Source organism: Micromonospora sp. WMMD1155 (assembly GCF_029581275.1).
GTDB lineage: Bacteria > Actinomycetota > Actinomycetes > Mycobacteriales > Micromonosporaceae > Micromonospora.
The window spans coordinates 6,506,673-6,561,790 of record NZ_CP120742.1 but is presented as its reverse complement, the minus strand read 5'-3'; the positions used below and the strand labels follow the sequence as shown (position 1 = coordinate 6,561,790).

The 55,118-nt window shown below is 72.2% G+C and carries 61 protein-coding genes (2 of these 61 cut by a window edge); 33 read left to right on the top strand and 28 right to left on the bottom strand.

The annotated features are described in order from the left end of the window. On the bottom strand, nt 1-79 hold the start of the coding sequence (locus O7617_RS30020; protein ID WP_282259755.1) for an ankyrin repeat domain-containing protein. The gene continues 314 nt to the left of window position 1, outside the view; the window shows 79 of its 393 coding nt (coding positions 1-79); its start codon is at nt 77-79; its stop codon lies beyond the left edge, outside the window. A gap of 60 nt (nt 80-139) precedes the next feature. Between O7617_RS30020 and O7617_RS30015 the strand changes: the two genes are divergently transcribed. The 9 genes from O7617_RS30015 (at nt 140) to O7617_RS29975 (ending at nt 6,017) form a co-directional block, all read left to right on the top strand. Next, entirely contained in the window at nt 140-517 is a 378-nt protein-coding gene (locus O7617_RS30015) for a signal peptidase I (RefSeq protein WP_282259754.1), read from the top strand. 111 nt (nt 518-628) lie between these two features. Continuing rightward, a complete protein-coding gene (locus tag O7617_RS30010; protein ID WP_282259753.1) occupies nt 629-1,084 on the top strand; it encodes a cysteine dioxygenase family protein in 456 nt (151 codons plus the stop codon). A gap of 46 nt (nt 1,085-1,130) precedes the next feature. Continuing rightward, entirely contained in the window at nt 1,131-1,616 is a 486-nt protein-coding gene (locus tag O7617_RS30005) for a rhodanese-like domain-containing protein (protein WP_282259752.1), read from the top strand. Nucleotides 1,617-1,666: 50 nt separating this feature from the next. Then, nucleotides 1,667-2,218 carry a winged helix-turn-helix domain-containing protein gene (locus O7617_RS30000; RefSeq protein WP_282259751.1) on the top strand — a complete coding sequence of 184 codons (552 nt, stop codon included), beginning with the start codon at nt 1,667-1,669 and terminating at the stop codon, nt 2,216-2,218. 246 nt (nt 2,219-2,464) lie between these two features. Further along, nucleotides 2,465-3,073, top strand: coding sequence for a winged helix-turn-helix domain-containing protein (locus O7617_RS29995; RefSeq protein ID WP_282259750.1), 609 nt, complete (start codon nt 2,465-2,467; stop codon nt 3,071-3,073). 93 nt (nt 3,074-3,166) lie between these two features. Continuing rightward, on the top strand, nt 3,167-3,817 hold the full coding sequence (locus O7617_RS29990; RefSeq protein ID WP_282259749.1) for a uridine kinase: 651 nt from the start codon (nt 3,167-3,169) through the stop codon (nt 3,815-3,817). Nucleotides 3,818-3,978: 161 nt separating this feature from the next. Next, on the top strand, nt 3,979-4,377 hold the full coding sequence (locus tag O7617_RS29985) for a TraR/DksA C4-type zinc finger protein (protein ID WP_282259748.1): 399 nt from the start codon (nt 3,979-3,981) through the stop codon (nt 4,375-4,377). Between the two features lie 48 nt (nt 4,378-4,425). Then, entirely contained in the window at nt 4,426-5,298 is an 873-nt protein-coding gene (locus O7617_RS29980; protein ID WP_282259747.1) for a DUF72 domain-containing protein, read from the top strand. 290 nt (nt 5,299-5,588) lie between these two features. Next, on the top strand, nt 5,589-6,017 hold the full coding sequence (locus tag O7617_RS29975; protein WP_282259745.1) for a DUF2267 domain-containing protein: 429 nt from the start codon (nt 5,589-5,591) through the stop codon (nt 6,015-6,017). Between the two features lie 43 nt (nt 6,018-6,060). Here O7617_RS29975 and O7617_RS29970 read toward each other — a convergent pair whose 3' ends face one another. After that, on the bottom strand, nt 6,061-6,840 hold the full coding sequence (locus O7617_RS29970) for a DUF72 domain-containing protein (protein ID WP_282259743.1): 780 nt from the start codon (nt 6,838-6,840) through the stop codon (nt 6,061-6,063). A gap of 158 nt (nt 6,841-6,998) precedes the next feature. Here O7617_RS29970 and O7617_RS29965 point away from each other — a divergent pair, with 158 nt between their 5' ends. Next, a complete protein-coding gene (locus O7617_RS29965; RefSeq protein ID WP_282259741.1) occupies nt 6,999-7,304 on the top strand; it encodes a hypothetical protein in 306 nt (101 codons plus the stop codon). Between the two features lie 11 nt (nt 7,305-7,315). Continuing rightward, entirely contained in the window at nt 7,316-8,590 is a 1,275-nt protein-coding gene (locus tag O7617_RS29960; RefSeq protein ID WP_282259740.1) for a cupin domain-containing protein, read from the top strand. A 299-nt stretch (nt 8,591-8,889) separates the two neighbouring features. Here the strand turns inward: O7617_RS29960 and O7617_RS29955 are convergent, their stop codons facing one another. The 5 genes from O7617_RS29955 to O7617_RS29935 form a co-directional block, all read right to left on the bottom strand. Next, nucleotides 8,890-9,552: a hypothetical protein gene (locus O7617_RS29955; protein WP_282259739.1), complete on the bottom strand. Its 663-nt coding sequence runs from the start codon at nt 9,550-9,552 to the stop codon at nt 8,890-8,892. Beyond that, the gene (locus O7617_RS29950) at nt 9,549-12,224 is read right to left on the bottom strand and encodes an FtsK/SpoIIIE domain-containing protein (protein WP_282259738.1); all 2,676 of its coding nucleotides are present in this window, start codon (nt 12,222-12,224) and stop codon (nt 9,549-9,551) included. The genes O7617_RS29955 and O7617_RS29950 overlap by 4 nt, the downstream gene beginning before the upstream one ends. Then, entirely contained in the window at nt 12,217-13,344 is a 1,128-nt protein-coding gene (locus tag O7617_RS29945; protein ID WP_282259737.1) for a hypothetical protein, read from the bottom strand. The genes O7617_RS29950 and O7617_RS29945 overlap by 8 nt, the downstream gene beginning before the upstream one ends. A 6-nt stretch (nt 13,345-13,350) precedes the next feature. Continuing rightward, entirely contained in the window at nt 13,351-13,611 is a 261-nt protein-coding gene (locus tag O7617_RS29940; protein WP_282259736.1) for a hypothetical protein, read from the bottom strand. A 152-nt stretch (nt 13,612-13,763) separates the two neighbouring features. Further along, the gene (locus O7617_RS29935) at nt 13,764-14,156 is read right to left on the bottom strand and encodes a hypothetical protein (RefSeq protein ID WP_282259734.1); all 393 of its coding nucleotides are present in this window, start codon (nt 14,154-14,156) and stop codon (nt 13,764-13,766) included. 140 nt (nt 14,157-14,296) lie between these two features. Here O7617_RS29935 and O7617_RS29930 point away from each other — a divergent pair, with 140 nt between their 5' ends. From O7617_RS29930 to O7617_RS29920, 3 genes are read left to right on the top strand one after another with little or no spacing between them, the layout of a single operon-like run. Next, nucleotides 14,297-16,855 carry an ATP-dependent Clp protease ATP-binding subunit gene (locus tag O7617_RS29930; protein ID WP_282259732.1) on the top strand — a complete coding sequence of 853 codons (2,559 nt, stop codon included), beginning with the start codon at nt 14,297-14,299 and terminating at the stop codon, nt 16,853-16,855. Continuing rightward, on the top strand, nt 16,852-17,058 hold the full coding sequence (locus O7617_RS29925) for a hypothetical protein (RefSeq protein WP_282259730.1): 207 nt from the start codon (nt 16,852-16,854) through the stop codon (nt 17,056-17,058). The genes O7617_RS29930 and O7617_RS29925 overlap by 4 nt, the downstream gene beginning before the upstream one ends. After that, nucleotides 17,058-17,408 (top strand): DUF3140 domain-containing protein, encoded by a 351-nt coding sequence (locus tag O7617_RS29920; protein ID WP_282259729.1) that lies wholly within the window; start codon nt 17,058-17,060, stop codon nt 17,406-17,408. Before O7617_RS29925 ends, O7617_RS29920 begins: the two co-directional genes overlap by 1 nt. A gap of 58 nt (nt 17,409-17,466) precedes the next feature. On the opposite strand, the gene O7617_RS29915 is transcribed toward O7617_RS29920, so the two are convergent. From O7617_RS29915 to O7617_RS29905, 3 genes are all read right to left on the bottom strand, one after another. Continuing rightward, the gene (locus O7617_RS29915) at nt 17,467-17,712 is read right to left on the bottom strand and encodes a hypothetical protein (RefSeq protein ID WP_282259728.1); all 246 of its coding nucleotides are present in this window, start codon (nt 17,710-17,712) and stop codon (nt 17,467-17,469) included. 47 nt (nt 17,713-17,759) lie between these two features. Further along, entirely contained in the window at nt 17,760-18,740 is a 981-nt protein-coding gene (locus tag O7617_RS29910; RefSeq protein WP_282259726.1) for a LysR family transcriptional regulator, read from the bottom strand. An 86-nt stretch (nt 18,741-18,826) separates the two neighbouring features. Beyond that, nucleotides 18,827-19,435 (bottom strand): hemerythrin domain-containing protein, encoded by a 609-nt coding sequence (locus O7617_RS29905; RefSeq protein ID WP_282259724.1) that lies wholly within the window; start codon nt 19,433-19,435, stop codon nt 18,827-18,829. Between the two features lie 184 nt (nt 19,436-19,619). On the opposite strand from O7617_RS29905, the gene O7617_RS29900 reads away from it, so the two are divergent. Both O7617_RS29900 and O7617_RS29895 read left to right on the top strand, forming a co-directional pair. Continuing rightward, complete coding sequence (locus tag O7617_RS29900) at nt 19,620-20,948, top strand: M20/M25/M40 family metallo-hydrolase (protein ID WP_282259723.1); 1,329 nt, start codon at nt 19,620-19,622, stop codon at nt 20,946-20,948. A gap of 58 nt (nt 20,949-21,006) precedes the next feature. Beyond that, entirely contained in the window at nt 21,007-21,669 is a 663-nt protein-coding gene (locus O7617_RS29895; protein WP_141909300.1) for a hypothetical protein, read from the top strand. Between the two features lie 141 nt (nt 21,670-21,810). Here O7617_RS29895 and O7617_RS29890 read toward each other — a convergent pair whose 3' ends face one another. Continuing rightward, complete coding sequence (locus O7617_RS29890) at nt 21,811-22,002, bottom strand: DUF5703 family protein (protein ID WP_088989720.1); 192 nt, start codon at nt 22,000-22,002, stop codon at nt 21,811-21,813. Nucleotides 22,003-22,113: 111 nt separating this feature from the next. Between O7617_RS29890 and O7617_RS29885 the strand changes: the two genes are divergently transcribed. Both O7617_RS29885 and O7617_RS29880 read left to right on the top strand, forming a co-directional pair. Continuing rightward, nucleotides 22,114-22,530: a hypothetical protein gene (locus O7617_RS29885; RefSeq protein WP_282259719.1), complete on the top strand. Its 417-nt coding sequence runs from the start codon at nt 22,114-22,116 to the stop codon at nt 22,528-22,530. 13 nt (nt 22,531-22,543) lie between these two features. Beyond that, a complete protein-coding gene (locus O7617_RS29880; RefSeq protein WP_282259717.1) occupies nt 22,544-23,449 on the top strand; it encodes a hypothetical protein in 906 nt (301 codons plus the stop codon). Nucleotides 23,450-23,474: 25 nt separating this feature from the next. Here O7617_RS29880 and O7617_RS29875 read toward each other — a convergent pair whose 3' ends face one another. Then, nucleotides 23,475-24,446: an aldo/keto reductase gene (locus O7617_RS29875; RefSeq protein WP_282259715.1), complete on the bottom strand. Its 972-nt coding sequence runs from the start codon at nt 24,444-24,446 to the stop codon at nt 23,475-23,477. A 186-nt stretch (nt 24,447-24,632) separates the two neighbouring features. Between O7617_RS29875 and O7617_RS29870 the strand changes: the two genes are divergently transcribed. The 6 genes from O7617_RS29870 to mshC all read left to right on the top strand — a co-directional run bounded on the left by O7617_RS29870 (nt 24,633) and on the right by mshC (nt 30,190). Next, the gene (locus O7617_RS29870) at nt 24,633-25,685 is read left to right on the top strand and encodes an LLM class F420-dependent oxidoreductase (RefSeq protein ID WP_282259713.1); all 1,053 of its coding nucleotides are present in this window, start codon (nt 24,633-24,635) and stop codon (nt 25,683-25,685) included. Continuing rightward, a complete protein-coding gene (locus O7617_RS29865) occupies nt 25,682-26,518 on the top strand; it encodes an undecaprenyl-diphosphate phosphatase (RefSeq protein ID WP_282259712.1) in 837 nt (278 codons plus the stop codon). Before O7617_RS29870 ends, O7617_RS29865 begins: the two co-directional genes overlap by 4 nt. A 69-nt stretch (nt 26,519-26,587) precedes the next feature. Next, complete coding sequence (locus O7617_RS29860) at nt 26,588-27,301, top strand: MSMEG_4193 family putative phosphomutase (protein ID WP_282259710.1); 714 nt, start codon at nt 26,588-26,590, stop codon at nt 27,299-27,301. A gap of 184 nt (nt 27,302-27,485) precedes the next feature. After that, entirely contained in the window at nt 27,486-28,070 is a 585-nt protein-coding gene (locus O7617_RS29855; RefSeq protein ID WP_282259709.1) for a DUF3090 domain-containing protein, read from the top strand. Then, the gene (locus tag O7617_RS29850) at nt 28,067-28,885 is read left to right on the top strand and encodes an SCO1664 family protein (RefSeq protein ID WP_282259707.1); all 819 of its coding nucleotides are present in this window, start codon (nt 28,067-28,069) and stop codon (nt 28,883-28,885) included. Before O7617_RS29855 ends, O7617_RS29850 begins: the two co-directional genes overlap by 4 nt. A gap of 66 nt (nt 28,886-28,951) precedes the next feature. Beyond that, nucleotides 28,952-30,190: a cysteine--1-D-myo-inosityl 2-amino-2-deoxy-alpha-D-glucopyranoside ligase gene (gene mshC, locus O7617_RS29845; RefSeq protein WP_282259705.1), complete on the top strand. Its 1,239-nt coding sequence runs from the start codon at nt 28,952-28,954 to the stop codon at nt 30,188-30,190. A gap of 527 nt (nt 30,191-30,717) precedes the next feature. Here the strand turns inward: mshC and O7617_RS29840 are convergent. Both O7617_RS29840 and O7617_RS29835 read right to left on the bottom strand, forming a co-directional pair. Further along, nucleotides 30,718-31,509 (bottom strand): GntR family transcriptional regulator, encoded by a 792-nt coding sequence (locus O7617_RS29840; RefSeq protein WP_282259703.1) that lies wholly within the window; start codon nt 31,507-31,509, stop codon nt 30,718-30,720. Between the two features lie 123 nt (nt 31,510-31,632). Next, nucleotides 31,633-32,502 (bottom strand): PAC2 family protein, encoded by an 870-nt coding sequence (locus O7617_RS29835; RefSeq protein ID WP_282259701.1) that lies wholly within the window; start codon nt 32,500-32,502, stop codon nt 31,633-31,635. A 261-nt stretch (nt 32,503-32,763) separates the two neighbouring features. Here O7617_RS29835 and metH point away from each other — a divergent pair, with 261 nt between their 5' ends. Further along, entirely contained in the window at nt 32,764-36,279 is a 3,516-nt protein-coding gene (gene metH / locus O7617_RS29830; protein WP_282259699.1) for a methionine synthase, read from the top strand. Between the two features lie 136 nt (nt 36,280-36,415). Here the strand turns inward: metH and O7617_RS29825 are convergent, their stop codons facing one another. Continuing rightward, entirely contained in the window at nt 36,416-36,709 is a 294-nt protein-coding gene (locus O7617_RS29825) for a hypothetical protein (RefSeq protein ID WP_282259697.1), read from the bottom strand. Continuing rightward, a complete protein-coding gene (locus O7617_RS29820; protein WP_282259695.1) occupies nt 36,706-36,984 on the bottom strand; it encodes a helix-turn-helix domain-containing protein in 279 nt (92 codons plus the stop codon). The genes O7617_RS29825 and O7617_RS29820 overlap by 4 nt, the downstream gene beginning before the upstream one ends. Nucleotides 36,985-37,068: 84 nt before the next feature. On the opposite strand from O7617_RS29820, the gene O7617_RS29815 reads away from it, so the two are divergent. Beyond that, nucleotides 37,069-38,031 carry a zinc-dependent alcohol dehydrogenase family protein gene (locus O7617_RS29815; protein ID WP_282259692.1) on the top strand — a complete coding sequence of 321 codons (963 nt, stop codon included), beginning with the start codon at nt 37,069-37,071 and terminating at the stop codon, nt 38,029-38,031. A 263-nt stretch (nt 38,032-38,294) separates the two neighbouring features. After that, nucleotides 38,295-38,789 (top strand): GNAT family N-acetyltransferase, encoded by a 495-nt coding sequence (locus O7617_RS29810; RefSeq protein WP_282259690.1) that lies wholly within the window; start codon nt 38,295-38,297, stop codon nt 38,787-38,789. Here the strand turns inward: O7617_RS29810 and O7617_RS29805 are convergent. Both O7617_RS29805 and O7617_RS29800 read right to left on the bottom strand, forming a co-directional pair. Then, the gene (locus tag O7617_RS29805; protein ID WP_282259689.1) at nt 38,701-39,636 is read right to left on the bottom strand and encodes an NAD(P)H-binding protein; all 936 of its coding nucleotides are present in this window, start codon (nt 39,634-39,636) and stop codon (nt 38,701-38,703) included. The genes O7617_RS29810 and O7617_RS29805 overlap by 89 nt on opposite strands. A gap of 67 nt (nt 39,637-39,703) precedes the next feature. Further along, the gene (locus tag O7617_RS29800; RefSeq protein ID WP_282259686.1) at nt 39,704-40,732 is read right to left on the bottom strand and encodes a hypothetical protein; all 1,029 of its coding nucleotides are present in this window, start codon (nt 40,730-40,732) and stop codon (nt 39,704-39,706) included. Nucleotides 40,733-40,933: 201 nt separating this feature from the next. Here O7617_RS29800 and O7617_RS29795 point away from each other — a divergent pair, with 201 nt between their 5' ends. The 3 genes from O7617_RS29795 to O7617_RS29785 all read left to right on the top strand — a co-directional run bounded on the left by O7617_RS29795 (nt 40,934) and on the right by O7617_RS29785 (nt 43,038). Further along, complete coding sequence (locus O7617_RS29795; protein ID WP_282259685.1) at nt 40,934-41,362, top strand: VOC family protein; 429 nt, start codon at nt 40,934-40,936, stop codon at nt 41,360-41,362. Nucleotides 41,363-41,444: 82 nt separating this feature from the next. Next, entirely contained in the window at nt 41,445-42,029 is a 585-nt protein-coding gene (locus tag O7617_RS29790) for a hypothetical protein (protein WP_282259684.1), read from the top strand. A gap of 64 nt (nt 42,030-42,093) precedes the next feature. Continuing rightward, nucleotides 42,094-43,038 (top strand): acyltransferase domain-containing protein, encoded by a 945-nt coding sequence (locus O7617_RS29785; protein ID WP_282259682.1) that lies wholly within the window; start codon nt 42,094-42,096, stop codon nt 43,036-43,038. 73 nt (nt 43,039-43,111) lie between these two features. On the opposite strand, the gene O7617_RS29780 is transcribed toward O7617_RS29785, so the two are convergent. The 5 genes from O7617_RS29780 to O7617_RS29755 form a co-directional block, all read right to left on the bottom strand. Then, nucleotides 43,112-45,946, bottom strand: coding sequence for a PQQ-dependent sugar dehydrogenase (locus O7617_RS29780; RefSeq protein WP_282259680.1), 2,835 nt, complete (start codon nt 45,944-45,946; stop codon nt 43,112-43,114). 89 nt (nt 45,947-46,035) lie between these two features. Then, nucleotides 46,036-47,235 (bottom strand): ThuA domain-containing protein, encoded by a 1,200-nt coding sequence (locus O7617_RS33500; protein WP_348774156.1) that lies wholly within the window; start codon nt 47,233-47,235, stop codon nt 46,036-46,038. A 599-nt stretch (nt 47,236-47,834) separates the two neighbouring features. Continuing rightward, entirely contained in the window at nt 47,835-48,371 is a 537-nt protein-coding gene (locus tag O7617_RS29765; protein WP_282259678.1) for an alpha/beta fold hydrolase, read from the bottom strand. A 55-nt stretch (nt 48,372-48,426) separates the two neighbouring features. After that, a complete protein-coding gene (locus tag O7617_RS29760; protein ID WP_282259676.1) occupies nt 48,427-49,236 on the bottom strand; it encodes a CPBP family intramembrane glutamic endopeptidase in 810 nt (269 codons plus the stop codon). Nucleotides 49,237-49,273: 37 nt separating this feature from the next. Continuing rightward, nucleotides 49,274-50,017, bottom strand: coding sequence for a methyltransferase domain-containing protein (locus O7617_RS29755; protein WP_282259674.1), 744 nt, complete (start codon nt 50,015-50,017; stop codon nt 49,274-49,276). Between the two features lie 74 nt (nt 50,018-50,091). Between O7617_RS29755 and mug the strand changes: the two genes are divergently transcribed. Then, a complete protein-coding gene (gene mug / locus O7617_RS29750) occupies nt 50,092-50,655 on the top strand; it encodes a G/U mismatch-specific DNA glycosylase (RefSeq protein ID WP_282259672.1) in 564 nt (187 codons plus the stop codon). On the opposite strand, the gene O7617_RS29745 is transcribed toward mug, so the two are convergent. Beyond that, nucleotides 50,652-51,158, bottom strand: a complete 507-nt coding sequence (locus tag O7617_RS29745) for an SRPBCC family protein (protein WP_282259670.1) — start codon at nt 51,156-51,158, stop codon at nt 50,652-50,654. The two genes, mug and O7617_RS29745, sit on opposite strands and share 4 nt — an antisense overlap. After that, nucleotides 51,155-51,517, bottom strand: coding sequence for a metalloregulator ArsR/SmtB family transcription factor (locus O7617_RS29740; protein WP_282259668.1), 363 nt, complete (start codon nt 51,515-51,517; stop codon nt 51,155-51,157). The genes O7617_RS29745 and O7617_RS29740 overlap by 4 nt, the downstream gene beginning before the upstream one ends. Before the next feature lie 89 nt (nt 51,518-51,606). Between O7617_RS29740 and O7617_RS29735 the strand changes: the two genes are divergently transcribed. Continuing rightward, nucleotides 51,607-52,707: an ionic transporter y4hA gene (locus O7617_RS29735; RefSeq protein ID WP_282259666.1), complete on the top strand. Its 1,101-nt coding sequence runs from the start codon at nt 51,607-51,609 to the stop codon at nt 52,705-52,707. 63 nt (nt 52,708-52,770) lie between these two features. Here the strand turns inward: O7617_RS29735 and O7617_RS29730 are convergent, their stop codons facing one another. Together O7617_RS29730 and O7617_RS29725 are read right to left on the bottom strand one after the other, a co-directional pair. Further along, nucleotides 52,771-54,024: a sigma-70 family RNA polymerase sigma factor gene (locus O7617_RS29730; RefSeq protein WP_282259664.1), complete on the bottom strand. Its 1,254-nt coding sequence runs from the start codon at nt 54,022-54,024 to the stop codon at nt 52,771-52,773. 3 nt (nt 54,025-54,027) lie between these two features. Further along, on the bottom strand, nt 54,028-54,420 hold the full coding sequence (locus tag O7617_RS29725; RefSeq protein WP_282264906.1) for a YciI family protein: 393 nt from the start codon (nt 54,418-54,420) through the stop codon (nt 54,028-54,030). Nucleotides 54,421-54,624: 204 nt separating this feature from the next. On the opposite strand from O7617_RS29725, the gene O7617_RS29720 reads away from it, so the two are divergent. After that, nucleotides 54,625-54,828, top strand: a complete 204-nt coding sequence (locus tag O7617_RS29720) for a hypothetical protein (RefSeq protein ID WP_282259662.1) — start codon at nt 54,625-54,627, stop codon at nt 54,826-54,828. Between the two features lie 6 nt (nt 54,829-54,834). Here the strand turns inward: O7617_RS29720 and O7617_RS29715 are convergent, their stop codons facing one another. Next, nucleotides 54,835-55,118: the 3' portion of a hypothetical protein gene (locus O7617_RS29715; protein WP_282259660.1), read on the bottom strand. The gene runs 79 nt beyond the window's last position; 284 of the gene's 363 nt are visible here — the last part of the coding sequence; its start codon lies off the right edge, out of view; the stop codon is at nt 54,835-54,837.

Sequence of the window (55,118 nt, the reverse complement as noted above, 5' to 3'; positions counted from 1 at the left end):
CCTCGGTGGAGCCGGCGCGGGCCAGGTCGAACATCCGGTGGGCGAACGCCAGTGTCTCGGCGTCGAGGTCGTCGGTCACCCCTTCAGGCTACGGCGTGCCCTGGTAGGTTGCTCGGCCGGCGAGCTGGGGGAGGGTCCGATGGCTGAGACGGTGTACGTGGGCAACGCGGGTGTCGACGGTGCCACCGACGCCGGCTGGCTGCTCGGGCACTTCGTGCCGCCGGGGGAGATCCGGCACAGCACCGACGTCGAGGTGAAGTGGGGTGTGCATCCGGCCGGGCAGGCCCGGTCGCGGTGGGCGACGGGGGAGCGGCGTACCACTCTGCTCGTGCTCGTCGAGGGTCGTTTCCGGGTGGAGTTGCCCGACCGCACGGTACGGCTGGCGGTGCCGGGCGACTACGTGGTGTGGGCGCGGGGGGTGGACCATTCCTGGTTCGCCGAGTGCGCCTCGGTGGTGTTGACGGTGCGGTGGCCCTCGCTGCCCGGCTACCGGGTGGACCCGCCGGTGCTGCGCTGACCGACCGGGACGTCGACCGGCGTCCCAGTGGGTGGAATTACCTACTAAACCTATAGGCTTTGCCGTCTAGAGTACGAGGGCACCCCGCCGAACGACCCGCGAGGAACCGCCATGACGCACCACCGTCCGGAGTCCGACCTGCTCACCGTCGCCGCCCGGTGGGCCGACCCGGCCGGCTGGCCGGTCGCGCTGCGGTTCGATCCCGCCGAACGCTGGTACTCCCGCCTCGCCGTCACCGACGAGCACGAGGTGTGGGCGCTGAGCTGGCTTCCTGGCCAGGGCACCGACCTGCACGACCACGGCGGCTCCGCCGGGGCGTTCCGGGTGGTCGGCGGCACCCTCACCGAGGAGACGGTCAGCGCCGGTCGGTTGTGCCCACGGCTGCTGCCCGCCGACGCCGGTCGCCGCTTCGGGCCCCGACACGTGCACCGGGTGACCAACCAGGGTCAGGATCCGGCGGTCAGCGTGCACGTCTACCGGCCGGCGCTGCTGCGGATGACCCGCTACGACCTCGTGGACGGCCGGCTGCGGGTCGCCGAGGTCGCCGAGGCCGGCACGTCCTGGTGAGCGCAGCGAGTCACGACCAACCCCCTGTCACTGGAAGGAACCGACAATGCAGGTGACCGCCGAGCACTGTCCGGTACCCGTGCCGCCCGCCGGCTCCCGCGGCATCGACGAGATCCTGGCCGCCGCGCGGGCCCGGCTCCGTCGGCTCGACCCGGAGCGGGCCCACCTGGCGTACCGGGCCGGCGCTCTGCTGGTCGACATCCGACCCGCCGTGCAGCGGGCCGCGCACGGCGTGGTGCCCGGCTCGCTCACCGTCGAGCGCAACGTGCTGGAGTGGCGCTTCGACCCGCGCTGCCCGGCCCGACTGCCGGAGGCCGTCGACTACGACGTGCCGGTGCTGATCCTCTGCCAGGAGGGCTACACGTCGTCCCTGGCCGCCGCCGCCCTGCAGGACGTCGGCCTGCACCGGGCCACCGACGTGATCGGTGGTTTCGCGGCGTGGCGGATCGCCGGGCTGCCGGCCCTCGGCCCGACCCCGCTGCACACCTCTCCACTCGCGTCCCCCGTGAACACCGGGTGGGCGCGCCGCTGACCGTCACGCCGCACCAGGCGTGGCGGGCGTACCGCCATTCAGGAGGCATCATGTCCGTCGTCGCCATCCCCACGCGCCGCCACCCGGGAACGCGTCCGACCCGTCCACGCACCGCCCCGACCCTCACCATCACCCTCGACCTCGTCCCCGGGCCGCTGAGCCCCCGGCTGGCCCGGCTGGTCCAGCTCCTCGGTGAGCTGGCCGAGTCCGGGGAGGGTCGGCTGCGTACCGTCGAGGATCTCGCGCCCGGGCCGCGGCCGGCCCCGAGCTTCGTCGGCGGCGGCGAGCCGACCGCCGCCGCGCCCCACGTCCGCATCCTGGCCGGCGCGCGGGTGGTCCGCCAGGGTGACCGGGTCGTCCCGCTGACCCGCATCGAGTACGAGCTGCTGCTGTTCCTGGCCGAGCGGCCGCGCCGGGTCTTCACCCGCCTGCAACTGCTGTCCAGCGTCTGGGGGTACGAGCACGCGGTGGCCCGGACCGTTGACGTGCACGTCCGTCGGCTACGCGCCAAGCTGGTCGGCTCGGAGGTGGTGACCACCGTCTACGGGGTCGGTTATCGGCTGGCCGACGAGGCGCCGATCAGCGTGGACCACACCCGGTAAGCCCTGGTCGGGTGGCCTGCGACCACCTCGGTGAACCGGGCGGGGACCCCCGTATCGGGGCATCTCGGCGGCTCTGCTGTAATCATCAAGCTCGTACGCAGAGCGAGCACCCGGCTCCAATGTGTTCGTCAATTGTCACATTCATGCAACGCAGCCGCCTCTTGACCCTTGCCCGGGCGCCGGGAAGCATCGATGAAGCGGCGTCCCGGGCCGTGGGGAGATACCCGGACCAGCCCAAGGAGGACCATGTCGGTCAGCCCCGCCTCGTCGCGCGCCGGATGGCACACGTCGCAACCCGCGGTGCCCGGTCGACCGCCCGGCGGCCAGCGTCGCCCGGCGAACACCGCGACGCCTGTGCTCACCGTGACGTTGTCCATCCCGCTGGCCTGTGAGGAGTCGCTGACCCCGGCGGCACGTCGCCTGCTGGAGGCCGCCCGCGAGATGCTGGAACGAGGCGAGGGCGTGATCGTCGGTTCGGTGCCGACCGAACGCCGCCCCGACCAGGCGCCCGCCAACAACCGGGCGCCGACCCGGGCGATCAGCCCGACCATCCCCGCCCTGCACATCCTCGCCTCGTCCCGCTCGGTGCTGCGCGACGACGAGCCGTTGCCGCTGACCCGGCTGGAGTTCGACCTGCTGCTGCACCTGGTCGCCCATCCGCGCCGGGTGTTCACCCGACTGCAACTGCTCAACGCCGTCTGGGGCTACGAGCACGCGGGCGTGCGCACCGTCGACGTGCACGTGCGTCGACTGCGCGGCAAGGTCGGCGTGGACGTGCCGTTGGTGACCACCGTCTACGGCGTCGGCTACCGGCTGGCCGACGACGCCCGGGTGACGATCGACCGCACCGGCTGACCCAGTTCGGCGACCCAGCAGCCGACGCGGCACGGACGAGGCCGCGAACGAGGCGTTCGACGCCGCCCGCCGGACGCCAGGCAGGATGGTCCGGTGCGCATCCGTCCCATCTCGCCCGGCCGGCTCGTCACCGAGCTGACCGGCCGGCTGGCCGACGCCGCGACCGCCGACGGCGCGACCGCGCGGCTGCGGGTGGCGATCGACGGCGCGCCCGCCGCCGGTCCGGACGAGCTGGCCGCCGCGCTCGTCGACCCGTTACGCGCCCAGGGACGTCCGGTGCTGCACGTCCGGGCGGGCGACTTCCTCCGCCCCGCGTCGCTGCGCTTCGAACTGGGCCGCACCAACCCGGACTCCTTCTACGAGAGCTGGGTGGACGAGGCCGGACTGCGTCGGGAGGTGCTCGACCCGGCCGGCCCGGGTGGCACCGGCCGGGTGCTCCCGTCGCTGTGGGACGCCGACGCCGACCGGGCCAGCCGGGCCCGCTACGTCGACCTGCCACCCGGGGGCGTCGTCCTGGTCAGCGGACCGCTGCTGCTCGGCGGCGGGCTGCCGTTCGACGTCACCGTCCACCTGGAGGTGTCCCCGGCGGCGCTGCGTCGGCGTACCGACCCTGCCCTGGCGTGGGCCCTGCCGGCGTTCGACAGGTACGCCGAGGAGGTCGTCCCGGCGAGCTTCGCCGACGTGGTGGTACGCGTCGACGACCCCCGGCACCCCGCTCTCGTGGAGCCCGGCGGCGACGCCTGACGACCGCGAGAATTCGTCGGTTTGCCCCGCCGGTCCGGCGGGTACTCGCCCGGCTCACAGAGCGGGTGATCGCCCGCGTACCGACTGCGACCGTGACCGGGGCTCGACGCCGCCGGCACCCGGTTCACCGTGAGCCACAGGCTTAGGAAAGGCAGGCAGCGATGCTCGTCCACGACACGGTCGACACGAACCGTTCCCAGCAGGAGATCGACCAGATCCGGAACTCACTCCAGGCGCGCTACGACGAGCTGACCGCCGAGTACGACCAGGCCGTGCTCCAGAGCCAGGTGCTGCGGCTGGTCGAGGTCGGCGACACCGCCGGCGACGACCAGGCCGACAGCGGCACCAAGACGGCCGAGCGGGACACCGCGCAGTCGCTGTTGCGCACCATCCTGGACCGCCGCGCCCAGTACGAGCACGCGCTCGCCCGGCTCGCCGAGGGCACCTACGGCTGGTGCGAGGGCTGCTCCGCGGCCATCCCGGTCGAGCGGTTGGAGATCTTCCCGTCGGCCACCACCTGTGTGACCTGCAAGCAGACCCGCGAACGGCGGGCGGCCTGAACGACGCCAGCGGTTGCCGGTCGGTCCGCGACGCGATGGACTCGAACCATGGGTGACATCCTCGTGGGCACCGCGTCCTGGACCGACCGCACGCTGCTGGACTCGGGCTGGTATCCGCAGACCGCGGACGACCCGGAGAAACGCCTGGCCTACTACGCGCGGCAGTTCCCGCTGGTCGAAGTGGACGCCACCTACTACTCGCCGCCCGCCGAGGCGACCGCGCGACTGTGGGCCGACCGTACCCCGGCCGGGTTCACCTTCAACATCAAGGTGTTCAGCCTGCTGACCGGGCACCCCACCCGGGTCAGCGCCCTCTACAAGGACCTCCGCCCGGAGACCGACAAGAAGAACGTCTACCCCGACGACCTGCCCGCGCAGTCGTACGAGGAGGTCTGGACGCGCTTCCTGTCCGCGCTGGACCCCCTCGTCGAGGCGGGCAAGCTGGGCGCGTTGCTGTTCCAGTTCCCGCCCTGGTTCACCATCAAGCGGGCCAACAAGCAGTACCTGCTGGAGGTGGCGAAGCGTTGCGCGCCGCTGCGACCGGTCTACGAGTTCCGGCACGCCTCCTGGTTCGACGGTGACAACGCCGACGAGACGCTGGCCTTCCTGCGTGAGCATCGACTCCCGTACGTCTGCGTGGACATGCCGCAGGGCCACCGCTCGTCGCTGCCGCCGGTGTTGGCCGCCACCGCGGACCTCGCTGTCATGCGCTTCCACGGGCACAGCGACAAGTGGACCAGCAAGGACATCCACGAGAAGTTCGGCTACCACTACTCCAAGCGGGAGTTGGCCGACTGGGCGCCGAAGCTGCGGGAGTTGGCCGACGAGGCCGGTCAGACCCATGTGTTGATGAACAACTGCTACCGCGACTACGCGCAGACCAACGCCAAGACCCTCGCCGGGCTCCTCGACGCGAGTTGACCTCACCCGATCGGGGTGAGGTCGGCTCACCCCGGGCACCGGCAGTGTGGACGCGGTGGGCTCGGCCGCCCGGAGGGTGGTCGACGCCGCAGACGACACGGAGGTGACGGGGATGGCGGTTCGAGTGGTGACGGATCGGCGGCGCGGTGCCGTCCTACACGTGGTCGGCGCAGCCGACGACACCCGGCGCGCACCGCAGGGCAGCCCGGTGCGGGCCCGTCGTGGCCCGGTGGGGCCGCCACGGCGCGCCGACTACCGACGGTGGGACACCTCGGAACGGGGGTCGACCGATGGCTGACTCGATGATCTCGGCGTTCGAGTCCTCGCTGGACAAGACGAACCTCATCCTCAAGGACATCGAGGACGCCTACGGATGGCCGAAGGACCGGCGCAACCAGTCGTACGCGGCCCTGCGCACGGTGCTGCACCTGCTGCGCGACCGGTTGCCGGTGGACGAGAGCGTCGAGTTCGCCCAGCAGTTGCCGGTGCTGGTGCGGGGCATCTACTTCGACGGGTGGGTGCCGTCCGACGTGCCGATCAAGCTCAACCGGGAGGACTTCCTCTACGAGGTCCGGCAGGGCTTCCCGTACGACGCCGAGGGTGGTCCGGAGCGGGTGACGCAGGTGGTGCTGGACACGCTGCGCCGACACGTCACCCAGGGCGAGTGGCAGGACGTGAAGGAGACCATGCCGAAGGATCTCGCGGTGCTTCTGCCGTGACGGCGCGACACCGCCGAGCCCGCCCGACCGCGGTCGGGCGGGCTCAGTCGTCAGCGGACGCCGGGGCGGCGGAAGACGGCACCCGGGTCACCTGGTGCCCGGCCCGGCGGGCCAGCGCCGCGAACGTGCCGGCATCCGCGACGGCCGCGCCACCCGGATCGTTGTTGAAGTAGACGTACGCGGGCTCGTCCGCGCCGAAGGCGTCGGCCAGCCGACCCACCCAGGACCGCAGCGCGGCGTGACCGTAGTGCGGCCAAGGCCGGGCCCGCCCCTCGTGCAACCGCAGGTAGCCGAAGTCGGTGGTGCGCCAGCGCGGCGCGACCGGGCGTCCCAGCCGGTCCGCCCACACCAACGCCGCCCGACGCCGTTCCAGCACCGACCGGGTGGCGTCGGTCCACCAGGAGGGGTGACGGGGCTCGACCGCGACCCGGACCTCAGCCGGAAACAGTCGCAGTGTCGCGTCGAGCGCGTCGACGTCCGCCCGCAGGTTCGGTGGCAGCTGCACCAGCACCGGGCCGAGGCGGTCACCCAGCGCGGTCGCCCGCCCGAGGAACCGGGCCACCGGCTCGGCCGGATCGCGCAGCCGTTTGATGTGGGTGAGGTAGCGGCTCATCTTCACCGCCACGCAGAAGTCCGCGGGCGTCCGCTCCCGCCACGCGGCGAAGGTGTCCCGCTCCGGTAACCGGTAGAACGCGTTGTTGACCTCGACGGTGGCGAAGCCGGCCGCGAAGTGCTCCAGCCAGAGTCGCTGCGGCAGCCGCTGCGGGTAGAAGCGGCCCCGCCAGTCGCGGTACTGCCAGCCGGACGTGCCCACCAGGATCACCGCCTCATCCTGACACTCTCCGCCGCCGCCCGCGAACTGCCCGTGTCGCCCCGATTCGGCGTCTACGGTGAGGGTTAGAGAAGATCGCGCGTGGGGTACCACCCGCAGTACGACGGACCCCGGCGGATGGCGGGGGCGGCACACCCGAGGGAGCACCGATGGCACTCAACGATGACGACATGCAGACCATGGGCGGCGGCGGCGCGGAGGGCCCGGCCGACGGTGGTGCCACCCCGGGTCAGCACGACGGTGGCGCGGACGGCAGCGCGGAGGGCCCCGCCGACGGCGGTGCCACCCCGGGTCAGCACGACGGTGGCGCGGACGGCAGCGCGGAGGGCCCCGCCGACGGCGGTGCCACCCCGGGCCAGCAGGACGGCGGTGCCGACGGTGGCGCGGAGGGCCCCGCCGACGGCGGTGCGACGCCGGGTCGGCAGGACGGTGGCGCCGACGGCAGCGCCCGGTAGCGGCGTACACCATGACGCACTTCGACCCGCCGGACGGCCACGGCCGTCCGGCGGTTCCGTCTGCCGAGGCCGCCGCGGCGCTGGCCCGCTGCGTGTCCGTCGAACCGGCCAAGTTCGCCGCCGCGCACTGGGGACACACGCCGCTGCTGTCCCGCGCCGCCGAGTTGCCCGACCCGGCCGGCTTCACCGACCTGCTCAGCCCCGCCGACGCCGACGAGCTGCTGAGCCGGCGCGGTCTGCGTACCCCCTTCCTGCGCGTCGCCAAGGACGGCCAGTTGGTCGCCCCCGCGCGCTGGACCGGTGGCGGCGGCGCGGGGGCCGAGATCGGCGACCAGGTGCTCGACGAGCGGGTCCTGGAGCAGTACGCCTCCGGCGCGACACTGGTGTTGCAGGGTCTGCACCGGATCTGGCCGCCGCTCGTCGACTTCGCCCGCGACCTGGGCCTCGCGCTCAACCAGCCGCTTCAGGTCAACGCCTACCTCACACCGGCGGGCAGTCAGGGGTTCGCCACCCACTACGACACCCACGACGTGTTCGTCCTGCAGGTCGACGGTCGCAAACACTGGCGGATCCACCCGCCGGTGCTGCCCGACCCGCTGGAGAAGCAGCCGTGGGGTGGCCGTGCCGACGAGGTCGGCGCCACCGCGCAGGGCCCCGCCGCGCTGGACGTGGTGCTCGCCCCCGGCGACGCCCTCTACCTGCCTCGGGGCTGGTTGCACAGCGCGCAGGCGCAGGAGGCGAGTTCGCTGCACCTGACCGTGGGCATCCGCGCGCTCACTCGCTACGCCCTGGTCGAGGAGCTGTTGGCGCTGGCCTCCGAGGACCAGCGGCTGCGGGCCAGCCTGCCGTTCGGCACCGACGTCGCCGACCCGGACGCCATCGAGCCGGAGCTGACCGAGACGGTGGAGGCGCTGCGGGACTGGCTGCTGCGCGCCGACCCCGCCGCGGTCGCCGCCCGGCTGCGGCAGCGCGCCTGGCCGGCCGCCCGTCCGGCACCGATCCGACCGCTCGCCCAGGCCGACGCGCTGGCCACTCTGGACGCCGACACCCGGGTCACAGTGCGGCCGGGCCTGCGCTGGCAGTTGGCGCCGCATGACGCGGACACGGTGGCGCTGCGGCTGTTCGACCGCACGATCACCCTGCCGGCGACCTGCGAGCCGGCCGCCCGTGCCCTGCTGACCGGCACGGTCACCCGGGTCGGTGACCTGCCCGGTCTGCCCGACGACGCCGACCGGGTCACCCTGGCCCGCCGACTGCTCCGCGAGGCCGTCCTGGTACCGGCCTGAGCGTCCCGCCGACCGACGCGGCCGGTCGGTTCCGCCGGTCGGTTCCGCCGGTCGGTTCCGCCGGTCGGTCCGCCGGTCGGCGCGGCCCGGTCGGTCCCGCCGGTCGAAGCCTGAAGGGTGATCGACTCGGCTTTCGTGAACCCGCGGTGTCCGGGCGGTCGGGATGGCCCGGTTTCCGGGAAGCCGAGTCGATCACCGCGGGGATCGCCCGGTTTCCCGGAAGCCGAGTCGATCACCGATCGGCGGGGCAGGGTGACCGGTGCGGGCGGCGCGCCGCCGGGGCCGCAGCGCCCGGCGGGTCAGCGGCCGAGCACGAGCAGCAGCACCGTCGTGATCACCCCGGCGCCGAGGACCACGGTGATCGGCCGTGGCCCGAGCGTCGCGTGCCGGCGGTCGGCCAGCACCCGTGCCGGTACGAGACCGATCAGCGGTCCGAGCAGTGTCACCACCAGCGCCAGCACCGGCATCCCGACCGCCAGGTCACCGCCGTACCCGACGCCGAGCGCCCGGGCGCCGGCCCCCAGCGCGTACGCCAGCACGGCACCGGCGACCCCGCAGAGCGCCAGCAGCGGGTTGACCGAACCGGGCAGCTCACCGGGCTGCCCGACCCGGTCGATCAGGTCCCGGGCCCGCCCGAGCAGGAGCACGGGGTCGGTGGCCGAGATGCCGTCAGCCGGTGCGGGCGGGCCGCCGAGACGGCGGGCACCGAGGCGGGTGCGGGCCTGCTGCCACAGGTGCGCCACCTCGGCGTCAACGCGTTCCTGCTGCTCACGGGCGGCGACCAGCTCCTCCTCGGCGTCCTGGAGCTGCTCGGCGGCCTCGGCGACGGCCCGCTCGGCAGCAGCGCACTGCCGCTCGTACCAGGTGTGTGCCTCGTCGCGCTGCTCGGCCACCCGGGCGGTCAGCTCGGCCAACCGCCGTAGCTGCGCCGTGTACGTCTCACTGGTCACCGGTTCGTTCATCTCGACGGTCCGTAGGGGATGATCACTTGGCCGGTGCGGTGGACCGCGCGGTCGAAGAAGAGGCCCCGCCAGGGGCGGGGATACCAGTCCGGGCCACCGGTGCCCGGGTAGAGCGAGGACCCGAGGTCGCCGCCGTGGGTGTCCAGGGCCACCCACGCGCCGATCTGATCGGTGCGGGCGCCGGCCCCACCCAGGTCGGCGCGCATCCGGGCCACGCCCCGCCACCAGGCCAGCACATGCGTCCGTCGTTCCGGCCCGTCGTGCAGGATCCGGCGCAGGTGCTCCAACCCGGTGCGCCGACCCGCCCGGGCGGCCAGCGCGCCGGCCGCCGCGTCGACCGCGAACAACAGCAGGTAGTGCGCGCCGGCCGGGGCGGTCAACCCGTCGGCCGTCTCGGCCATCAGCTCGCCGACGGTCTCCTCGTCGTACCAGGCGGCGTCGTCGGCCAGGTCGCCGTAGAGCGCCCGGGCGATCGGGTCGGCGTCCGGGTCGAGGCAGGCGATGGAGAACCGGGCGGTGCCCGGCGGGTGCTGCCGGGCCAGCGACCGGGCCGCGGCGTCCAGCACCGCGCACGCCTCGTCGACGCGGGTGCCGAGCACCGCGAGGTTGCGCCCCGGCGCGCGGGGCAGCCGCAGCGCCGCCGAGCGGGACTGCACGTCGATGATCTCGCCGAGCAGCGCCACCGGGTTGCGTGGCGCGGTGCCGTCCGGGGGCGCGGCGAGCGCCCGGAAGTCCGGGGCGTCCGCCAGCCGGGGGATCGCGTCGCCGTCGAAGAGCCGGGCGGGGGCCGCGTCGGCGGCGCGCATCCGCCACAGCCGGTGCTGCAACCCGCTCCACGTCTCCCAGTCGCTGGCCGACGGGATCCGGGCGACCTCGTTGCCCTCCACCATGCCCGACTCGGCGTTGACCACCGCGTGCCAGCGGGGCAGCGACTGGGCCGCGTCGTTGCGCTCGGCGAGGATCCGCAGCGCCTTGGGCAGCGCGATGCGCAGGGTGAACTGGGCGACCAGCGCCGGGCGACCCCACAACGCCTCGATGCCCCGCACGTCCTGCGAGGCGAGCACCAGGTGGATGCCCTGCGACCGGCCGCGCCGGGCCAGGTCCTCCAGCAGGTCGGCGGCTTCCCGGGCCACCACGTCCCGGCCGGCCAGCAGCATCTGGAACTCGTCGACCACCGCCACGATCCGCGGCCAGTGCCCGGTCGGGTCGACCGTCCGCAGCTCGGCCAGCTTGGTCACCTCGTGCTTCTTCGCCGCGTCGGCCCGTCGGCGCAGTTCCTCGGTGAGGAACCGCAGCAGCGCCAACCCGAACTCCCGGTCGGTGTTGACGTTGATGCCGACCAGGCGCATGTGTGGCAGCCAGCTCGGGTCGCGCCGACCCTGCGCGAACCGCGCGAAGGACACCCCCTCCTTGAAGTCCAGCAGATAGAACTCCAGCTCGGCGGGGGAGTAGCGGGAGGCCAGCGCACCGATCCACGCGAAGATCAGATTCGTCTTGCCGGTGCCGGACGGCCCACCGATCAGCGCGTGCGGCGGGTAGTCGCCCAGGGTGAGGCGGACCGGTCGGCCCTGTGACCCCTCGCCGATCGGCGCGGTCAGCCCGTCGGCGGAACTCTCCCGCCACATCAGCTCCGGTGCGGGTAGCAGGTCCCCGAACGGCGTCGGTGGGGGGCCGGCGTTCACCCGGGCGGCGATCTCCCGGCAGGTCTCGGTGACCAGCGGCGCCGGTGGCGGCGGGTCGAGGCGTACCGGCAGCCCGGCCGACCCGCCGATGCGCGCGCCGGACACCTCGGCCACCACCCGGGTCACCGTCGGGTCCTGCGGCAACGGCACGCCGTGTACCACGAGGTGCACCCCGCAGGCGGCGCCCGCGCGTACCACCCGGTCCAGTTGCCCACGCTCGTGCCGGTTCAGGTCGTCACCACCGAGCAACACCGCCACCCGCCACGGTTCGGGTCGCCGTCCGGTGGCCGCGGCCAGCTCACGCAGGGAGGCGTACTCACCGGCGAGCACCGTCTCGTTGATCCGGCGGATCTGCTCCACCAGGTCGTCCAGGAGCGGGCCCAGACCACCGGGGCCCACGAAGGTGAGCAGCCCCGCCGTGCCCAGCGGGGAGAACCCGGCCAGGCCGCCGCCGAGCTGCTCCGGGTCGTACCCGATCGGTCGTACCGCGCCCGGGTCGGCGCGGCCGACGGCCCGCAGCAGCAACGCGGACACCACCGCGTCGCAACCGGCGCGGTCGTCACCGGAGAGGTGGACGTGCCCGGCGTCGAGCAGCGGCACCAGCGCGGGCACCGGCTCGACGCCGTCGATCTGGACCGTGCCGACCCGTAGCGCGCCCGGTGGCTCCGCCCGCCGGGCGGGCGTCGGCGCCCACCCCGCCCAGTCGGCCCCCGCGCAGCCCGGGGCCTCCTGCCGGGCGGCGTCGGCGGCCCGGCGGGCCAGCTCGGCGATCCGGGTGGAGAAGCGGGCGTCGATCTCGGCGACGCGGCGGTCCCGCTGGGCGCCCACCCGCGCCGGTACGGCCGCCGCCGCCCGCTGGACCCGGGTGAACCGTTCCCGCCCGGCGGTCAGCTCGGCCTGCGCGGCGGACAGTCGGGTACGGGTGGCGCCCAGTGCCTCGGCGAGGGTGTCCCGGACCCGGCCGGCCAACTGGCCGCGCCGGTCAGCCATCGGAGCCCCGTCGGACCGGCGCGTCCCGCCAGGGGCTTCCCGAGCGGGGCGGCAGCCCACCGGAGGGCTGCCCACCGGCGGTGCCCGGCCGCGCGGCGACACCGTCGGGGCGTGCGCCCCCACCCGCCGAGCGCCCCGCCGCCGTTCGGCCGGAACCCGCCGGCTGCCGCGCGTCGGCCGGTCGGCCCGTACCCGCCGGCTGCCGCGCGTCGGTCGGTCGGCCCGCACCCGGCGACTGGCCTCCGTCAGCGGCCCGGCCCGCGCCCGACGGCTGCCGCGCGTCGCCCGAGGGGAGGTCCCGACCGAGGCGGGCGAGCAGCAGCGCGGTCGCCACGCCGGCGGTGACCGCGGAGTCGGCGGCATGCGGCGGCTCCCCGGAGGCACGCGGCGGCGGCATCCGACAGACCCGGGTCAGCAACGTCTCCAGCACCGGCGGCGGCAGCCCGGGCAGCAGGTCGCGGACGCGTCCGTCCAGCTCACCGCGCAGCCGTCCGAGGTCGGTGGCGCGGGGCGGGTGCCCGAGCAGTTCACCGGCCAGCTCGCGCAGCAGCGGTGGCGCGAGCGCCGCCATGCCCAGGCCGACGTCGGCCGGGGCCCGACGCAGCTCCGTGCGGAGCCGGTCCCGGTCGCCGGAGCGGACGCCGCCCACCACCCGGCGCAGCAACTCCTGGGAGTCGTCCAACCGCTCGTCGGGTTCGTCGTCGGCGCCGACGCGTCCACCGGTCAGCTCGGTCACCCGCACGGACCACCAGCGGCGCATCCGAGCCTGCTCGGTCGGCTCCGGAGCCACGGTGGTGGGTCCCGACTCCGGTGGCGCGTCGTGTCGGGGCGCGCGTTGCTCGGGGCGGGGCGCCGGGCCGCCGTCCGCGGCGAGACCGATCGCGGCCAGGTACGCCGACAGCTGCTCCTGGGCCACCCGCAGCGCGTAACCGGCGCTCTCGGCGTGTTCGGTGGCGGCGCTCAGCTCGGGCACCCCCATCGGGTCGGCGGACTCCTGACGGACCCACCGCAGTCGCTCCGCGGCCAGGCCGAACTTCTCCAGTGCCTGCCCGAGCAGGGCCAGCGGGAACTCCTCGCTGGCGGCACGGACCTGCCCACCGACGTCCTCGATGATGGACATGAGCGCCTACAGGGTGGCGACGTAGAGCTGCGCCTGCTCCACCGCGACAAGTGTCGCGGCGAGACACTCCTCCAGCTCCTGGCCGGCCTGTGTCAGCGAGGCCTGGGCCGCCTCGACCGTCTCGTGCCCGCTGCCCTCCAGGGCCCCGGCGAGGGTCTGCTGCGCCTCGGACAGTTTCTCGCCGGCCGCCTGCACGGCTGTCTGCCCGTCCCCGATCTGTTGGAGGGCGACATCGATGGCAGCCTTCAACTCGGCGACGCTCGCCACGGCGGAACCTCCTGGGGGCGGGGAGATCTCCATTAGAGCCTATCGGCGGTTCCGAAAGAACATCCGCCCTGTCGGTGTTCCTGCCCGCCTGTCCGGAAGGCGCCCGGAAGTGCCGGGAGTCCGTTCTGTGGGAGTCCCAGTGCGAGAACTTCTCAGTTGTTGGGCGGGGTCTCGCGTAACCAGCGCGGGCCGTACACCTCGGCACCTAGCGCTGTTACCCGCCCGCGCAACTCCCGGTCGGCGGTGACCACCAGCCGACGGCGCTGCGGCGCGTCGGCCACCAGCTCGACGACCGTGTCGTCGCCGGACCCGGCGGCGGAGACGACCCGGACGCCCTCGGTGCCGGGCACGTCCCGCGCGGCCCCCTCGACCACCAGCACCACCTCCACCGGGGCGGGCAGTCGGGCCGGCAACCCGACGGTCGCCACCGGGGCGAGCGAGTCGCGCAACCGGGCCGCCGCACCGGCGCGGTCCCGCCACCACCCGTTCGGGCGGGAGCCCACCACGTTGGCGCCGTCCACGATCAACAGCGGTGTCTCGTTCATCCCACCAGACTGCCACCATCGGCCCGCCCCGGCCGGACGCCACACCCGGGACGCCGCCGCGCCGCCACCTGCGGCGTTTGTCGGGGCGCGCGTCGGGTAGCCCCTGCCGACCGTGCCGCGCCCGACTGCGGAGGACAGACATGATGGGACCCGGTGACATCGGCTCCGACCCGTGGGACGAATTCCTGGCCCGGTACTTCGGCCGGGGCGAGGGAGGACGCCGACCGCCGCACCGGGTCGACATCACCCGACTGATGACGGCCGACGCCCGGGAGATGTTGGCCGACGCGGCCCGGCGGGCCGCCCAACGCCAGAGCAGCGACCTGGACACCGACCACCTGCTCTGGGCGGCGCTGCAACGCGAGCCCCTGCGCGACCTGGTCCGCCGGGCCGGCGCGGACCCGGACACCCTGCTCAACGCCCTCGGTGGCAAGGGTGACGGCGCGCCGCGGGGGGAGGTGCCCCCGAACCTGTCGCTGACCCCGGCCGCCAAGCGGGCGCTGCTCGACGCCCACCAGCTCTCCCGGGCGATGGGGGCCAACTACATCGGCCCGGAACACATCCTGATGGCGCTGCCGCTCAACCCGGAGTCGCCGGCCGGGCGGATGCTGGCCGCCGGTCGGATCCAACCCGAGTCGTTGCAGGCCGCCAACGCCGAGCGCGGGCCGATGACCGGCCCGAAACCGGATCGTGGCACCCCGACCCTGGACCAGTACGGGCAGGACCTCACCGACCTGGCCCGCAACGACCAGATCGACCCGGTGATCGGACGGGCCGACGAGATCGAGCAGGCTGTGGAGATCCTGTCCCGGCGTACCAAGAACAACCCGGTGCTGATCGGTGAGGCCGGGGTCGGCAAGACCGCCATCGTCGAGGGGCTGGCCGAACGGATCTGCGACGGCGACGTCCCGCAGACCCTGCTCGGCAAGCGGGTGGTCCAGCTCGACCTCGCCGGTCTGGTCGCCGGCACCCGCTACCGGGGTGACTTCGAGGAGCGGTTGAAGAAGGTGATCGACGAGATCCGGGCGCACCGCGACGAGCTGATCATCTTCCTGGACGAGATCCACACCCTGGTCGGCGCGGGCGGCGCCGGCAGCGAGGGCGGGATGGACGCGTCCAACATGCTCAAACCCGCCCTCGCCCGCGGCGAGCTGCGGGTGATCGGCGCGACGACGCTCGACGAGTACCGCAAGAGCATCGAGAAGGACGCCGCCCTGGCCCGGCGTTTCCAGCCGGTGCTGGTGCCCGAGCCCAGCGTCGACGACACCATCGCCATCCTGCGCGGCCTGCGCGACAGGTACGAGGCGCACCACCAGGTGCGCTTCACCGACGAGGCGTTGGTCGCCGCCGCCGAGCTGTCCGACCGGTACGTCACCGACCGGTTCCTCCCCGACAAGGCCATCGACCTCATCGACCAGGCCGGCGCGCGGGTGCGGCTGCGCACCCGGACCCCGGCCTCCGACGTGCGTGAGCTGGAACAGGAACTCGACGAGGTACGCCGGGACAAGGAGCAGGCCGTCACCGACGAGCAGTACGAGCGGGCCTCCGCGCTGCGCGACCGGATCGCCGAGCTGGAACAGCAGATCCGCCGGGCCAACGGCGAGGACGGGATGTCCTCCTCGCAGGTGCCGGAGGTGGGTCCGCAGGAGATCGCCGAGGTGGTCTCCCGGGCCACCGGCATCCCGGTCAGCCAACTCACCGAGGAGGAACGGGATCGGCTGCTGCGCCTGGAGGGGCACCTGCACCAGAAGGTCGTCGGCCAGGACGACGCCGTCACCGCCGTCGCCGAGGCCGTCCGCCGGTCCCGGGCCGGGTTGGCCGACCCGGACCGGCCGATGGGCAGTTTCCTGTTCCTCGGCCCGACGGGTGTGGGCAAGACCGAGCTGGCCCGCGCCCTGGCCGAGGCGCTGTTCGGCGAGGCGGACCGGATGGTCCGGGTGGACATGAGCGAGTTCCAGGAGCGGCACACGGTCAGTCGCCTGGTCGGGGCCCCGCCCGGGTACGTCGGCTACGAGGAGGCCGGTCAGCTCACCGAGGCGGTCCGCCGCCGCCCGTACGCGGTGGTGCTGCTCGACGAGATCGAGAAGGCCCACCCGGACGTGTTCAACATCCTGCTGCAGGTGCTCGACGACGGGCGGCTGACCGACAGTCAGGGTCGTACGGTGAACTTCAAGAACACCGTCCTGATCATGACGAGCAACCTCGGTTCCGAATTGATCACCGGTGCCCAGCGCGCGGTCGGCTTCGGCGCCGGCGACGTGGGCAGCGAGCAGGAGAACGACGAGCTGCGTGAGCGGCTGATGCGCCGCCTCCAGGAGAACTTCCGCCCGGAGTTCCTCAACCGCATCGACGAGGTGATCATCTTCCGTCGGCTGGAGGCCGAGCAGCTGCGCGACATCACCGCGCTGCTGCTGGAGGAGACCCGCCGCCGCATGCACGCCCAGGACCTCCAGGTGGAGTTCACCACCGCCGGCATCGACTGGCTCGCCGAGCACGGCTACCAGCCGGAGTTCGGCGCCCGCCCGCTGCGCCGGGTGATCCAGCGGGAGGTGGACAACCACCTGTCCCGGATGCTGCTGGAATCGGCGATCTCCCCGGGTCAGAAGGTCACTGTGGACGTGCGCGACGGCGCGCTCACCTTCGACGTGGGCGCCGGGGAGCGCGGGTACACCCCGGCCACGACCACACACCCACGATGAGCGGGCCGGCACGACGGGACGAGCACGAGGACCCGCGCGAGCCCGCGACACCCCGGGACGAGGACGAGCACCCCGACCCGATCCTGGCGCCGCCCACCGCGAACCCCCGCAGGACGCGGGTGCCCGCCGAGGGCCTGCATCCGAAGACCGACCAGGAGGACGACCCGGAGACGTCCGGGGACCGCCGGCGAGAGGAGACCTGATGGTACGCGAAGCGCGGCTCGACCCCGAGGTGGAAGTGCTCTGGGAGGACTTCCACGCCGAGGTGAACGTCCCGTCGGAGCAGCTACGCACCTGGCTGCTGACCCGGGGTTCCGGTGAGGAGTCGTTCAGCCCGAACCCGGACCTCGACCTGCCCCAGCCGGGACGGGAGATCCTCAAGGTGCTGAACAAGCGCAAGGTCGACCTCACCCCGGAGGACATCGAGGTCATGCGGGAGGCGGTGGAGCGGATCCGCGAGCTGATGGACGCCAAGCCGTCCCGCGGCAACGCCGACGACGGCTGGCGGCACTCGCTGCTCGACCTGGGACACGATCCGCTCGTCGAACGCTGACCGGTACACCGCTCGACGGTGCCGTCCCGCCCCGGGACGGCGCCGTCGACGTGTGCGGCTACTGGCCCTGGTCGGGCTCCAGGCTGCCGATCGTCAGTCCGGCGGCGTCGGCCGCCGCGTCCCGGTCACCGCGGGTCTGGTCCTCCCGCGTGAGCAGGTTCGCGTACTCGGCGACGTCGGCCGGGTCGGGCACGGTCGGCAGGCGGCGCAGGAACGCCTCCACCTCGCGGGTGGCGGCGGTGTGCGCGGCGGCCGCCTGGCGCAGCAGTTCGCGGTCGTCGGCGGGCGGGTAGAGGTCCGTCATGTCCGCCAGATACCCGGCCAACGGCGGTTCGCACCCCCACCTCCCGCTCAGACCGGCCGGATCCCGCTGGGCTGCCGCACCCCGAACCCCGGGTTGCTCAGCAGCCAGGCCAGGTACGCCGGATGCGGGGCCAACGAGTCGACGTACGCCGCCTTGGCCGTCTCCACCACCACCTCGGCGGCCTGGGCGGCGGGGGAGTCCGGATGCCAGCCGAGCAGGAGCCGCCAGCGCAGCGGGATCCCGGCGAGCCGGCGGGTCACCAACCCGGCCACCGGACGGAACGTCGCTTGGCACAACGCCACCGCCACACCGGCGTCCACCAGGTCGATGCAGCCGCGGATGTCGGTCTCGTACACCTTGCGGGGGGTGAAGCCGGCGCGGGCGCACGCGGCGGCGAAGCAGTCGCCGAAGCAGCCGTCGCCCGGCGCGGCCACCCACTGCTCGTGGCGCAGGTCCGTCAGGCGCACCTCGTCCTGGGCGGCCAGCGGGTGCGTCTCCGGCAGCAGCACCAGCACCGGGTCGACGGCCACCTCCTGCCAGCTCAACCCGAACCCGGCCGACGGGCTGGCGTCGCCGCACACACCGGTGAGCGCGAAGTCCAGTCGGCCGCCGGCCACCAACTGCGCCAACTCGTCCACCGACCAGGAGGCGAACGTGGTGATCTGGGCCGGCGGCTGCGCGGCCGCCAACCGGTGCACCAGCCGGCCCAGGATCGGGCTGTTCACCCCACCGAACCGGTAGCAGGTGGGTGCGCTGCCGGCCCCGGCCAACCGCGCCGCCTCGTCCTGCAACCCCTTCATCGCCGGCAGCAGCACCCGGGCCCGGGCCAGCACCAGCTCGCCGAGTGCGGTGGGCCGGGCACCACGCCGGTCCCGGTCGAACAACGGGCCGCCCAGGGTCCGCTCGATGCGTTGGAGCTGGGCGGTGAGGGCCGGCTGGGCCAGGCCGAGCGCCGAGGCCGCCTTCGTCACACTCCCCGTCTCCGCGATCGCGCAGACCACCCGCAGGTGACGCAGCTCCAGGTTCATAGGGTGACGGTAGGACTACGCGTCAGCCTGCGGAATAGCCTGAGCGGATCGGTGATAATGAATGCACTGACGAGGGGGTGCCGCGCTCAGTCGCGAGGTGGCTCCGGCAGGTCCGCCAGGTAGGTCGGCCGCCTGGTCACCGCGTCGAGCACCTTGTCCACCACCCCCACCGCGGGCTCCACGATCCGGTTCCACGGAGGGGTCGCCGGAGTGCTCGGGTGCGGGCGGGTCGGCGCGGCCTCCTCGGCGATCTCCAACCGGTTGCCCAGGCGGATCAGCTCCTCCTCGGTCGCGACCGCCCGCAGCTCGGTGACGAGCGCGCCCACCCCCTCGACGTGCTGGCGAACCCGCCCGGCGACGTCGGTCAGCGCCTCGGCGGTCAAGCCCTTGAGCGCGTTCAGCAGGCCGGCGTCGGCGGCGATCTCGGCGTCCACCCGCTCACCGGCGGCCGGCAGCGCGACGCGTACCGCCGGCAACAGGTACTGCTCCTCGGCGGACAGGTGCCGCGACAGCGCGGCGGTGAGCACCGCCAGCGCCTCCTGCGGTGTGGCGTCCGGGCCGGTCAACTGCTCCACCAGCGACAGCAGTTGCCGATGCTCCTGGTCGACGATGTCGGCGATGCTGCGACCGGCGGGCCGGTAGCCCTCCTCGGGTGCGGGCGTGGGCGGCAGCGGCGGCAGGGGAACGGCGGACATGGTGCCCTCCTCGACTGGCGGGCGGAAGCTCCGGCAGGGGGACGTTCGGTCGTGGGCGGCGGTACCCGAACCCGGTCACGGCGAAACCGACCCGTCGATGTGTCGACGCGCGCGCACCGGCGCGCCGGTCCGTCCGCGCCGGTGCGCCGGTCCGTCGGCCACCTCGGGCTGGTATGAAGAGGCGATGACGAGCGACGCCGCCTCCGCCCGACCCGACCCCAGCGCAGAGGTCGTGGACCTCTGCCGCGACCTGCTGCGCATCGACACCACCAACACCGGGGACAACGACACCAGCGTCGGTGAGCGCCGCGCGGCCGAGTACGTGGCGGAGAAGCTCGCCGAGGTGGGTGTCGAGTCCGTCCTGCACGAGTCCGCCCCGGGCCGGGCGAATGTGGTGGCCCGCATCCCCGGCACCGACCCGAGCCGGGGCGCGCTGCTGGTGCACGGCCACCTGGACGTGGTGCCCGCCGACGCCGATGAGTGGTCGGTGCACCCGCTCTCCGGCGAGCTGCGCGACGGCTACCTGTGGGGTCGCGGCGCGATCGACATGAAGGACTTCGACGCGATGGTGCTGGCCGTGGTGCGGCACTGGCAGCGCACCGGCGTACGACCGCCGCGCGACATCGTGCTCGCGTACACCGCCGACGAGGAGGCGGGCAGCGACTACGGCGCGCGTTTCCTGGTGGACGAACACCGGGGTCTGTTCGACGGCTGCACCGAGGCGATCGGCGAGGTCGGCGGCTTCTCCTACTCGGTCAACGACAGCCAGCGGCTCTACCTCATCGAGACCGCCGAGAAGGGCATCGACTGGCTGCGGCTGCACGCCAAGGGCCGCCCCGGGCACGGCTCGATGGTGCACGACGACAACGCGGTCACCGCGCTCGCCGAGGCGGTCGCCCGGATCGGCCGGCACCGCTTCCCGGTGGTGGTCACCGACACCGTACGGGCCTTCCTGACCGAGGTCTCCGACCTGCTCGGCATCGAGCTGGACCCGGACGACCCGGAGGCGGCCATCGCCAAGCTCGGCCCGATCGCCAACCTGATCGGCGCGACCATCCGCAACACCGCCAACCCGACCCGGTTGAGCGCCGGCTACAAGGACAACGTCATCCCCGGCCGGGCCACCGCCACCATCGACTGCCGCAGCCTGCCCGGCCAGTCCGAGCTGCTGGAGCGGCAGTTGCGCGAGCTGGTCGGCCCGGACATCGCGATCGAGTACGTCCAGCGGCAGCCGGCCCTGGAGACCACCTTCGACGGTGACCTGGTCGAGGCCATGTCGGCGGCCCTGCGCGCGGAGGACCCGGGGGCGCGCCCGGTCCCGTACATGCTCTCCGGCGGCACCGACGCCAAGGCGTTCTCCCAGCTCGGCATCCGCTGCTTCGGGTTCGCCCCGCTCCGGCTGCCCGCCGACCTGAACTTCTCGGCGTTGTTCCACGGCATCGACGAGCGCGTTCCGGTCGACGGACTACAGTTCGGCGTGCGGGTGCTCGACCGGTTCCTGCGTACCTGCTAGCCGTGTCCGGCACTTGCCGTCGGCGCGCAACCTCCCCATCGTGAAGGGACAGCCCCACATGACCGACCAGCACGGTGAGCTGGACGCCGCTCTCGAGCGCGTGATCGAAGCGGCCCGCCACCACCTCGCCGCCGTACGCGCCGCCCAGGGCCGCGTCGACGACGACGACGTCTGGCAGGCGTACGTGGCGTTGAACAACGCCTCCTTCGCGTACGACGAGCGCCTGCTCGACGCCTTCGGCGAGGTGACGCCGTGGGATGTCGACTCGATCGACCCGGACGAGGCCGACGAACGCTTCGGTGGCGTCGACGGGGCCGAGGCCAGCGACCCGCACCCCCGGGTGATCTCGGTGCGTCAGCGCCGCGACTACCGGGTGCCGAGTGTCGCCGCGCTGCTGCGCGTGGCCGAGGCGGCCCGGCGCGAGGGGACCCCGGAGGACGACGAGCCGGCGCCGGTGGAGGGCGTCGGCGAGGCGGTGCTGGAGCTGCTGCAGAGCGGCGACGGCTCGCTCGGCGCGTTGGACGTCCCGGAGCTGGAACCGCTCGACGGGGTGGTCATGGTCAGCGAGGTCGGCACCCCTGTCGACCTGGAGTCGTTCGACGACGACGACGCGGTGGGCCCGTTCCAGCCGGCGGCCGACGACCGGCTGGTGGGTCGGCTCGACGAGCACCCGTTCCTGGAGCTCGACGACGACCACGACCACGCCGGGCACCAGCACTAGACGAGTACGTCCGCATCCGGCAGAGGGCTGCGCTCGTCGTCCCCTCTGGCCGGCCTGCCCTGTCGAGGTGCCGGTGAGCGATATACCTCAGAGGTATGAATATGACTCTGAGGTATATCGCTCCGGGCCGTAACGGCCCGTTCAGTACGACAGGCCCGGCTGCGGCTGGTTGACCAGTCGACGGCGCAGCACCACCTGCCGCGTGCCGTCGCGGTACAGCCGCACCCGGGCCAGCTCCCATCCGGAGAACTCCGCCTGGATCGCCAACTGCGCCGCGGCGGTCAACCGGTCGACGTTCGGCGGCAACCGCAGCGGCGCGTATTCGTAGTCCATGCCATCCATGCTGCCCAGCCCAGCGGCCATTCGCCACCCCCTCCGGGGTGACCGACGCCGCCCAGAAGCCCGTCCCACCCAGCACCGCGCCGATCATGGACCTCTGGTGACATGCAGAAGGCGCTGCGCACCGGCAGGAAGTACGCCGACAAGCGCCGCGCCGCCGGCAAGCTCGACAAGTGGCACCACAAGGTCCTCGACCCGTCCAAGGGCACCTACAAGCTGGGCAAGTCCGGTTCGCCGTTCGACATGGGCGTCCTCGACCGGGCCGCCGCGCTGCGGACACACGGCGTCGCCGACGGTGCCCGGGTGATCGCCCGGGACTGGGCGACCAACCTGCCGTGGAACGTGCCGAACTCGGTCGTGCACGGCGTCACCTGGGGAACGGTCGCGTTGACCAGTGGTCTCTCCGTCCCCGGCGGGGAGCAGGTCGGCGACCAGATCGACCAGGCGGTGCAGGGTGGCGCGGACTGGATCGACCAGAATGTCTTCGGGCAACCGCCCGCGGGTCAGCCCGCGGGCCGCTAGGGAGGCGACGGTGATGTCAGGGGAGAGGGGTCGGTTCGGCCGGTTCACCGACGCGGTGCTCGGCGGCGCGCGGGCCGCCCGGGACAAGGCGCGCGAGCTGCGCGACGAGTTCCGCACCAGCGACGAGCCCGAACGCGCCCTGGTGGCGCCGCTGCTGGCCGGGCAGGACCTCCGCTACGTGGGGCTGGGGCCGGTGCGCCTGTCGCAGACCCACCAGGCCGGTCGGCAGCTCGCCGACGAGGTCGGCGCCGAACTGGCCGAGTCGATCGACCCGAAGGTGCTGTTCGGGCTGCTCAACATCGTCAACCCGGTGGTCTGGGTCGACGCGGTGCTGACGCCGGTGCGGATGGCCGCGGGCGTGCTGCTGCTTCCGGGCAAGGCCGGTGCCCTCGCCGCCGGGGTGGGGGAGTCGGTCGCGCCGGAGCGGGCCCTGCCCGAGCAGCCGACCCGGCGGGAGCCGATTCCGCTCACCGCGGAGCAGGAGGCGTTCCGGGCGCTGTTCCGGCTCAGCCTGTACCGGCCGCTGGCCGACCAGCTCGCCGAGATCGCCTACCGGCGTCGGTACGTCTTCAGTGGAGACCTCGCCACCATCGCGGGCAGTCTGCTGCTGTTCCTGGATCGCTACACCGGCACCCCGCTGGCGGTCACCGACACCCACCTGCACCTGCTGCGGATGGGCCCCCGCCCGGACGCCGACCGGCCCGACCGGCGCCAACCCCGGGTGCTGTGGAGCGTGCCGCGCGCCCGGGTGGCCCGGGTCGACTCCGAACGGGGCGCGAGCGGGTTGGTGCAGCTCACCTCCACCGTCTCCTTCGACGACGGTTCGTGGATCCGGCTCACCCAGCCCGCGCTGCGTGACGACCAGTCGCGTCTCCTCAGCGCGATCGGCGACCTCCCCGGTCGGCGTCCGGCGCCGTGACGCGGCCGGTAGGTCGGCCGGTGGGTCAGCTGTCGCGCTCGGGGTAGCCCACCGGCACCGCCGAGACGTCGTCCAGCGCGGTGGTGATCTCCTCGGGAAGTGTGATGCGTTCCACCTGGAGCGCGCCGAGCAGTTGCCCCACCGTCCGGGCGCCGAGGATCGGCGCGGTCACCCCCGGCCGGTCCCGGATCCAGGCCAACGCCACCTCCAGCGGCGACACCCCCAACCCACCTGCGGCGGTCGCCACCGCCTCCACGATGCTGGAGCAGCGCGGCTCCAGGTACGTCGCGACGAATCGTTCGAAGTGCGGCGACGCGGCCCGGGAGTCGGCCGGACGGCCGTGCCGGTACTTGCCGGTCAGCACCCCCCGACCCAGCGGGGACCAGGGCAGCACGCCGAGGCCGAGCGCTTCGCACGCGGGCAGCACCTCCCGCTCCACGCCCCGTTCCAGCAGCGAGTACTCCACCTGGGCGGCGACCACCGGTGCCCGGCCCGGCCAGGCGGTCTGCCAGGCGGCGGCCCGCGCGGTCTGCCAGCCGGAGAAGTTCGACACACCGACGTAGCGGACCTTGCCGCTGGCCACCGCGTGGTCGAGCGCGGCCAGGGTCTCCTCCAGGGGGGTGTCCGGGTCGTACCCGTGCACCTGGAACAGGTCGACGTGGTCGGTGCCGAGCCGGCGCAGCGACGCGTCCAACGTCCGCAGCAGGTGCCCCCGGGAGCCGTCGCGGCGTCGGCCGTTGCCCGGCCGCAACCCGGCCTTGGTGGCGATCAGCAGCTCCTCGCGGGGCACCAGGGAGCCCAGCAGCGAGCCGATCACCGACTCGGCGTCGCCGTCGCCGTACACGTCGGCGGTGTCGATCAGGTTGCCGCCCGCGTCCAGGTAACTCTTCAGCTGGGCGGCCGCATCGTCGGCGTCGGTGTCCCGGCCCCAGGTCATGGTGCCGAGCGCGAGCCGGGAAACCGCCAGCCCGCTTCGGCCGAGCGGTCGCTGTTGCATGGGTGAACCTTATTTCGAACCTGCCGCCACGGATATCCTCGCTCCCGTATCTCTGCCGGTTCTGCCGGTTCCGCCGCTCGGGGCTGTCCCGATGGAGGGGGGACCAAAGGGGTCGAGCCGGTGATCGACTCCGTTATCGGCATTGCGTAACCTGGTGCGACCTGTGCCACGGATGGGGGAGGACCAGTGCGACTCGGGCTCAGTCTTGGATACCAGACAGCGTGGAGCACACCTGCCGACCACCTGGCCCTGGCGCAGGAGGCGGACCGGCTGGGCTACTCGGTGGTGTGGGCGGCGGAGGCGTACGGTTCCGACTCGCCCAGCATGCTGGCCTGGATGGCCGGCCAGACCGAACGGATCGACGTCGGTGCCGCGGTGATGCAGATCCCGGCCCGTACGCCGGCGGCCACCGCGATGACCGCCGCCACCATCGACGCGCTCTCCGGTGGTCGGTTCCGCCTCGGCCTGGGCGTCTCCGGCCCGCAGGTCTCCGAGGGGTGGCACGGGGTGCGTTTCGCCAAGCCCCTGGCCCGGACCCGCGAGTTCGTCGACATCGTGAAGCTGGCCGTCGCCCGCAAGGAGGTGGCGTACGACGGCGAGCACTACACGCTGCCGTTGCCGGACGGCCCCGGTAAGGCCCTGCGGCTGGGCTTCCACCCACCCCGCGAGCACATACCGATCTACCTGGCCGCGGTCGGCCCGAAGAACCTGGAGCTGGCCGGCGAGATCGCCGACGGCTGGCTGGCGGTGTTCTACGCCCCGGAGTTCGCCGAGGAGCAGCTCGCCTCGGTGCGCTCCGGGCGGGCCAAGGTCGGCAAGGAGCTGGCCGGGTTCGACGTGGTGCCGTCGGTGCCCGTCGTGATCGGTGACGACGTGGCGTCCTGCGCCGAGTTGGTGCGCTGGTACGCGGCCCTGTACGTGGGTGGCATGGGCAGCCGCCAGCAGAACTTCTACAACCAGCTCGCCACCCGGATGGGGTACGGCGACGCCGCCCGCGAGGTGCAGGACCTGTACCTGGCCAAGCGGCAGCGCGATGCCGCCGCCGCCGTACCGATGGAGTTCATCGACCGGACGTCGCTGCTCGGCCCGAAGGAGCGCGTCGCCGAGCGGATGCGGGAGTACGCCGCCGCCGGCGTCACCACGCTGTCGGTGACCCTGTTCGTGGCCGACCGGGAGAGCGGTGTGCAGACCCTGCGTACCGTCGCCGAGGCACTTGATCTTTCGGGAGTCGGCGAGTGACCTGGGTCGAGGCCATCGTCCTGGGCATCGTCCAGGGATTGACCGAGTTCCTTCCGGTCAGCTCGTCGGGGCATCTGCGGATCACCTCGGCGATCTTCTTCGACCGCGACGCGGGCGCGTCCTTCACCGCGGTCACCCAGCTCGGCACCGAAGCGGCGGTGTTGATCTACTTCGCCAAGGACATCTGGCGGATCACCCGGACCTGGCTGGTCGGCATCCGGGACAAGTCCGTCCGGTCCAGCCTCGACTACCGGATGGGCTGGTACGTGATCGTCGGGTCCATCCCGATCGGTCTGTTCGGCTTCCTGTTCAAGGACCAGATCAAGACGGCCGGGCGCAACCTGTGGGTGGTGGCGACCACGCTGATCGTGTTCGCGTTCGTGCTGGCGTTCGCGGAGTACTGGGGGCGGCAGACCCGCACCCTGGAGAACTTCCGGATGAAGGACGGCATCGTGATGGGCTTCGCCCAGGCCATGGCGCTGGTCCCCGGGGTGTCCCGCTCCGGTGGCACGCTCACCGCCGGTCTGCTGCTCAACCTGACCCGGGAGGCGGCGGCACGGTACTCGTTCCTGCTGGCCATCCCGGCGGTGGTGATGTCCGGCGTGTTCAGCCTCGGTGACGTCTTCGAGCCGTCCGCCCCGGGCACGTCCGCGCCGTCGGTGGCCCAGATGGTCGTCGCCACGGTCATCGCCTTCGGCATCGGGTACGCGGCCATCGCCTGGCTGCTGCGCTATGTCGCCCACCACACCCTGTACGTCTTCGTGCTGTACCGGGTCGCGCTGGGCACCCTGGTCCTAGCCCTGCTGCTGACCGGCACGATCGACGCCACCTGACCCCACCCGTCGACGGCCCCCGGCTCGCCTTCGAGGTGGGCCGGAGGCCGCGGTGGGGGAGGCCCTAGGGTGGTCAGCGTGGCGACCCTTCTGCTTCTGCGACACGGCCGGACCACGGCGAACGCCGACGGCGGCCTGGCCGGCCGGCAACCGGTCGAGCTGGACGACACCGGGCGCGCCCAGGCCGTCGCGGTGGGCGAGCGGCTGCGGGCGGTGCCGCTGGCCGCCGTCGTGACGAGCCCGCTGATCCGCTGCCGGCAGACCCTGGAGCTGGCGCTGCCGCAGGCCACCCCGGTCGTCGAGGACGGGCTGATCGAGTGTGACTACGGCAGCTGGGAGGGGCAGCCGCTGAAGAAACTCGCCAAGGAGCCGCTCTGGCCGGTGGTGCAGCAGCGCCCCAGCGCGGCGGTCTTCCCCGACGGGGAGGCGATGGCGGCGATGTCCGCCCGGGCGGTCGCGGCGGTTCGGTCGTGGGACGCCCGGGTGAACGCCGAGCACGGCCCGGAGGCGGTGTGGTTGGCGTGCAGCCACGGTGATGTGATCAAGGCCATCGTGGCGGACGCGCTCGGCGTACACCTTGATCTTTTTCAGCGGGTGGTCGCCGACCCGGCGTCGGTGACCGCGATCCGGTTCACGCCGCTGCGCCCGTTCGTGCTCCGGCTCAACGACACCGGCGGTGACCTCTCCGCCCTGGTGCCGCCGCCGCGTAAGCGGCGTCGGCGGGCGTCCCGCGCTGCCGATTCGGACGCCGCGGTCGGCGGTGGGGCCGGTGCGGTCTCGTGACGACGCCGGTCGGCGGCCGCCCGGCCGCACCGTTCCCGCCCGGTCGGCGGTCGAGGCGCGCGCGGACCGGCGGCCGGGCCGCCACGCCCGGGTGTAGCAGCCGGTACGCCGGGCGCGCCGCCGCCGCGGCGATTCGGGTCGGTGGGGTGCGCGGTGCCGTGGCGGGCCGGATAGGGTCGTGGGTATGACCCACCAGGTGCACGCCTTCGAACCGCCGGAGCGGTTCGTCGCCGGGACTGTCGGCCCGCCGGGGGAGCGCGCCTTCTTCCTGCAGGCCCGTGGCGGCGGTCGGCTGGTCAGCGTCGCGCTGGAGAAGGTCCAGGTGTCCCTGCTCGCCGAGAAGCTGGAGGAGCTGCTGACCGAGGCGCAGCGCCGCTTCGGCGTGGACTTGCCCGACCCGGGGCCGGTGATCGGTGACAACGAGCCGTTGGACACGCCGGTCGACGAGGAGTTCCGGGTCGGCACCCTCGGTCTGGCCTTCGACGTGGACACCGCGACCGTGGTGATCGAGGCGATCGCCGTCGGCGAGGTGGAGCCCGAGGTCGAGCTGGGCGACGAGGACGACGAAGACGACGACGAGGACGAGGACGACGAGCCGGACGAGGACCTGGACCGGCTCCGGGTCCGGCTCACCCCGCAGGCGACCCGCCAGTTCATCGAGCGGGCCCGGCGAGTGGTCAACGCGGGTCGGCCGCCGTGCCCGCTCTGCGGCCAACCGTTGGACCCCGCCGGGCACCTCTGCCCGCGGCACAACGGTTACCACCGGTGACCTCGTCCGGCCTCCAGCCTCGCCAGGACGGTGACGCGGCGCTTCGGCTGCTCCGCGACGGCGCGCTCGACCTCGAAGGGCGGCTGGTCGACGCGTCGAACACGACGCTGCGCGGCATCCTGACCCTGGACGGGGTCACCGCCCGCTGCGTCTACAAGCCGGTGCGCGGCGAACGACCGCTCTGGGACTTCCCCGACGGCACCCTGGCCGGCCGGGAGGTCTCGGCGTACCTGGTCTCCGAGGCGACGGGGTGGGGCCTGGTGCCGCCCACCGTGCTCCGCGACGGGCCGTTCGGGCCCGGCTCCTGCCAGCTGTGGATCGACGAGCCGGAGGACGCCGAGGCGCTGGTCGGGTTCCTGCCCGCCGACGAGTTGCCGCCCCGGTGGTTCCCGATCGCCGCGGCCCGGGACGACGACGGCGCTCCGTACGTGTTGGCGCACGCCGAGGACCCGCGGCTGGCCCGACTCGCCGTCCTCGACGCGGTGATCAACAACGCGGACCGCAAGGGCGGTCACGTGCTCGTCGGCCCGGACGACCGGATCTACGGCGTCGACCACGGGGTGAGCTTCCACGTGGAGGAGAAGCTGCGGACGGTCCTCTGGGGTTGGGCCGGCAAGCAGCTTCCCCCGGACGCCCTGGAGATGCTCGACGGGCTCGCCGGGCAGGTCACCGGGGCGCTCGGCGAGGAGTTGGCCGAGCACCTGACGATCAGCGAGGTGACCGAGTTGGCCTCCCGGATCGACAGGTTGCGAGACGTCGGCCGCTTCCCGCAGCCGCCGGAGGACTGGCCGGCGATGCCCTGGCCACCCATGTAGGCCGCTGTCATCTTGATCACCCGCGGGGCGCTCCGGCGTCGCCGTCCGGCTGGTTAGGCTGATCCCATGGAGTCTTGGGCGGGACACGAGGTGCCACGGCTGCCGGGCACGGGCGAGCCGTTGGCGTTGTACGACTCGGCGCGGCAGGGCGTGCACCCGAGTGACCCGGCCGACGCGGCGAGCATGTACGTCTGCGGCATCACCCCGTACGACGCGACCCACCTCGGTCACGCCGCCACCATGATCACGTTCGACCTCGTGCAGCGGATGTGGCGCGACGCCGGGCGTCCGGTGCGCTACGTGCAGAACGTCACCGACATCGACGATCCGCTGCTGGAGCGGGCCACCCGCGACGGGGAGGACTGGGTGGTCCTCGCGATGCGGGAGACCGCGTTGTTCCGGGAGGACATGGAGGCGCTGCGGATCATTCCGCCGGAGCACTACGTGGGGGCCGTCGAGTCGATCCCGGACATCGCGGACAAGGTCGAGGTGCTGCTCAAGGACGGTGCCGCGTACCGGCTCGACGACGGCACCGGCGACGTCTACTTCGACATCTCCGCCACCGGCCGGTTCGGCTACGAGTCGAACCTGACCCGGGAGCAGATGCTGGAGATCTTCCCGGATCGCGGTGGCGACCCCGACCGGGCCGGCAAGCGTGACCCCCTGGACCCGCTGCTGTGGCGTGGGGCCCGCGAGGGCGAACCGTCCTGGCCGGGCGGGGAGCTGGGCCCGGGCCGCCCGGGGTGGCACATCGAGTGCGCGGTGATCGCCCTGAACCTGCTCGGCGACCGGATCGACGTGCAGGGCGGCGGCAACGACCTGCTGTTCCCGCACCACGAGGCGTCCGCCGCGCACGCCGAGCGACTCACCGGTCAGGCGCCGTTCGCCGAGCACTACGTGCACGCCGGGATGATCGGCCTGGACGGCGAGAAGATGTCCAAGTCCCGCGGCAACCTGGTCTTCGTGTCCCGGCTGCGCGCCGACAAGGTCGACCCGATGGCGATCCGGCTGGCGTTGATCTCCGGGCACTACCGCGGCGACCGCACCTGGACCGACGACCTGCTCACCGCCGCCCAGGAGCGCCTGGCCCGCTGGCGGCAGGCCGCCGCCGCGCCCGCCGGGCCGTCCGGTGCCGAGCTGCTCGCCGGGGTACGCGCCCGACTGGCCGACGACCTCGACACCCCCGGCGCCCTGGCGGTGGCGGACCACTGGGCCGAGGCGACCCTGGCCGGCACGACCGACGACCCCGAAGCCCCGGCCCTCTTCGCGAAGACGGTCGACGCCCTCCTGGGCATCCGCCTCTAGTCGCCTCTAGTCGTCAACCCCCGCCCCGCGCCGCCGTGTGCCCCGTGTCGTGGCCCGCACGATCGACTCAGGTTTCAGGAAGTCGCGGTATCCAGCACGCCTAGACCCCCCGATTTCCAGAAATCCGAGTCGATCACCCCGACATCCCGGTCGATCATGAGGTTGGCGGGCGGTTCGATCTCCGTCGGACCCGTCAACCTCATGATCGACGGAATGGGCGTGCCGGGACGCCTCCATCGGGTGCTTGATCCACTCCATGTCGCCGAGGTGAGGGCATCCCCGCACGGTGTCACCCCCACCTCGGCGATGTGGAGACGATCAAGGCCAGTCGGTGCCGACCGGCGGTCCACGAGGGCTGCCGCGCTCGACCGTGCGCCCGGACAGCAGGCTTCCGGCACCACCACCGGCACCGACGTCCACCCCGTCGGCGACCTCACCACCGCAGGCTGGGCCCTCGGCCACGCCACTTGAACGGCGCCGCGCGGGGCGCCGGGGACGGGGTGTATCGCGGGGCGTGGGTGGCGCGGTCAGCCGAGGACCAGGCCGGGGTCGGGTTCCGGGTCGGGGGTGGGGCCGGGGATCTTGTACTCCTCGGTGAGGGTGGTCATCGGGCCGGGCCAGGTGGCCTGGGACACCTCGATCGGCTTGCGGTGCGCGTCGTACGCGATGTGCAGCAGGTGCAGCACCGGGGTGTCCGGCCGGATCTGCAGGGTCTCGGCCTCCTCCCGGCTGGGCTGGCGGGCGCTGATCGTGTCGGTGGCCGAGACGTACCGCCGGCCGGTGACCTCCTCGGCCTCCTGGTAGAGGGGGCGGCCGAACGCCTCGGCGCGCTCCAACGAGGTGCCCGTGGTGTCACGGGGCAGGAACCAGGAGGCGCCTACCTCGACGGGGGAGTCGTCGGTGCGGACGAGGTGCCGGCGGCAGAGCAGGTTGGTGCCGTCGGAGACGCCGAACGCGTCGGCGACCTCGGCGGGCGCGGGGGAGAGGCCGACCGAGACGAGCTGCTGGCGGTACCGGGCGGCCAGGTCGGTGTGGTAGCCGCGGAAGCCGCCGTACCGGCCCCGGGAGAGCCGGTTGAGTCGGCGCCGGGTGCCCCGGACGTACGTACCGGAGCCGGGTTTGGTGATCAGGATGCCCTCGACCCGCAGCTGGTCGACGGCGCGTTGCACGGTCTGCTTGGCGACGCCGAACATCTCGGCGATGGCCGGGATGGACGGCAACCGCTCGCCCGGACCCCAGTCGCCCCGGCGGACCTGGGCCTTGAGCTGCGCGGCGATCTGTCGGTGCGGGAACTCGGCGGCCCCGGGATTGATCTGCACACCCGCCTCCTTGATCACATCTAGGTTCCTAGGATGCCTTAGAGGGTGTGACGGCGCCACCCCGGACACGCCAAAACGGGCCCCCGGACCACAAAAGGTCCGAGGGCCCGCAGCGTGGACGTGCTACCAGGAGCCGGCGGTGGGGCCGGCCGAACCGCCCCGTCGACGCAGGTACTTCTCGAACTCCTGGGCGATCTCGTCACCGGTCAACGGGGTGATGCCCTCGTCGCCGACCCGTTCCTCCAACTCGCGAACGTATTCGCCCAGCTCGGCGTCCTGCTCGGCGGCGCTGCGCACCCGCTGCTCCCACTCGGCGGACTCCTCGGCCAGGTCGGCCATCGGCACCGGCAGGTCGACGACCTCCTCGACCCGGTGCAGCAGGGCGAGGGTGGCCTTCGGGCAGGGCGGGTTGTTGGCGTAGTGCGGGACGTGCACCCAGAACGAGACGGCGTCCACCTCGGCGCGCGTGCAGGCGTCGTGCAGCACCCCGACGATGCCGGTCGGCCCGTCGTAGCGGGTGGGGGTGAGCTGGTAGCGCTCGGCGGCCTGCGCGTCGGAGGCGCTGCCGCTGATCGGCAACGGTCGCGTGTAGGGAACGTCGGCGAGCAACGCGCCGAGCAGCACCACCCGTTCCACCTCGAGGCTGTGGCAGATCTCCAGCACCTGCTCGCAGAACGTCCGCCAGCGCATGCTCGGCTCGATGCCGCGGATCAGCACCACGTCGCGGTCGGTGCCCTCCGGGCTGGCCACCATGAACCGGGTCGTCGGCCACTCCACCCGGCGGGTCTCGCCGTCGGCCATGGTGATGGTGGGCCGGCTGACCTGGAAGTCGTAGAAGTCCTCCGGGTCCAGCTCGGTGATCTGTCGGGCGTTCCAGACCTGCTCCAGGTGCTCCACCGCGGCGGTGGACGCGTCGGCGGCGTCGTTCCAGCCCTCGAAGGCGGCGATGGCCACCGGGGACCGCAGCACCGGCAGTCCGTCGAACTCGGTCACGCCGTCACCTCACCCTGCTCGTCGCGGTCGGCGCCGGGATCGCGCCCGGTCGTCGTACCGTGTGGCACAGTGGCGTCCCTGTTGTCCTTCACGTCCGCCAGCCTACGTGCCGGGCAGGGATGCGGCCCGTCGGCCGCGCCGGTCCACCGGACGGCGACCGGTCATACACGAACGAACCAGACAGCGTGATCCCGCTGACACAATATGGGATCGCGCGCCGAGGTTCGCTGGGTGCGGTGGGGACCGCACTAACCTGAACGGGTGCGGACTTCGTTGATGGATGTGCTGGCCGACCGGATTCTCATCGCCGACGGCGCGATGGGCACGATGCTGCAGGCCGCGGACCTCACGCTCGACGACTTCGACGGGCTCGAAGGGTGCAATGAGATCCTCAACGTCACCCGGCCGGACGTGGTGCGCGGCGTGCACGACGCCTACCTGGCCGCCGGTGCGGACTGCGTGGAGACCAACACGTTCGGCGCCAACCTGGCCAACCTCGCCGAGTACGACATCCCGCAGCGCATCCGCGAGTTGTCGGCGGCGGGCGCCCGGATCGCCCGGGAGGCCGCCGACGCGGCCAGCACCCCGCAGCGACCCCGGTTCGTCCTCGGTTCGATCGGGCCGGGCACCAAGCTGCCCACCCTCGGGCACGCCGACTACGCGACCCTGCGCGACGCGTACCAGGAGAACGCCGCCGGTCTGATCGAGGGCGGCGCGGACGCGTTGATCATCGAGACCTGCCAGGACCTGCTTCAGGTCAAGGCGGCCGTGGTCGGGTCGAAGCGGGCGATGGCCGAGCTGGGCCAGTCGGTGCCGATCATCTGTCACGTGGCCGTGGAGACGACCGGCACCATGCTGGTCGGCAGTGAGATCGGCGCGGCCCTGGCCGCCATCGAGCCGCTCGGCGTGGACCTGATCGGGCTCAACTGTTCGACGGGCCCGGCGGAGATGAGCGAGCACCTGCGCTACCTGTCGCAGCACTCCCGCATCCCGCTGTCGGTGATGCCGAACGCGGGTCTGCCGGTGCTGACCGCCGACGGGGCGTACTTCCCGCTGACCCCGGTGGAGTTGGCCGAGGCCCTGGAGCGGTTCGTCACCGACTACAGCGTCGGGTTGGTCGGCGGGTGCTGCGGCACCACGCCGGAGCACATCCGGGTGCTGTCGGAGCGGCTGCACGGCAGCGTCGCCCCGGCCCGCGAGGCCCGGCACGAGGCGGGTGTCTCCTCGGTCTACCACCCGGTGCCGTTCGCCCAGGACGCGTCGGTGTTGATGGTGGGGGAGCGGACCAACGCCAACGGGTCGAAGGCGTTCCGCGAGGCGATGCTCGCCGGCGACTGGCGGGCCTGTGTGGAGATCGCCCGCAGTCAGGCCCGCGACGGCTCGCACCTGCTCGACCTGTGCGTGGACTACGTGGGCCGCGACGGCACGCAGGACATGCGGGAGTTGGCGGGCCGGTTCGCCACCGCGTCCACGCTGCCGATCATGTTGGACTCCACCGAGCCCGCCGTGGTCGAGGCCGGGCTGGAGATGCTCGGCGGCCGGTGCGTGGTCAACTCGGTGAACTTCGAGGACGGCGACGGCCCCGACTCCCGGTACGCGCGGGTGATGCCGGTCGTCCGGGAGCACGGCGCGGCGGTGGTGGCGCTGCTCATCGACGAGGAGGGGCAGGCGCGGACGAAGGAGTGGAAGGTCCGGGTCGCGGCACGGCTGATCGACGACCTGACCGGCCGGTGGGGCATGGACCGCGCCGACATCCTGATCGACGCGTTGACCTTCCCGATCGCCACCGGCCAGGAGGAGACCCGCCGCGACGGTCTCGAGACGATCGAGGCGATCCGGGAGATCGCCCAGAGGTATCCGGGCGTCAACTTCACCCTGGGTATCTCGAACGTCTCCTTCGGTCTGAACCCGGCCGCCCGGCAGGTGCTCAACTCGGTGTTCCTGCACGAGTGCGAGCAGGCCGGCCTGACCTCGGCGATCGTGCACGCCAGCAAGATCCTGCCGATGTCGAAGATCCCCGAGGAGCAGCGCGAGGTCGCCCTGGACCTGGTCTACGACCGGCGTCGCGAGGGGTACGACCCGGTGCAGCGTTTCCTCGAACTCTTCGAGGGTGTGGACGTGACCAGCGCCCGGGCCAGCCGGGCGCAGGAGTTGGCGGCGTTGCCGCTGGACGAGCGGCTCAAGCGGCGGATCATCGACGGTGAGCGCAACGGCCTGGAGGCCGACCTGGACGACGCGATGGCGGGCGGCCGTTCGCCACTGTCGATCATCAACGACATCCTGCTGGACGGCATGAAGGTGGTCGGCGAGCTGTTCGGCTCCGGCCAGATGCAGTTGCCGTTCGTGCTCCAGTCCGCCGAGGTGATGAAGACCGCGGTGGCTTACCTGGAGCCGCACATGGAGACCTCGGAGGACGGCGGCAAGGGCCGCATCGTGCTCGCCACGGTGCGCGGCGACGTGCACGACATCGGCAAGAACCTGGTCGACATCATCCTGTCGAACAACGGCTACGAGGTGGTGAACATCGGCATCAAGCAGCCGATCAGCGCCATCCTCGACGCCGCCGAGCAGCACCGGGCCGACGCGATCGGCATGTCCGGGCTGCTGGTCAAGAGCACCGTCATCATGAAGGAGAATCTGGCCGAGATGGCCACGCGCGGGGTCGCGGAGCGCTGGCCCGTCCTGCTCGGCGGGGCGGCGTTGACCCGCGCGTACGTCGAGGACGACCTGCGGTCGATGTTCCCCGGTCAGGTGCACTACGCGCGGGACGCGTTCGAGGGCCTGTCCCTCATGGACAAGGTGATGACCGCCAAGCGCGGCGGCGCCCCGGTGATCGACCCGGAGCGGGAGGCCGCCCTCGCGGCCCGGCGCGCCCGCCGGGAACGGCAGCGCACGATGGTCACCGAGTCACTGCCGGAGCTGCACGACTCCTCGGTCCGCTCCGACGTGGCACTGGACGTGGAGGTGCCCACCCCGCCGTTCTTCGGCACCCGGGTGATCAAGGGCGTGCCGATGGCCGACTACGCGGCGCTGCTCGACGAGCGGGCCACGTTCCGCGGGCAGTGGGGGCTCAACGGCGCCCGGGGCGGCAACGGGCCCTCCTACGACGAGCTGGTGGAGACCGAGGGTCGGCCGCGTCTGCGGTACTGGCTGGACCGGCTGATCGCCGACCAGGTCCTTGAGGCAGCCGTGGTGTACGGCTACTTCCCGGCGTACTCCGAAGGCAATGACCTGGTGGTGCTCGACGAGAACGGGCACGCGGAGCGCGCCCGGTTCTCCTTCCCCCGCCAGCGGCAGGAGCGGCGGCTCTGCCTGGCGGACTTCTTCAAACCCAAGGGCGACCAGCTCGATGTGGTCGCGTTGCAACTGGTCACCGTCGGGCAACCCGTCAGCGAGTACGCGGCGAAGCTGTTCGCCCGCAACGAGTACCGCGACTACCTGGAGGTGCACGGGTTGTCGGTGCAGCTCACCGAGGCGCTCGCCGAGTACTGGCACCGGCGCGTGCGCGCCGAGCTGACCCTGCCCGACGGGCGTCCGCTGGGCCACGACGACCCGACCGATCTGGCCGGTCTGCTGCGCAACGACTACCGGGGCTGCCGGTACGCGTTCGGCTACCCGGCGTGCCCCGACCTGGAGGACCGGGCGAAGATCGTGGACCTGCTCGGCGCGGACCGGATCGGTGTCGAGCTGTCCGAGGAGTTCCAGCTCATGCCGGAGCAGGCCACCGACGCGATCGTGGTCCACCACCCGGAGGCCAGCTACTTCAACGCCAAGTAGCGGGTGCGGGTGCTCCGACCTGCGATCAGGTCGTCCGGAACGCCGCTGAACCATGTCGTGCCGTCTCCAGGCCGTCAACCGGTGGCCCGGCCGCCATTGATGGCCCGGGCATGCCGTGGAGCGGGCACGGCATCGATCAGGCGCGAAACGCCTGGATGGCGAGCGCGGCGAACCGGCGGGAGGCGGCCACCCGGGCGTCCGTCGAGGTGGCGTGCAGACCGCCGTTGGCCATCAGGATGAGGATGAGATCGTCCAGAACGAAATCGGACCGCAGGTGGCCGGTGCTCTTGGCGCGACGGGTCAGTTCGGCGAGTGAGGCAAGGGCCGCTTCGCGCTTCGCGGCGAGATCCACGGCGTGCGGAAAGGCCGTCGTGAACGCGGTGGTGTAGCCACGGTCCCGGGCGTGCAGCTCGCAGAGCTTCTCGATCACCAGGCACAGGCCATGCCACGGGTCCGGTCGGCGAGCCCTTCGTCGACGATGACGTGGCACGCGTCCATCTGCTCGGCGAACGCCTCGGTCGCCAACGCCTCCTTGGTGGGGAAGCGGCGGTAGAGGGTGGCGGGACCGACCCCCGCCCTGCGGGCGATCTCGCGCATCGGCACGTCCATGCCGTCGGTGGCGAAGGTCGTCCGGGCGGCTTCGAGGATCCGCTGGCGGTTGTCCCGCGCGTCCGACCGCAGGTTTCGAGTCAACTGCTCGGTCATGCTCTCACTTTAGCTAAACGGACGCCAGCGTCCACTACCGTTCGTGCTGGTCACCGGGCAGTCCGGCGGGAGAAGAGGTACGCAGTGAAGGCAGTCACCATCAGGGAGTTCGGCGATCCTCGCGGGTTGGCGGTGACCGACATCCCTGACCCGGTTCCGGCTCCGGGACAGGTCCTGATCACGGTCGAGGCGGTCGGTGTCGCGGGTTCCGACGTCATGATCCGAAGCGGTGCTCTCGCCGCCTACGGCTTCCGAGAGGGGTACGTCCTCGGCGGCGAGGTGGCGGGGACGGTGGCCGAGGTCGGCGAGGGCGTCGACCCCGCGTGGATCGGGCAACGGGTGTGGGCGTTCACGGGTACCGGCGGTGGGTACGCCGAGCAGGCGGTAGCGCCGATCTCGGAGGTCCTGCCCGTCCCGGCGGGCCTCTCCGTCGTCGATGCCGTGACGCTCGGCAGCTCCGGGATCGTGGCCCACTTCGGTCTCGCCCACGCGCACTTCTCGGCCGGGGAGACCGTGCTGGTACGCGGTGCGGCCGGCAGCATCGGGATCATGGCGGTGCAGGTCGCGAGCCGCCGTGGCGCCGGTGCCGTCGCGGTCACCACCTCGTCGCCCGAGCGTGGTCGGCGGCTGCGTAGCCTCGGCGCGACCCACGTGCTGGATCGTGCGGGTACGGGAGGCACCGACGACCCCTCCGGCTACGACGTGATCATCGACGTCGTCGCCGGCGACGGCCTGCCCGCGTTCCTCGACAGGCTCAATCCCAACGGCCGCCTCGTGGTCGTCGGCGCGGTCGGCGGCCAGCCGCCGGCAGACTTCGGCGCGAAGCTGATGACGGCATTCCAGAAGTCGATGTCGTTCGCCACCTTCAGCGCCGCGACTGTGCCGGAATCCGCCCGCCAGGCCGTGCGACGCGACCAGTTCACCGCCGCGACTCGTGGCGAACTGGTCGCCGTGGTGCACGAGGTGCTGCCGTTGCAGCGGGCGGTTGCGGCCCACCAGAAGATGGACGCCGGCCAGGTCTTCGGGCGAATCGTCCTCACCCCGTGACCCCCTCTGGTCGATCATGGAGTTGTGGCGGGTGATGAAAGCCGCTGTTCACCAGGTTCCGGGCACCACAACTCCATGATCGACACGGCGACTGGTCGGTCGGAGGCCACAACTTGAGGGATGTAGGGGCCTCACGAGCAGCGGACACCGCTACATCCCTGACGTTGCGCGGATCTTCCGTGGTGCGCGTCGCGCGGCGCACCGCGCGTGACGGCCAGGGCGTGCGGGCAGCGCCTGCCTGCCGCCGTCGCTACGCTCCGGGCATGTTTCGTGCGGCAGGGCCCGACGACTTCACGCAGATCATCCGTCTCTACCGGCAGCTGAACCCGGACGATCCGGTGCTCAACGACGGCTCGGACCGGGTGGTCTACCAGCGGATCCTCGACACACCCGGGCTGAGTCTCTTCGTCCTCGACCTGGACGGTGTCGTCGTCGCCACCACCTACCTCAACGTGATTCCCAACCTCAGCCGGTCGGCGTCGCCGTACGCCGTCATCGAGAACGTGGTCGTCGAGGAGTCACGGCGGGGGACCGGGCTGGGTCGACAGATCATGGCCGGCACGCTGCAGGCCGCCTGGGACGCGGGCTGCTACAAGGCGATGCTGATGACGGGTTCGCGTACTGCCGCGACCCACGCGTTCTACCGCGCCTGCGGGTTCGCGCCCGACGTCAAGACGGCGTACCTGGCGCGGCCCCCGGGTTGGGAAAGGTCTCGCGGAGCGCGGCGTCCAGCGAACGGCCGGTCGTCGGCTCGATGAACAGGTCGGTGAGCAGGAGGTCGGCGACGTGGGTCGGGTCGACCCCCGACTCCTTGCGGCCCAGCGCCTGCAACGCGCCACCGAGACGCAGGGCGGACCGTGCCGCACCCGCCGGCAGCCGACCGACCCGGCGGCGTCGGCCGACCGCCTCGGCGATGCGCGCGAGCATGTCATGCCAGGTGAGGTTCTCGTCGGCGACCGGGATGTCCGCACCGTCGGCCTGTTCCAAGGCGTCGGCGGCGACCTCGGCCACGCTGCGCGCCGAGGCCGCGGCGCTTCCGCCGGTCGGTGCGACCAAAGGTGTACGCGAGCGCGCCCACCGGTCCAGCGGACCGGCCCAGTTGGGCAGCCGGTCGCCGGCCCGACCGAAGACGAAGGGCAGTTCGAGGACGGCGACCGGCAGATCCGGACCGGCGGCGGCGCGTCCCTCCCGGGCCTGCTCGACGCGGCACCTGATGTACGTGTGCCGCTCGGGGAGCCGCCACTGCGGGTGCGACCTGTCGAAGTAGGTGTAGTACGAGCCCATCACCACGCCACGGGTGAGGCCCTCCGCGCGGGCGGCGGTGAACAGGCGTACCACCGGGTCGACGTTGTCCCGGCGGAACTGCGGGTAGATCGGCTTGGGTAACGGTCGCTGCTCGTCGGTCCGGGTGGCGTACACGACGCCGTCGTGACCGGCGAGCAACGACCGCAGGTCGTCGATCGAGGCGGAACCCACGTCGAGCAGGTGGTCGATACCCGGTTGGGAGGTACGCGCCACGGCTGTCGTGGCGTGACCGCGCTCCCGCAGCACCTGCACCACGTGAGCGCCGATCAGACCGCTGCCACCCACCACGAGAATCCGCACGCCCCATCGTCCACTCTGGAGACCCGTGCTTGTCAACCCACGACCACCGCTGCCCGTCGAGCGTCGGTCACTGCTTGTTCTTCGCCACGTTGTAGATGTCCAGGACGTCGTCGTCGAAGTAGGGGCCGTACATGTTGCCGGAGAACGTGTACGACATCACCGAGTTGACGAACCCGAACCGGAGGTCGTTGTCCCACGCGCGGAGGAACGGGCCGCCGCTGGCGCCCCGGGTGAGCGGGCAGTCCTTCAACTTGATCCGCTGGGCCCCGGCGGCCTTGGTGGTGCCCTGGTCGTAGTACTGCGACTCGCCGTCGTACGGCGGCTCTCCCGGGTAACCCAGCAGCAACACCGAAAGCTTCTTGGACTGGTTGACGCTGAGCCCCTGCCCGCCGGTGACGTGCACGAGCCGCTTGCCACCCCGCGGGTGCATGGTGACGAAGGCGAAGTCCCACCAGAGGAAGCCCCAGTCGACCCAACCCTCGACCGAGGTGAACTCCTTGGGGAACCAGAGGCCGTGCACCGCGATGCCGTTGGTGAACTCCGGCGCGTACGCCCAGTTGTCGTACCAGACCGATCCGCCGTCACCGGGGTGTACGCAGTGACCGGCGGTGGAGACCAGATTCGCCTGCGGGTTGTTCACTGTCGCGCCGGAGCAGAAGAAGTCCTCGTTGTTGTGCCGGAAGAAGACCCGACCGACCCCGGGTGAGGCGTTCACCGCCTGGGTTGCCTGGCTCGTGCCCCTGGCGGCGTCGCCCAGACCGGCGGCCGGCGACCGTGGGGCCGCCGGCTCGGCGACGTCGCGCGGCGCACCGACGCGGCCGGGGCGGTCGGCAGCCTCCCCGTCGGGGGCGTCGACCCCGTCCGGCAGGGGAGCGGGTCGTGCCGCTCGCATCCGTTCGGGCGTCCAGTAGGCGTTGCCCACGGCCGCCGCGGTGTCCGCGTCGGTCGACGGCCGTCCGTCGATGGTGGCGCGCCCTTCGGCGACCGTCGCGGATCCGTTCGGCGCGGCGGTGCCGGCCTGGGCCGGGGCCTGCGCGACGGCGACGCTGGCCAGCAGCATGATGCCCACCGAGGCGAATCCGAGTTTCCTGCGCACGTGACCTCCTGGGAATGGCGGTCGGAGACGGTCCGCTCCGACGTCGCACCGCCCACGCTAGGGGTCCGTGTTCGATCCACAGTGGTCGTGTCGTATGCGTTCAGTGACGGGTGCGTGACTGCGAAACGCGCGGTACGGGGGCGCCGCGAGGTGCGACCAGAGCGAGGTGCGGCGACAATGGGCGCTCGGAGGTGATCGAGGATGGGCGATCAGGAGAGCGTTCCCCGACTGGGTTCGGTGGTGCTGGACGGCACCGACGTGCGGGCGTTGGCGGAGTTCTACCGCCACCTGCTCGGCTACGTCTACCGGCCCGGTGACGAGCCGCCGGCGGCCGGCCAGGAAGACGAGCGCGGTCGTGACTGGCTGGTGCTGAGGTCCCCCGACGGCGGCGCCCAGCTCGCGTTCCAGCAGGTGGATCACCTGCCGGAGTCGACCTGGCCGAAGAACGACGTGCCCCAGCAACTGCACCTGGACCTCACCGTGGAGTCCGTCGATGAGCTGCTGGTGCAGCACGAGCGCGTCCTGCGCCTCGGTGGCCGGCTGCGCTTCGACCGCATCGAGGATCCCGACGAGCCGCTACGCGTGTACGCCGACCCGGCCGGTCACCCGTTCTGCGTTTTCGTGGGGTAGGGGCGGCGAGGACACCCGTTCGCGCCCGGCGGATGGCATAGGTTCGACGTGGTGACACCATCGCCGGGGAACGGGGACGAGGATGCCGGAGCCGCGCGCCTTCTGGCTGGACGAGCAGTTCGACCGCGAGCACGGCAGCGACGGACGCGGCCGGTACGAGGCGGAGGTGCTCCGTCGGATCGGCGAGTTCGACGTCACCTGGGGTGACTTCGCGCCCGTGGCTTTCGCGGCGACGGCCTGGCGGGTGGCCAGCGAGCTGTCGCCCGGCTTCGTCCGCTGGCACCGGCGGATCATCTCGGCGACCTGCGCACGCAGCCCGTGGGACGGCAGCATGGTCTGCGCGGTCACCGTGGCCTCCCGCTGGCCGGCGGAGTTGACCTGGACCAAGCAGTGGCAACGCGACCGTGGTTGGCGGGATTGGCCGCAGCTGTTCGGCCAGTTCACCACCCCCACCGAGCAGGACCAGACGCGCAGCCCGCATGTGCGCGCACTGCTCCAGGTGGAGGCGCCCCTTCCGCTCGACGACCTGCCGCCGACACCCGACGGACCGGGCGACGACGTCCCCGCCTCGGCCCGTCGGGCCGTCGTGGTGCTGGCTCGGGAGCTCAACGACCTCCTGGCGCCGATGATCGGGCAACTCGACACCGGGGTTCCCGCCGACTCCTGACGTCGCGGGTCCGGCCGACCTGCGGGCACCCACCGGAGACGCGAACGCCGGTAGGGTCGTCGACGTGGATCCGCACGACATCGCCGCTCGGCTCGCAGTGCCCGTCGAGCAGGTCGAACGCGTCGAGCAGCTCGCCGGCGATCGGCAGTCGGTTCCGCTGCCGGCCAAGGCCGACGCGCCCGCGCTGCTCGATCGGCTCGGGGTGCAGGCGGACGACGCCGCCGAGATCATGGCAGGTTGGCCCGATCCCGCCTCGCCGCTGTGGACGCCCGAGCTGCGCTGGCTGCTCGACCGGTCGATCGCCCTGGTCCACGCCGACCTCGGCGGGCACGGTTGGTTGGTGCCCGGTCCGGAGCTGCCCCGCGACCGGGGTCCCGCCTGGCGGCACCTCTACGTGTACGCGTACCTCGCCCTGGTCGACGTCGCCCGGAGCTACCACCGCGACCATGACGTCCCGGACGACGTGTCGTGGCGGAGCCTCGCGGACCTCGGCCGCAACCTGACGATCGACCGGCGGATGCGCGGTGAGGGCTGGCCGGTCATGCAGAGCTGGCTGACGCTGCACGTGCGCGGCAGCATCTACGAGCTGGGCCGTCTGCAACACCACCGCGGCGACACGGCCATCGGCCTGCACGTCCCCGACACGGGGCCGTTGACACCGGAGGCGGTCGCGGCGTCGCTGGACGAGGCGCGCGGGTTCTTCGCGCGCCACTTCCCCGACGAGCCCTACACCGCGTTCTCCTGCGGCTCGTGGCTGCTCGACCCGCAGTTGCGGGAATACCTGCCCGAAGAATCGAACATCGTCCGGTTCCAGCAAATGTTCGAGCTGGTTCCCTACGAGGAGAAGGACGGTCCGGACGCCGACGTCGAGGTGCTGCGTTTCGTGTTCCGCACGCTGAGCACCCCGCTGGAGCAGTTGCCCCGCCGCACCGCGCTGCAGCGCGCGATCGTCGACCACCTCAGGGCCGGTCGACACTGGCACTGGCGGCACGGCCGCTTCCCGATCTAGCCAAGCACGTCTTCCCGCGGTAAGGGCCCGGCCTGGTTAATCACCAGGCCGGGCCCCGTGCACACGCGCCCGGTCAGCCGGTGGTCAGGATGAACTTCTCCCAGGCCCCGACCGACGTCCGGTTGGCGATCAGGGATCCGGCCCCGGCGTTCTCGGCGCACACGATCTGGTTGTTGACAGTGGCCCGCAGGCTCACCGTCCCATCCGAGTTGGTGATGAGCTGGAACCTCTCCCACGATCCGATCGCCGCGGCGTTGGCGACCAACGCTCCGGCGCCCGAGTTCGTGGCCGAGACGTAGAGCCCGTTGGCGCGCGACCGCAGCGCGATGGTGCCGTTGCCGGCGTCCACCCGGTCGAACTGCTCGGTCGTGCCGACACTGGCCTTGTTGGCGATCAGCGCGGTGGAGCCGACCGCCGACACGTACTGGTTGTTGACCTGCGCCCGTAGCGTGCTCACCGGTGTGGTGTTGGCGGTGCCGGTGGCGAAGGTGAACGCGTCGACGTCGAACAGGTAGCCGGAGCCACCCTTGAACACCAGGTACAGCGTGGTCGACGCGCTCGGCGGGTTGCTGATCGTGCCGGACGCCTCGACGAACGTCTCCCAGTCGCCGGTCACCGGCACCGTGACGGTGCCCAGCAGGGTGCCGGTCGCCGACCCGGCCCGGACCTCGATGGTGCCGCCGGCGCCGGCCGACGAGGCCCGCACGGTGATGCGGTTGGCGTTGGCCAGGTTGTACGGCGTGTAGGAGATCCAGTCGTTGTTCTCGATGAAGCCGGCGGTGCGGCCACCCTCGGCGTTGGTGTGGTCGGTGGCCTGCACGCCGGAGGTGGCGCCGAAGTGCTCACCCTGGCGATGCTTCGGTTGCAGCGTCCTGATGGTGTGCGTGGTCAGTCCACCGTTGTCGGTGTACGCGGCGTCGAAGACCCCGTAGATGTTCGCCGCCGAGTCGTGCTCGCCGTCGGTCGGCACGGTGATCGTGCCGCTGCACCCGGTCTTCGAGGTGATCTGGTGTGCGTGACTGTCGTGACCGAGCGCGTAGGTCAGGCTCACCCTGGAACAGTCGATCGTGCCGTCCTGCGGGTCGCTCACGTTGATCTGGTACGACACGGTGTCACCGAAGCTGAACAGCTGCCCGTCAGCGGGCGTGGTGAGCGTCACCGTCGGGGCGGTGTTCCCTACGGTGATCACCAGGCTCGCCGTGCCGGTCAGCCCGGCCGGGTCGGTGACCCGCAACGTGGGGGAGTAGGTGCCGTTCGTGGTGTACGTCTTGGTCGGGTTCGCCGCCGTGGACGTCGTGCCGTCGCCGAACGTCCACAGGTAGCTCAGCGCGCCACCCTCCGGGTCCGAGCTGCCCGCCGACGAGAAGTTGACGGTCAGCGGGTTGGCCCCCGAGGTCGGGTTCGCCGAGGCGACAGCGATCGGGTTGCGGTTGCCGCCGCCGATGTACTCGATCCGGAACAACGCCTGGTTGTTCGAGCCGGTGCCGTAGTCCAGCACGTACAACGCGCCGTCCGGGCCGAACGCCATGTCCATGACCTGGGTGCCGGACCACGGGAAGTTGGAGATCTCCCCGCGCGAGCCGTCGGCGTTGATCGCGATCGGCTTGATCCAACGCCGGCCGTACTCGCCGGCGAAGAAGAGGCCGTTCAGTGACGACGGGAACTTGATGCTCGAGTTGAGCGCGGCATCGTACCGGTACACCGGCCCGGCCATCGGCGACTCGGAACCGCTGCCGAACTCCGACGGTGACCCGGAGTCACCGGCGTACTTGATCCAGGCCGGCTTGGCCGCGGGCAGCGTGGTCAGCCCGGTGTTGCGGAACGAGTTGTTCGTCGGACCGCCGGAGCAGTTGTACTTCGACTGCGACGGCCCGGACGGAAAGGTGTATTCGTTGTATGTTTCGGTGCTCGTGTTCGTGCCGGTGCAGTACGGCCAGCCGAAGTTGCCCGGCGCCGTGATGCGGTTGAACTCGACCTGGCCGGACGGGCCACGGCTGGAGTTGGTGCTTCCGGCGTCCGGGCCGTAGTCGCCGATGTAGACCACACCGGTCGGCTTGTCGACGCTCATCCGGAACGGGTTGCGCAGACCCATCGCGTAGATCTCCGGCCGGGTGTTGGCCGTTCCGGGGGCGAACAGGTTGCCCGCCGGAATGGTGTACGTGCCGTCGGCCTGCGGCTTGATCCGCAGCAGCTTGCCCCGCAGGTCGTTGGTGTTGGCCGAGGTGCGCTGGGCGTCGAACTGCGGGTTGCGGTTGGTGCGCTCGTCGATCGGCGCGTAGCCGGAGGACTCGAACGGGTTGGTGTCGTCGCCGGTGGTCAGGTACAGGTTGCCGGCGGCGTCGAAGTCGATGTCACCGCCGACGTGGCAGCACTGGCCACGGTCGTTGGCGACCTGGAGCACGATCTTCTCGCTGCTCAGGTTGAGCGTGTCGTCGGAGTTGAGGGTGAACCGGGACAGCCGTAGGTGACCCTTCCACCGATCCCAGTCCGACTGCGAGCCGGTGGTCGGGGCGTCCCCGGACGGGGTGCTCAACGCGGGCGAGTAGTACAGGTAGATCCACCGGTTGGTGGCGAAGCCGGGGTCGACGGCGACGCCCTGCAACCCCTCCTCGTCGTGTGTGTAGACCGACAGGGTGCCGGAGGTCTTGGTGTTGCCGGCCACGTCGGTGACCCGCAGGACGCCGTTGCGGGCGGTGTGCAGGACCGAGCGGTTGGGCAGCACGGCCAGGGACATCGCCTCACCCAGCTCGGCCGAGCCGTTGGCGAGCCTGACCTGTTGATAGTCGCTGGCGGGAATCACCACGGCCTGGGCGGCGGTGGGAGCTGCGGCCAGGGCCAGGGCCACGCTCGCGACGGTGGTGACCGCCGCGACCATGGCCCGGGACCAGCGCCGGGGGTACGAGAGCATGATCGTCCTTTCTCGACGACCGGTGGTGCGGGCGCGCGGGGGCACGCCCGCACCAGGTGGTGGTGGTGAAGACCGGGCGGGGACGCGGGTCAGTTCGTGACGAGGTCGAATTTCTCCCACTGACCGATGGAGGTCCGGTTGGCGATCAGCGGGGAGGAGCCCCCGTTCTCGGCGGCGACGTACCGGCTGTTCACCGTGGCCCGCAGGCTCACCGTGCCGTCGGAGTTGCGCACGAGCTGGAACGTCTCCCAGGCGCCGGCGGAGGCGCGGTTGGCGATCAGCGCGGCGGCACCGGCGTTCTCGGCCGCGACGTACTGCCCGTTGCTCTTGGCGCGCAGCGCCACGTTGCCGTTGGCGAGGTTGACCACGTCGAACCGCTCGCTGGTGCCCGCGGAGGTCTTGTTGGCGATCAGCGCGGTGGTGGAGTTCGGCGCGCTGACGAACTGGTTGTTGGCCCGGGCCTTCAGGGTGGAGCCGCTGGTGGTGGGCGGCGGGGTGGTGGGCGGCGGGGTGGTCGTGCGCGGCGAGCAGTCGGCGGTCACCGAACCCGCGGCGACCTGGAGGCCGCCGAGCAGCATCCGGGTGAAGTTCGGGTCGGTGTACGACGCCTCGGTGTGGCCCAGACCCGTGTACCAGGCCCGACCGCCGCCGTACGCCTTGCACCAGGTGATCGGGTGGTCACCGCTCATGTTGCCGCCGCTGTACGACGACTCGTCCAGGTTGGCCAGGACCCGCGCGCTCGACCGGGGGTTGGTGCGGTAGTTGTACCACTCGTCGGAGCGCACCCACGTCGCCGGGAGGTGGGCGGTCGACGGATTGGTGTTGTCCTCGATCCGCACGGTCGCGTTCTGGATCGCCGGGTGCGAGTCGAAGTACGCGCCGACCAGTTGGCCGTACCACGGCCAGTTGTACTCGGTGTCGGCGGCGGCGTGCACACCGACGTATCCGCCGCCGGCGGCGATGTACGACTCGAAGGCCGTCTGCTGGCTGGAGTTGAGGACGTCACCGGTCGTCGACAGGAAGACCACCGCCTGGTACTGGGCCAGGTTCGAGGTGGTGAACTGGTTGGCGTCCTCGGTGGCGGTCACGGTGAAGCCGTTGGCCGAGCCGAGCTGCTGGATCGCGGCGATGCCGTTCGGGATGGACGAGTGGCGGAAGCCCGCGGTCTTGCTGAACACCAGGACCTTGGTCAGTGGTGCCGCCGAGGCCGGTGTGGTGAGGGTTGCCAAGCTGGCCAGCATCACGGCCAAGCCGGTGACGAGTGCCAACAGGCGGGAACGGGAACGCATGGGGGTGCTCCTCTGCTGAGCGTCGACCCTGGCGCGCACGTCACGTGGGCGTGCGAGCTCGCCGAGGTCGCGATGGCGGTGGTACGGAGCCGGGCCGCCGATGCTCGGCTGAGATGCTGCGGGGTGGTGCCGTGCCGGTGGAATCGTCCCGCAGGGGGTGTGCGCGACGCTGCGCCGTGCGGGTTGCCGTGCCGGTGCTCCCCGCCCGCCGAGGGGGGAGCATCGCGTCGCTACCGACAGTGCCAGGAGACGGCTGGCGCACCGGCGTCGACCGATCGCGATCGCACCGCCGAAGAGCCCGCCGACCATAGTGGACGGTCAGAGCCCATCGACTTCTATCGCTGACGCAGTAAACCTCCGATGTCTGCGCCCCGTCAAGCCCACGCCCGTCGGCGTCGACCGCCCGAGGTGGGTATTGCGACGCCGCGCCCCGATCACGACGGTCCGGCGCGCGGCAACGGCCGGCCGTTCGGCAGGACGAGTCGGTGACGTCGGAAGTGGCCCGGGTGCGTGGCCGTGTTCGATTCCGTCGCCGACGAGTGTCCCGGCGGCCCGCAGGTGTATCGGTGGGAGTCTTTGGAGCTGAATCGTTTGTGGCATCACGGCCACGTGTCGGTGACGCCAGGCAGTGGTCTCTCGGCGGGGCGCCGGCCGTACCTCGGTTGGTCCTGAAGAGGGCTGGCCCCGCTGGCGGCCGAATCGTTTACGACATCAGCTCCATAGCGGCGGTCGGTGGTATGCCCTCCCGGCCCGGTCATCCCTGGCCGGACGGTGCGGAACTGTCCGCGCCTCTGGTGGCCATGATGATGAGGTCGGCGATCGTCTCCGGGTGGGTGACCATGGCGAGGTGGGAGGAACGCCGCCTCGCCGAGCTGTGCGTACCCGTCGTGGTGGACGAGACCGGCGTTCGCCGGGGGCGTCGGATACTTCGCCGCGAGGGCGGCGTAGTCCTCGCCGGCGTCCGGGGCGCGGGCGGCGACGTACACCAGGGCGGTGACGTTCGGGTGGTTGCCGGCCTCGCTGATGACCGTGCCGGCCCAGGAGTGGCCCACCAGCACCGTCGGCCCGTCCTGGCGGTCGAGGGCGCGGTTGGTGGCGGCGACGTCGTCGGCCAGGGTTGTCAGCGGGTTCTGCACGGCGGTGACGCTCAGGCCGGCTCGGTCGGTGGGCCGAACGCGGAGGTTCAGCCGGTCACCGTGCCGGCTCCGGTGCGACGGCCCGCCAGTCCAGGTGGTGCCGGTAGAGGTGTCGCACGACGATCCAGCTGACCGAGAACGGGATGGCCCCCATCGCCACGACTCCCAGGACGTCGGACCCGACCACGTCGAAGACCGCCCCCACGTCGCCGAACAGCTGCGCGACAGTCTGGAAGGCGACGTGGAAGCCGATGCCCGCCCAGATGTCGCCGGTCGCGGCCCGGAAGGCGCCCAGCAGGAGCGCGAAGACGAAGAAGAGTGCGAGCCGGTCGACGGACCGGGCGGCCCCGACGAGAAACCCGAACAGTGTGAACAGCACGGCCTGCCCCACGGCGGCCTGCCAGGCCGGCAACCGGGTGGCGAGGTTGCGCTGCAGGTAGCCCCGGAAGATCAGCTCCTCCGGCAGCGCCTCCTTGAGGAAGACGAGCACCACCAGCAACACCGCCACGCGCGACACGTCCCCGACGGACGTCCGCGCGCTGATCTCGACCCAACCGAAGCCCAGGCAGAGCACGAGCCCCACCCCGGCGGGGACCAGCCAGCAGGCCATGCCGAGCAGCAGACGCCGCCAGCCCTCGCGGAGCGACGGCAATCCGATGCCGGCCCACGGACGTCGGTCCAGGAGGCGACGGGCGACAACCACCAGGGGTACGACGAGCGCCGTGGTGAGGATCGCCCCGACGGCGTGGGTGGGTCGGTCGTAGTCGCGGTCGAGCAGGGCCTTCAGGAACAGCCACACCGCCACGGCGCCGGCGGACACGACGAGGATCCGCCAGGGCAGGGCGAGACGAGGTCCGGCGCTCACCACGCGCAGCGTAGCCGGCGGCGTCAACGGTGGGCCGTCAGCGGCCGAGGACGAGGTAGGCGAGGCCGAGCACCCCCCGGTAACCACCGACGTACTGGCGCAACCGGTCGTCGAGTTCCGCGCGGACGTCGGCCGCCCGGGGATCCTCCGGGTACCTCAGCAGCCACTCCTGCCGCCCGGCCAGCCAGGTGGACTCGAAGTCGTCCCACTCACGCTGGTCGGCGGTGCTCAGGTGCAGCACCCGCCAGCCGCGTTCCCGGGCGGCCTCGACGAGGTCGGGCAGGTCCGTGACCTCGGGTCCGAAGATCTGCTCTGTGTCAGGGGTCGGGGGCCGTTCCCAGTAGGCGTCGCCGAACAGTAGCCGGCCTCCCGGTTCGACCACGGTGGCGAGTGCGTCCAGCGCGGTGCCGGTGCCACCGAAGGCATGTGCCGACCCGATGCACAGGACCCGGTCGGCGGGCTCCTGCCAGGCGGCCGCCTCGCCCTTCACGAAGGCGACGTGCCGGTCGAGGGAACGGTCGGCCGCCGACCTGCGCCCGCGGGCGAGCGCGGAGTCATCGGTGTCGACGCCGACGCCCCGGGTGGCGAGCGCGCCGGACACGCCACCGGCGGCGACCGCCCGCAGCAGCAGCTCACCCCAGCCACAGCCCAGGTCGAGCACCCGCGCGCCGGGGCGTACGTCGAGTCGCCGCAGCAGCAGCGCGGCGTGCTCCTCGGACAGGGGTGTGTTCCAGCGCATCCGTGCGTAGCGGCTGTCGGCGAGGTGGTCGGTTGCCTGCATGCGCCGAGGGTGCCAAGTCGTCAGCCGCGGCGCATCTCGGTTTCGGTGCCCGGTCGTACGGCAGGATCGGTCTCGTGGGGGCGCAGCAGGCGGGGCCGTTTCGGCGGCCGACACCGCAGGAGGTGGCGGCGGCCGCCGGTCGGGGCCTGCCGGACGTGATCGGGCCCGGCCTGCGGGTGCTGTTCTGCGGCTTCAACCCGGGCCTCTACTCCGCCGCCGTGGGGCTGCCCTTCGCCCGCAAGGGCAGCCGGTTCTGGCCGGCCCTGCACGGTGCCGGCTTCACGGACCGGCAACTGCACCCGTGGGAGCACGACGAGTTGCTGCGCCACGGCCTGGGCATCACCAGCCTGAGCAACCGGGCCACCGCCCGCGCCGACGAGCTGACGTCGGCGGAGCTGGTGGCCGGGGTGACCGGGTTGGCGGTGAAGGCCGAGCGGTACCGGCCGCGCTGGGTGGCCGTCCTCGGGGTGACCGCGTACCGGATCGCCTTCGCCCGGCCCCGGGCCGGCCTGGGGCCGCAGTCGCAGCGGCTGGGCCGCGCCCGGGTGTGGGTGCTGCCGAACCCGAGCGGCCTGAACGCGCACTTCCCGTTGCCGGCCTTGACGGCCGAGTTCGCCAAGCTGCGCCAGGAGACCTAGGGGCGCTCGGCGGCGACCAGATCCTGGTAGTACGGCTGCATCGCCGGGTGGTAGTCGTCGAAGTCGGGGCGGGGTGAGCCGTCGTGGGAGGCGACGAGCATGTCCAGGTAGTACTCCCAGCCGGCGCCCGTCTCGGCGATGCCCTCCACGGTCGCGAGGTGCTGCACGAACCGCAGCTCGGTGTTGCCGTCGACCTCGGTCAGCGTCAGCTCCAGCAGCCAGGTGCCGTAGCTGTCGATCATCGACACGGCGAGATGCCGCTGCGGTTCGCAGGCGTCGATCCGGACGTCGCACCAGGGCTGCTGCTCCTCGTACGCCATCTGGACCCGGATGGTCCGTCCGGGCCCCGCGTCGCCCTCCCAGGGGCCGAACCAGCGGGCGGTGCGCTCCGACTCGGTCAGGCTGGCCCAGACGTCCGCCGCCGGGGCGCGGAACGTGCGGGTGAGGACGAGGTCGTGACCGGTGGCGGTGCGGAACAGGCGTCCGGCGGGTGTGCGGGTCATGCCGTGTGCTCCCTTCGGTGTCCCGCCGGGCCGCGGCTGCGGCGCTCTCGGCGGGTGCGGTAGACCTCGGTCTCCAACGCGTCGAGGTGCCGTTCCCACCGGTCGGTGCCGGCGAGCCCGGCGAGCCAGCCGACCAGCGGCGCGAGCGGGCCCGGGTCCAGGCGGTAGATCCGTTGTCGGCCGACCGTCTCGTCGCGGACCAGCCCGCTCTCGCGCAGCACGCGGAGGTGGCGGCTGATGGCGGGGCGGCTGATCGTGAACCGCTGGGCGATGTCGCCGGCCGACAGGGGTTCGTCGCGCAGCATGGTCAGGATGTGCCGCCGCACCGGGTCCGCGATCGCGACAGCCACCTCGTTCACCGGTGAAGCGTAACCCATGAGTTACGGGTTTGGGATACCGATGCGTCGATGGTGGGCACATGATCACTTGACCTGGCACTCTGTACGGCATGGCCGCCTCCCTCCGCTCCCGGATGACCGACTGGACCTTCGTCGTACCCGTGCTCGCCGTTCTCGTGTTGATCGCCACGTGGGGGCGGAACCTGCCGGGGCCGGTCATCGTGGTGGTCGCGCTGCTACTCGGCGGCGCGGTGCTCGCGGCCGTGCACCACGCGGAGGTGGTCGCCCACCGGGTGGGGGAGCCGTACGGGTCACTGGTGCTCGCCGTCGCGGTCACCGTGATCGAGGTCGCCCTCATCGTCACGCTGATGATCAGCGGGCCGGAGAAGACCCAGTCGCTCGCCCGGGACACCGTCTTCGCCGCCGTCATGATCACCTGTAACGGGATACTCGGCCTGTCCCTGCTGCTCGGCGCCCTGCGTCGCCGGGTCGCGGTGTTCAACCCCGAGGGCACCGGTGGGGCCCTCGCGACCGTGATCACCCTGGCCGCCCTGAGCCTCGTCCTCCCGACCTTCACCACGGCCCGTCCGGGCCCGGAGTTCAGCCCCGCCCAGCTCGCCTTCGCCGCCGTCGCGTCGCTGGCGCTGTACGGGTTGTTCGTGCTCGTGCAGACCGGGCGGCACCGCGACTACTTCCTCCCGGTCGACAGCCGGGGTCAGGTCATCGACGCCGAGGAGCACGCCAAGCCGCCGAGCAACCGCGCGGCGCTGGTCAGCCTCGTGCTGTTGCTGGTGGCACTGGTCGCCGTGGTCGGCGACGCCAAGACCGTCTCACCGACCATCGAGGCCGGCGTCGCGGCGGCGAACCTGCCGCACGCGTTCGTCGGTGTGATCATCGCCCTGCTGGTGCTACTGCCGGAAACCCTGGCCGCCGCCCGCGCCGCCCGCCGCGACCGCGTGCAGATCAGCCTGAACCTGGCCCTCGGCTCGGCGATGGCCAGCATCGGCCTGACCATTCCCGTCATCGCGATCGCCTCGATCTGGCTGGAGGGCCCGCTGCTGCTCGGCCTCGGTGGCACCCAGCTCGTCCTGCTCGCGCTGACCGCGGTGACCGCCGTACTGACCGTCGTGCCCGGCCGGGCCAACGTGCTGCAGGGCGGTGTGCACCTGGTGCTGTTGGCCGCCTTCGTCTTCCTGGCCGCCAGCCCGTAACGTGCGCCGCCGCCCGCCGCCCGCCGCCCGCCGCCCGCCGCCCGCCGCCCGCCGCCCGCCGGGTCAGGCGGTGGGCGGCGGGTCGCCGAGGCGCTCCGCGCGGGCGTTCAGGTAACGCTGCTGGGCCAGGTTCGTCGACCGGGCAGCCGCCATCCGGTACGCCTCCCGCGCCGCGACCCGCTCACCGACCATCTCCCACAGGTGGGCACGAGCGGCCGGCAGTCGAGGGTCGTCGGCCAACCGCGCGTCGTCGGCCAGGTCGGCGAGCAACGCCAAACCCTGCGCCGGGCCACGGCTCATCGCCACCGCCACCGCGTGGTTGAGCGCCACCACCGGGTTGTCCGAGATGCCCAGCAGCACCTCGTACAGGGCGGTGATCTGCGCCCAGTCGGTATCCTGCGCCTCCGGGGCCTCGTCGTGCACGGCGGCGATGGCGGCCTGCACCTGGTACGCCCCGACCACCCCGTGCGGCAGCGCCCTGGTGATCAGCTCGGTCCCCTCGGCGATCTGGTCGGCCCGCCACCGGGAACGGTCCTGCTCGGCCATCGGCACCAACTCGCCGTGCGGGCCGATCCGCGCCGGAGCGCGGGCATCGGTGAGCAGCATCAACGCCAGTAGCCCGGTGACCTCGGGATCATCCGGTAGCAGGCGGTGCACCAGGCGGGTCAGCCGGATCGCCTCGGCGGTCAGGTCGGCGCGCAGCAACCCCGGGCCGGTGGTGCGCGCGTACCCCTCGGTGAAGATCAGGTAGAGCACGTGCAGCACGGCGGCGAGCCGGTCGGCGCGTTCGGCCCCGGTGGGTAGGGCGAACCGCAGCCCGCTGTCGCGAATCCGTTGCTTGCCCCGGCTGATCCGCCGGGTCATCGTCGCCTCCGGCACCAGGAACGCGCGGGCCACCTCGGCGGTGGTCAACCCGCCCACCGCGCGCAGCGTGAGCGCGATCTGCGACGCCGGCGACAGCGCCGGATGGCAGCACAGGAAGAGCAGGATGAGCGTGTCGTCCTCGTCCGCCGGCGGTCGATCAGCCGCCGGAGCGCGCCACTGCTCCGGGAGCACCCACCGCGCCACCGTGTCCTCGCGGCGCATCCGGGCCTGTTCCCGGCGCAGCAGGTCGGTCAACCGGCGGGACGCGACGGTGATCAGCCAGCCGCGGGGGTTCTCCGGTACGCCGTCGCGCGGCCAACCGTCGGCCGCGGCGATCAGCGCCTCCTGCACCGCGTCCTCGGCGGTGTCGAAGTGCCCGTAACGGCGGACCAGCGCGCCGAGGACCTGCGGCGCGAGGTCGCGCAGCAGGTCCTCGACCCGTGTCTCCGGCACCCGTCAGCCGCCCAGGTCCTCGATGCCGTCCAGCACCGGCCGCACGTCCACGTAACCGCCCGGGGCGTCCGGGTCGACCAGGCCGGCGGCGATCTCGGTGGCCCGGTCGAAGCTGGCGCACTCTACGATCGTGTAACCCGCCAGGACCTCCTGCGTCTCCGGGTACGGGCCGTCGGTGACCACCGGCGCGCCCTCGCGGACCTGCACCCGGCGGGCGTGCACCGGCTCGCTCAAACCCTGGGCGTCGACCAGTTCCCCGGACTCGGCCAGCGCCTGGTGGAAGGTCTCCATGTGCTTGTGCATCGCCGCGATCTGCTCGGCCGACATGGCGGGCCGGTCGGTCGCCCGCCCGGACAGCACGTCGTAGTCCTGCTGTGAGCCGTAGAGCAGAATCATGTACTTCACGGCGTGTCTCCCTCCGTCCGTGGGCGCCCCGACGACGCCTCCACCGGAAACGTCGAACCCACGCCCCGTCCCCGGACATCCATCCCCACCTGATCTGTTGATCACGAGTTTGGCGCGGCGACACGCTGAGCGGAGTCACGCCAACCGTGAGATCACCCGAGGGATTGGGTGGTGCGTGGGGCTTACGGTGCCGGTATGGCAGTGGTGTGGGTTGTGGGTGGGGTCTTCGTGGTGGTGGCCGGTGCCGCCTGGGCGGTTGTGGTTCGGCGGGGGCGGGTGGATCTGGGGGACGACCCGGCGGCTGGTCGGGAGGCTCGGAGTCGGCAGCACCGGTACGAGGCCGAGCGGCACGGCGACCAGGGTGACACCTGGCAGCGCGGCCGGGAGTCGGGCGGCTGAGCGGACCTACTGCCCGTACGAGAGGCGCAGCCGGTCATTCACCAGATAGTTGAGGCGGTGGCGCAGGTGCCCGACGGTGCTCTCGCTCGGCAGGTCACCGTCGGTGGTGAGCGTCCAGCGCAGGATGCAGTCCCCGCCGGGCAACCCCGGGCTGAGGTCGAACCGGATCAGGTCCAGCGGTCGGTGCGGCCACAGCGACGACCACACCAGCAGCACGGGCGCGTAACCGGCCACCACCCGAGGCGGTGCCTCGTCGTCGAACAACTCCAGCCAGGGTCTGCCGGCCTCGT

Coding starts and splice junctions, on each gene's coding strand:
- O7617_RS29910 (WP_282259726.1), bottom strand. CDS start 18,740: ATGAACCTGGAGCTGCGTCACCTGCGGGTGGTCTGCGCGATCGCGGAG.
- O7617_RS29755 (WP_282259674.1), bottom strand. CDS start 50,017: ATGCAGGCAACCGACCACCTCGCCGACAGCCGCTACGCACGGATGCGC.
- O7617_RS29960 (WP_282259740.1), top strand. CDS start 7,316: ATGACGCACTTCGACCCGCCGGACGGCCACGGCCGTCCGGCGGTTCCG.
- O7617_RS29735 (WP_282259666.1), top strand. CDS start 51,607: ATGGCCGCCTCCCTCCGCTCCCGGATGACCGACTGGACCTTCGTCGTA.
- O7617_RS30005 (WP_282259752.1), top strand. CDS start 1,131: ATGCAGGTGACCGCCGAGCACTGTCCGGTACCCGTGCCGCCCGCCGGC.
- O7617_RS30015 (WP_282259754.1), top strand. CDS start 140: ATGGCTGAGACGGTGTACGTGGGCAACGCGGGTGTCGACGGTGCCACC.
- O7617_RS29920 (WP_282259729.1), top strand. CDS start 17,058: ATGGTACGCGAAGCGCGGCTCGACCCCGAGGTGGAAGTGCTCTGGGAG.
- O7617_RS29855 (WP_282259709.1), top strand. CDS start 27,486: ATGACCCACCAGGTGCACGCCTTCGAACCGCCGGAGCGGTTCGTCGCC.
- O7617_RS29880 (WP_282259717.1), top strand. CDS start 22,544: ATGTCAGGGGAGAGGGGTCGGTTCGGCCGGTTCACCGACGCGGTGCTC.
- O7617_RS29965 (WP_282259741.1), top strand. CDS start 6,999: ATGGCACTCAACGATGACGACATGCAGACCATGGGCGGCGGCGGCGCG.
- O7617_RS29955 (WP_282259739.1), bottom strand. CDS start 9,552: ATGAACGAACCGGTGACCAGTGAGACGTACACGGCGCAGCTACGGCGG.
- O7617_RS29720 (WP_282259662.1), top strand. CDS start 54,625: ATGGCAGTGGTGTGGGTTGTGGGTGGGGTCTTCGTGGTGGTGGCCGGT.
- O7617_RS30010 (WP_282259753.1), top strand. CDS start 629: ATGACGCACCACCGTCCGGAGTCCGACCTGCTCACCGTCGCCGCCCGG.
- O7617_RS29945 (WP_282259737.1), bottom strand. CDS start 13,344: ATGTCCATCATCGAGGACGTCGGTGGGCAGGTCCGTGCCGCCAGCGAG.
- O7617_RS29810 (WP_282259690.1), top strand. CDS start 38,295: ATGTTTCGTGCGGCAGGGCCCGACGACTTCACGCAGATCATCCGTCTC.
- O7617_RS29980 (WP_282259747.1), top strand. CDS start 4,426: ATGGGTGACATCCTCGTGGGCACCGCGTCCTGGACCGACCGCACGCTG.
- O7617_RS29915 (WP_282259728.1), bottom strand. CDS start 17,712: ATGACGGACCTCTACCCGCCCGCCGACGACCGCGAACTGCTGCGCCAG.
- O7617_RS29900 (WP_282259723.1), top strand. CDS start 19,620: ATGACGAGCGACGCCGCCTCCGCCCGACCCGACCCCAGCGCAGAGGTC.
- O7617_RS30000 (WP_282259751.1), top strand. CDS start 1,667: ATGTCCGTCGTCGCCATCCCCACGCGCCGCCACCCGGGAACGCGTCCG.
- O7617_RS29890 (WP_088989720.1), bottom strand. CDS start 22,002: ATGGACTACGAATACGCGCCGCTGCGGTTGCCGCCGAACGTCGACCGG.
- O7617_RS29935 (WP_282259734.1), bottom strand. CDS start 14,156: ATGAACGAGACACCGCTGTTGATCGTGGACGGCGCCAACGTGGTGGGC.
- O7617_RS29895 (WP_141909300.1), top strand. CDS start 21,007: ATGACCGACCAGCACGGTGAGCTGGACGCCGCTCTCGAGCGCGTGATC.
- O7617_RS29790 (WP_282259684.1), top strand. CDS start 41,445: ATGCCGGAGCCGCGCGCCTTCTGGCTGGACGAGCAGTTCGACCGCGAG.
- O7617_RS29875 (WP_282259715.1), bottom strand. CDS start 24,446: ATGCAACAGCGACCGCTCGGCCGAAGCGGGCTGGCGGTTTCCCGGCTC.
- O7617_RS29985 (WP_282259748.1), top strand. CDS start 3,979: ATGCTCGTCCACGACACGGTCGACACGAACCGTTCCCAGCAGGAGATC.
- O7617_RS29745 (WP_282259670.1), bottom strand. CDS start 51,158: ATGACCCGCACACCCGCCGGACGCCTGTTCCGCACCGCCACCGGTCAC.
- O7617_RS29950 (WP_282259738.1), bottom strand. CDS start 12,224: ATGGCTGACCGGCGCGGCCAGTTGGCCGGCCGGGTCCGGGACACCCTC.
- O7617_RS29995 (WP_282259750.1), top strand. CDS start 2,465: ATGTCGGTCAGCCCCGCCTCGTCGCGCGCCGGATGGCACACGTCGCAA.
- O7617_RS29930 (WP_282259732.1), top strand. CDS start 14,297: ATGATGGGACCCGGTGACATCGGCTCCGACCCGTGGGACGAATTCCTG.
- O7617_RS29780 (WP_282259680.1), bottom strand. CDS start 45,946: ATGCTCTCGTACCCCCGGCGCTGGTCCCGGGCCATGGTCGCGGCGGTC.
- O7617_RS29905 (WP_282259724.1), bottom strand. CDS start 19,435: ATGTCCGCCGTTCCCCTGCCGCCGCTGCCGCCCACGCCCGCACCCGAG.
- mshC (WP_282259705.1), top strand. CDS start 28,952: ATGGAGTCTTGGGCGGGACACGAGGTGCCACGGCTGCCGGGCACGGGC.
- O7617_RS29925 (WP_282259730.1), top strand. CDS start 16,852: ATGAGCGGGCCGGCACGACGGGACGAGCACGAGGACCCGCGCGAGCCC.
- O7617_RS29975 (WP_282259745.1), top strand. CDS start 5,589: ATGGCTGACTCGATGATCTCGGCGTTCGAGTCCTCGCTGGACAAGACG.
- O7617_RS29820 (WP_282259695.1), bottom strand. CDS start 36,984: ATGACCGAGCAGTTGACTCGAAACCTGCGGTCGGACGCGCGGGACAAC.
- O7617_RS33500 (WP_348774156.1), bottom strand. CDS start 47,235: ATGCGTTCCCGTTCCCGCCTGTTGGCACTCGTCACCGGCTTGGCCGTG.
- O7617_RS29795 (WP_282259685.1), top strand. CDS start 40,934: ATGGGCGATCAGGAGAGCGTTCCCCGACTGGGTTCGGTGGTGCTGGAC.
- O7617_RS29725 (WP_282264906.1), bottom strand. CDS start 54,420: ATGATTCTGCTCTACGGCTCACAGCAGGACTACGACGTGCTGTCCGGG.
- O7617_RS29885 (WP_282259719.1), top strand. CDS start 22,114: ATGCAGAAGGCGCTGCGCACCGGCAGGAAGTACGCCGACAAGCGCCGC.